Genomic DNA, 56,206 nt, shown 5'->3' on the forward strand with positions numbered 1-56,206 from the left:
GGCCGTAACCGCCCTGGTCGTACGCGCTGGTCTGCTGGCCGTAGCCGCCAGCCGGCTCCGCCGCGCGACCGCCGCCGTACGGGGCCGTCTGATCGGGCTGGCCGTAGCCCGGATCCTGCTCCGGCTGGTAGACGCCGGTGGCGTACGGGTCGGCCGGAGCCGGGTACTGGGTGCTGTCACCGGTGTAGCGGCCGGTCGGCTCGTCGAAACGCTCGCCGTAGCCCGCTCCACCGGCGGGAGCGGGCGGGTAGCCCGCTCCACCGGCCGGGGCGGTGTAGTCACGGCTGCCGTAGCCGCCGCCGGAGGAAGGCGCGCTGCCGTAGCCGCCACCCGGGGCGGCAGCGCCGCCGTAGCCCGCGCCCGAGCCGGGTGCGGCACCGTAGGGGTCCCCCGCCGGGCCGGCGCCGTAGCCGCCCTCCGGCGTTGCCGCCGTGCCGTAGCCGCCGCCCGAGGACGGCGCGTTGCCGTAGCCACCGGCGCCGTAGCCGCCCGGAGCGGGCTCGTCGCCGTAGCCGGTGCCACCCCAGCCCTGCTGGCCCGCCGCGCCGTAGGGCTGCGCTGGCGCTCCGTACGGGTCCGGCGGGACGTCGTCGACCACCGGGCGGTGCATCATCGTCGGCGCCTCGCTCAGCGCCGCGCCGCCGACCATGGTCGGGTCGGGGCCGCCACCGGCGCGGTTGACCACCCGGGTCTGGTCGTCAGTCCCGTGGAAGGCGCCCCGGGCCGCCGGCACGGCGCCAGCCGCGCCAGCGGTCGCCGGCTCGTCATCGTCGTCGCCGTTCTCGCGGCGCTTCATCCAGAGCAGCACGATCGTGCCGACGCCGGCCGCGACGAGCAGGCCGCCGAGCAGGATGATCAGGTACGACCCGAAGCCGCCGCCGTCGTCCTCGTTGGCGGCGTTCGCCGGGGCGCCCGGGCTGGCCGCCTCGGACGGCTGCTCCTCGCCATCCTCCTCGGTCGCCTCCTCGGTGGGGAGGGCCTCGGCGGTTGCGGACGGCGTGGCGCTGGGCGTCACCTCGACCTTGATCTCCAGGCTGATCCGCTGGCCGGTGATGGACTGCCCGGCACTCGCGGTGAAGTTCTTGAACGCCTTGATGTTGTCGGAGGACGCACCGAGGTCGATACGCCCGGGAGCGATCGGAGCGGAGGTGCTTCCGGTGAAGCGGAAGTTGCCGCTGCCGTCGCTCAGGGCGTCGTAGCGGTGACCGGCGCTGTCCTGCAGGACGACGAAGGCATTCGGCACCGCGGTGTTGTCGGCCTTCTTGACCACCTTGCCGGACACCGACTTCACGGTCTGCGTCTGCTGCGGCGTCGGCGGCGGTGCAGCCTTGGCCGTGAGGTTGACCGTGGTCGAACCCTGTCCGTTCCCGAGCCCAGCACTGGCCTTGACGGTGATGCGGGCAGACCCGTTCGAAGCGTCGTCCGCCAACCTGAACTTGGCCGTGTAGGTCTTGGCCTCGGTCACGTTGCCCTGCGAGCAACCCTCAATGCACTGAAGCTTGGGATTGTCGGAGCTGACAGTGACATCGGTGGGAACGACCGGGTCGTCGAAGCTGAGCGTGTAACTCACTGTCGTCTCGCCGCCCGCTTGAACGGTGCCTGGGGAGGCTGAGACGTTTGTGACCTTGGGCGCGGCCATCGCTGGTGTGGCGGGGACGGCGAGCAGAGCGCCGGCAACCAGCGCTACGACCACACCGGCCCGCTGCTTCCAGGCACGTCGGTGTGTTGACACGTCCACCGCCTTCCGGGCTGACTTCCCTTGACCGGCGGGGCGCCGGGCCGGGGATCATCACGGTACGAATACGCCGTCGGCCACTATGCCTTGTCTGACTGGATCGGCGCGACCCAGGGCCAGCGTCGAGTGCTTCACCTGTGCGTCGTATCGTCCCGTCGTGTCCTCTCCGCACAGTAAGTCCGCCGCCGTGGCGGCGGCTTTGTCGGCGCTTGACGCGGGTCGTACGCCCGAACGGCCGGTACTCCGGGAGGCGGTCCGGTCCTTGTTGGCCGTCCTCGCGGAGCGCGCCCCCGGCCGATCGGTGGAGGTGCGCGTCCCACCATACGGTGCGATCCAGTGCGTTCCCGGTCCTCGACACACCAGGGGAAACCCGCCGAACGTGGTCGAGATGTCCCCGCAGACCTGGTTGGGGCTGGCCACCGGCCGGATCGCGTGGGCCGAAGCGGTCACCGATGGTCGCGTTCAGGTGAGTGGCATCCGGGCGGACCTCTCGGCGTACCTGCCCCTCTAGCTGCGCGGATGTCCGAGTGATCGTGACTCTCGGCAGGGAAATCGTGACTATCTGTATCGACGGCGACTCGCGTACACTGTCAGGCGACGACAGTGGTCCCGGCCGAGGAGTGTGGATCCGCACCGTGATCCCCGCCAGGCCGGTCCAGACCAGCATGAGGGAGCGGTAGTGCCCCGAGGCGACGGCCGGCTGAGCCACGACCTTGACCCCCAACGACCCGGCCCCCAGGACGCCTGCGGCGTCTTCGGTGTCTGGGCCCCCGGTGAAGAGGTCGCCAACCTGACCTACTTCGGCCTCTACGCCCTGCAGCACCGTGGCCAGGAGGCCGCAGGCATCGCGGTGAGCGATGGCTCGGGCGTGGTGGTCTACAAGGATCTCGGCCTGGTGGCCCAGGTCTTCGACGAGCCCACCCTGGCCAGCCTGCGCGGCCACCTGGCGATCGGCCACGCCCGTTACTCCACGACCGGCGCCTCCAACTGGGAGAACGCCCAACCGACCATCCGGTCGACAAGTTCCGGCACGACCATCGCGCTGGCCCACAACGGCAACCTGGTCAACACCGCCGAGCTGGAGAAGGAGGTCGCCGAGCGCGGCCTGGTCGCGGACGGCTCGACCAACGACACCTCGCTGGTGACCATGCTGCTGGCCAGCCATCCGGACCTGTCCGTCGAGGCGGCCGCGCTCGAGGTGCTGCCGCAGCTGCGCGGGGCGTTCAGCTTCGTCTTCATGGACGAGTCGACGCTGTACGCGGCCCGCGACCCGCACGGCGTGCGCCCGCTGGTGCTCGGCCGGCTGGAGCGTGGCTGGGTGGTGGCGAGCGAGACCGCCGCTCTGGACATCGTCGGCGCCAGCGTGGTGCGCGAGGTCGAGCCCGGTGAGCTGATCGCGATCGACGAGGAGGGGCTGCGCTCCACCCGGTTCGCGTCGCCGGAGCCGAAGGGCTGCCTCTTCGAGTACGTCTACATCGCCCGCCCGGACGCCACCATCGCCGGGCGCAACGTGCACGCGGCGCGGGTGCAGATCGGTCGTCAGCTGGCCAAGGAGCACCCGGTGGAGGCCGATCTGGTCATCCCGGTGCCCGAGTCCGGCACGCCGGCCGCGATCGGTTACGCGGAGGCGTCCGGCATCACCTACGGCGCGGGCCTGATGAAGAACCCGTACGTGGGCCGCACCTTCATCCAGCCGTCGCAGACCCTGCGCCAGCTGGGCATCCGGCTCAAGCTCAACCCCCTGCGGCAGAACGTCCGCGGCAAGCGGCTGGTGGTCGTGGACGACTCGATCGTGCGCGGCAACACGCAGCGGGCCATCGTGCGGATGCTGCGCGAGGCGGGGGCGCTGGAGGTGCACGTCCGGATCTCCTCCCCGCCGGTCAGCTGGCCGTGCTTCTACGGCATCGACTTCGCCACTCGGGCGGAGCTGCTGGCCAACGGGTTGGACAACGACGGCATCCGGCGTTCCATCGGCGCCGACACGCTGGGTTACGTCTCGCTTCCTGGCCTGATCGCCGCGACCGAGCAGCCGAAGACCCGGCTGTGTCGGGCGTGTTTCGATGGGGAGTACCCGATCGAGCTGCCGGCCGGCAACCTGATCGGCAAGCACGTCCTCGAAGGGGTGGGCCGCCGGGTCGCCAACGCGACGCCGGAAGCCCCGGACAGCTTCGGCCCGCTCGTCGCCACTCCGGGTGGCGTGACCGCAAACCGCCCGTAGCACCAACCGGCGCGGCCCGGCCACCGCCGGCGCGGCACCGAGAACCACAAAGGGGAGAACCGTGACGCACGTGTCCGAGCGCAGCGGCGCAGGAAGCAGCCCGACCGGCGCTGGCGGCGACCACCAGCCGTGGACGGGCGGTGCTGGCCGTCAGGCCCGTAAACGCTCGGTCTCGTACGCCGACGCCGGGGTCTCCATCGACGCGGGTGACCGCGCGGTGGAGCTGCTCAAGTCGAAGGTGCGCCAGACCCGTCGCCCCGAGGTGCTGGGTGACCTCGGCGGCTTCGCCGGCCTGTTCCGGCTGGACACGAAGAAGTACAAGAGCCCGATCCTGGCGTCCTCGACCGACGGTGTGGGCACCAAGCTGGTGATCGCCCAGCAGATGGACATCCACGACACGGTCGGCATCGACCTGGTCGCGATGGTCGTCGACGACCTGGTGGCCTGTGGCGCCGAGCCGCTGTTCCTGCTCGACTACATCGCCACCGGCGAGGTCGTTCCGGACAAGGTGGCCGAGATCGGCGCGGGCATCGCCGACGGCTGCCGGTACGCGGGCTGCGCGCTGCTGGGCGGGGAGACCGCTGAGCACCCCGGTGTGCTGCGCCCGGACGAGTACGACATCTCCGCCACCGGCGTGGGCGTGGTCGAGGAAGCCGACATCCTCAGCCCCGAGCGGGTCGAGGTGGGCGACGTGGTGATCGCGATGCGCTCCTCCGGCCTGCACTCCAACGGCTACTCCCTGGTCCGGCACGTGCTGCTGGGCGCGGCCCGGATGCGTCTGGACATCGTGATCGACGACTTCGGTCGGCAGCGGACCCTGGGCGAGGAGCTGCTCACCCCGACCAAGATCTACGCCAAGGACTGCCTCAAGCTGATCGCCGAGGCCGACGTGCGGGCGCTGTCCCACATCACCGGCGGCGGCATCCCCGGCAACCTGGTCCGGGTGCTGCCGGAGCACGTCGACGCGGTGGTCAACCGGTCCACCTGGAAGCCGCAGCCGATCTTCGACCTGATCCAGTCGAAGGGCCGGATCGACGACCACGACATGGAGTCGACCTTCAACATGGGTGTCGGCATGTTCGCGATCGTCTCGGCCGAGGACGCCGACCGTGCGCTGGCCACCCTGACCGGCCGTGGGGTCGAGGCGTGGCAGGCTGGCGAGATCATCGAAGGCACCGGCAACGTGCAGATGGTCGGTCAGCACACTCGCGGATGATCACGCTCCGGTGATCGTACGGGCACCTGATCAGGGCTTCACCCGAGTGGCCAGTGCCGCCTAGCCTGAAGGGCTCAGGCTGGGCGGAGGAGGGTGATGGCTGCGGGGGAACTGTCGTTCAGCGGGATGCGCGGTCTGGCCGCGGTCCCGTCGTACGTCGTCATGCAGCCGACGACCCTCTGCAACCTCGACTGTGCGTACTGCTACCTGCCGTTTCGGGCCGCTGACCGGCGGATGTCGGTGCCGGTGGCCGAGGCGGTGGCAGCGGCGGTCAACCCCTGGGCGGCGGCCGGTCGCTTTTCCGTCGTGTGGCACGGCGGCGAGCCGCTGGCCGCCGGTCGGGAGCACCTGGCCGACCTGATCGCGCCCTTCGGGCCCGAGGTCGAGCACCACGTGCAGACGAACGCCACGCTTATCGACGACGAGTGGTGCGCGTTCTTTGCCCGGCACGAGGTGCGGGTGAGTGTGAGCGTGGACGGGCCCGCCGAACGCAATGGCGACCGGGTCAACCGTGGCGGTCAGCCGGCGTACGACCGGATCCTGCGCGGTGTGGCGGCGCTGCGCCGACACGGGCTGCCCTTCTCCGCGCTGGCCGTGGTGTCCCGGCCGGCGCCGGGGCTCGCCGCCGAGTTGTACGACTACTTCCTCGGGCTGGGCTGCGACGTGCTGGGCATCAACATCGAGGAGACCGAGGGCGTCAACACCCGCGACAACAGCCATGACGCGGCGGCGGTGACGGCGTTCTGGGCCGAGTTGGTGTCGGCCTGGCGCAAGGAGCCCCGGATCCACCTTCGCGAGGTCGAGTGGTCGCTGCGGTACGCGGCGGCGGTGCTCGACGGCGCGGCGGACGGCGTGTTGCCCCGTCGGCTGGACCCGATCCCGACCATCGGGCACGACGGCTCGGTGACCGTGCTCTCCCCGGAGCTGGCCGGGTTCACCGATCCGCACTACGGCGACTTCAGCAGCGGGAACGTGCTGGCCACTCCGTTGGCCCGGATCCTGACGGACGCGGCGTCGACGCCCTGGGTGGGCGAGTTCCTGGGGGGCGTGGAGGCGTGCCGGGCGTCCTGCCCGTACTTCGGCTTCTGCGGCGGCGGTCATGCCGCCAACCGTTACTTCGAGCTGGGGCGTTTTGACGGTACGGAGACCGAGCACTGCCGCAACAGCAAGATCCGCCTATTGGAGGGAGTGTTGGAGCATGCCCGAGACCACCAGTCACCGGCGGCCTGAGCGCGAAGCGGACGACGCCCCGGACGGAGTGACCAAGCGGGTGCGGGAGGCCGCCCCCGGGCTCGTCGCGCTGCTTCAGGAAGCCGAGGACGCGCGGCGGCTGCGGGCGGAGGTGTCGGGCGGAGACGGCGTCAGCGCGGTCTGCGCCTGGAACCACTTCGAGAACATCCCGACCTTCTACAACTGGAACAACCGCCCGCGCTGAGGCCGACCGTGATCAGGGGCCTGTCGGCCGGTCGGAGTGACCTCCGGCCAGGGCAGGCCCCTGATGATCGGCACCGGTCTCGCTCCCGATGGGCACATGCGTGAGCACGCGGGGGTCACCGCGTGCTCAGCTGCGTCGAGAGGTCAGCGGGTCGGTCGGACCCAGGGATCCGGGTCGTCGTCCGCGTGATTCTCATCATCGTCGTCGACGAACTCTTTCGAGTCGTCGTCGAAGTGGTGCTCAGACTTACCAGCACCCGCCAGTTCGCGCTGCAAGGCGGTGAGGTCGGTGTTCGGGGAGTGGTACTTCAACTCCCGGGCCACCTTCGTCTGCTTGGCCTTAGCACGGCCGCGCCCCATGGCTCGACCCCCTCGCACAGAATGCGGGGCAGCCCGAAGGCGGGCCCCGATGACGTCAGGCATCTCTCGTGGCTCTTACGGTACATGGGGATGCCATCGTTCGGCACCTCGGGTTACCGTCGGCCGGCTCTGCGCGTCGCGGCGATCCGACCGTCACCCAGTGTACCTGGTAAGGAGCGGAACGAAGAGCACCCGTGACACCGGACAAAACACGCCAAACTTGACCCGGCCTCAGCTTACCGAGTCGGACCGGCGCGGGAGGCCCGGAGGCGGATCTCGGTCGATCCGCCTCCGCCTCCGGGAGGGGTCAGCGCAGGTGGATCGTGCGCAGCCGACCGACCTCGGCCATCCGCCGCTCGGCCAACCGGTCCGCGGCGACCGCCGGCGGCACGCCCTCGGCGTCCGCCAGGTGCAGGATCTCGCGGGTGGTGTCGTAGATCCGGGTGGCCCGCAGCTTTGCCCGCTCGAAGTTGAAGCCCTCGATCTCGTCGGCCACCTGGATCACGCCGCCGGCGTTGACCACGTAGTCCGGGGTGTAGAGGATGCCCCGGTCGGCCAGCAGCTTCTCGATGCCCGGGTGCGCGAGCTGGTTGTTCGCCGCCCCGGTCACCACCTTCGCGCGCAGCGCCGGCACCGTGTCGTCGTTCAGCGCGCCGCCCAGCGCGCACGGGGCGTACACGTCGATGTCCGCAGCGACCAGCGCGGTGGCGTCGTCCACCAGGGTGACCTGCGGGTGGTTCGCGCGCACCCAGGCCAGGGCCTTCGGGTTGACGTCGGTGGCGACCACCTCCGCGCCGTCCTCCAGCAGGTGCCCGGTCAGGTACTTGCCGACCTTGCCGAGGCCCGCCACGCCGACGCGCCGGCCACGCAGGCTCGGCGTGCCCCAGACGTGCTCGGCGGCGGCCCGCATCCCCTGGAAGACACCCCACGCGGTCAGGATCGAGGAGTCGCCGGCGCCGCCGTGCTCGACGCTGCGGCCGGTCACGTACCGGGTCTCGCGGGCGATGATGTCCATGTCGGCGACGTAGGTGCCGACGTCGCAGGCGGTGTAGTAGCGGCCGGCCAGCGACTCCACGAAGCGGCCGTACGCGCGCAGCAGCGCCTCGCTCTTGATCTGCTCCGGGTCGCCCCAGATGACGGCCTTGCCGCCGCCCAGGTCCAGCCCGGCGAGAGCATTCTTGTACGCCATCCCGCGGGACAGGTCGAGCACGTCGGCGAGCGCGTCGTCCTCGCTGTCGTAGGGGTAGAAGCGGGTGCCGCCGAGCGCGGGCCCCAGCGCGGTGGAGTAGATCCCGATGATCGCCTTCAGGCCGCTCTGTTTGTCCTGGCAGAAGACGACCTGTTCGTGACCGGTCGATACCGGGTCGTCGGTGCTCGCGAATACGCCCATGACTGGCTCCTACGGTGGTGTGCGTTCCTTGTGGGACGCGGACCTGGTGGACCCCGGCGGGGATGCTGCCGGTGCGGTCGAGCCTAGTATCGGCCGCCGAGCGGCCGCCCGACGTGCCGGCGTCATCTCACGTTGCGGCGCGCGTGGTCCGGCCGCTGGGCCCGTACGGGTGCGGTTCGTGGGAGGATCGCGCGGTGCCGTCGCTCTTCGCTTCTTACCTGCGCGTGTACGAGCCGCTGACCGCCTTCGACCGGGACCGGCAGAGCTACTGGCGCCGCTACGTCTCGGAAGGGCGGGCGGTCGCCCCGGTCGAGGGCCCCGGCCGCCAGCGGACGGCGGTGATCGAGGCGCTGGGCGCGGGCTGGACCCGGCTGCCCGACCTGCCCGAGGAGGCGTACGTCCTGGAGACGGACGACGGCCTGCTGGTCTGCCCCTGGAACCTGCGCATCCGGGTCGCCGAGGCGGCGCTCAACGCCCGGGACGGGGTGCCCTCGGTGCTCGCCGACGCGTTCGTGCCGCCGGTGCTCGCCGGGCAGGCCAGGGCGGTCGTCGACGACTGGCGCAGCGGCGCCCGGGTGCTGGAGCACGGTGTGCCCCGGGTGCACGAGCAGATCGCCACCTGGGGCGTGCCGCTGCGGTGGTTCGTGCTCTTCGACCCGGCGGAACGGGACCTGGTCACCGAACCGGGCCGGCGGGCGCTGCGCTACCGGACGGAGATCTCCAAGGCTCGTCGCCGATCGTCGCGGGCGCTGTCGGTGCTGCGTAAGTCGGTGGGCGAGGCGCCGATCACCGAGGCGGTGGAGGAGGCGGCCCGCTGGCTGGAGGAGTTCCACCCGCGCTCGGTGGTGGAGCTGGACTACGGCGGCCTGGTCGCCCTGCTCTCCGACGAGACCCTCGCCGCGGACGACTCGCCGGAGCTGGTCGCCGGTGGCCTTGCCGGGCTGTCGCGCGGCGAGGCCGAGGAGGCGTCCGCCGCGTACGACAAGTTGGTGGCCCGGTGGCGTGCCGTGCAGCTGCTGGAGCGGTGCAACTAGGGCATTTCACCCCAGAAGCGCTCCCAAGGCGAGGTGCGCTCGTAGTTGACGCATCACGAACCGTGATCATGAGTCCGAATAAGGTAGTTTCTGCTGTGTAAAAGTCGTAAAAATCGGGCATGGTTCATCCGTCCGTCTAGGGACCTTCATCCGTTCGGCCCATGTCGGACATCGGGGACTAGCCGGACCATGGGAGACGCGTCGGCCGGCGGGACCCCGGCCGATGTCTATACATGTGGAGGAGTGACCGATGGCATCGCGAACGCACGAACCAGAGCCGCTACTCACACCGGCCGAGGTGGCGTCGATGTTCCGTGTCGACCCGAAGACGGTGACCCGGTGGGCGAAGGCGGGCAAGCTCAGTGCCATCCGCACCCTGGGTGGCCACCGTCGATACCGCGAGTCGGAGGTCAGGGCGCTGCTGCAGGGTCAGATCCCGCAGCAGCGGCAGGGCGACTGAGCCGGTACGAGTTTTTCCGACAAAGGGCGGTGGATCTCGATCCGCCGCCCTTTGTCGTGCCCGCCCTCAGCGCTGCCCCTCGGTCAGCGTGACCCGGATGCCGACCGTGCCGCCCTCGCCGCGGCGCAGCCGGCTGCCGAGCAGGCTGAGGCGGCCGATCAGCCGGTACTTGTGCTTGAGCAGGTCGCGCACCCGGCCCGTGTCGCGGCCACCATAGAGGGTCGCGTGGGCGGGCACCTCCGCCCCGTGCGGCCGGCCCCGGACGTCACACGGGGCCACGGTCACCTCGCCGTTGTGGCGGATCCGCTTCACCTTCCCCGAGTCGGCCCGGGTCCAGACGGCCAACGCGTCTCCGTCGCGGACCGCCCAGACCGGGGTCGGCACCGCCCGACCGTCCTTGCGGAAGGTCGTGAGCAGAAGATATTTCTCGGCCGACAGCCGGTCCAGCGTGGTCACGCCGCCAGGATACGGCCGCCGCGGGCCAATCAGTGGCCGGATAGCGTGAACCCCGTGACGGGGGAACCTCTAATCGGTGACGTGGTCGGCGAACTGCTGCGGGACGCGCTCGCCGTGGCCACCGGGGTCGGGCCCCGGCCCATGGTCGGCGGGCGGCTGCCCCGGCCGGTCATCGAGATCATCGAACGGGACGACGGGCTGATCAACGGCGCTCCGGCCGCGCACTACCTCGACGGGCCAGCCGACTGGCAGCCGTACGACCACCGGGCCGTCGACCGGGCCCGGGGCGAGACGCTGGACGTCGGCACCGGGGCCGGCCGGATCGCGCTGCTGCTCCAGGAGCGTGGCGTGCCGGTCGCCGGGCTGGACACGTCGGCGGGCGCGCTCGCGGTCAGCGGGCGTCGCGGCGTACGGCGGCTGGTGCACGGCACGGTGGACACGCACGTCGCCGACGGGCAGCGGTACGACACGTTCCTGCTGCTCGGCAACAACCTCGGGCTGTTCGAGGGGCGGGAGCGGGCGCCAGTGTTCCTGGCCGCGCTCGCCGCGCTGGCCCGACCGGGGGCGCAGATCATCGCGCACGGCACCAACCCGTACGGCACCCGCGACCCGCTGCACACCGGCTATCACGAGCGCAACCGCCGCCGGGGCCGGCTCGGTGGCCAGCTGCGACTACGGCTGCGCTACCGGGAACTGGGCACCGAGTGGTTCGACTATCTGGTCTGCTCGCCGGACGAGTTCGCCGAGCTGGTGCACGGCAGCGACTGGCAGCTGACCGATGTGGACGACCGCGACGCCCCCTACTACCTGGCCACCCTGCGCCTCGCCGGCTGACCGGAAAGGGGGACCCTCGTCGGAGGGCCCCCCTTTTTCGGCAGATCAGACCTGGACGGTCGGGGGCAGCTGCTCGGGCGGGAGGCCGCCATCGCCGTCGACCACCTCGTCGGGGGTGCCGTCCTCGTCGATGTCGACCATGGTGATGTCCACCTTGCCGTCACCGTCGGTGTCGAACTGGAACAGGTCGGCCTTGCCGTCGCCGTCGGTGTCCACCACCCACACGTCGGTCTTGCCGTCGTTGTTGGTGTCGGCGCGCAGCAGGTCGACCCGCTCGTCGCCCCGGGTCTCCACGGTCTCGGAGTTGGTGCTCTCCCCGGTGGTGACGCTCTCCGGTGCCTGGCTCATCTCGATGCGGTCCTTCCCTTTGGGTTGACAGGCCGTACGTACCCGATCGCGCGCTCCCCCAAGCCTGGGCGGGTTCGTCGTGCTGTTTAGGGTCGCACCATGAGCGAGCGGAGCGGGCCGAGCACCCGGGCCGGCGTGGCGGGGACCCCGCGCGCCACCGGGGCGGACAGGGAGGCGTGATGAACGATCGTTTCGTGGTCGTCGGTGCGGGCACGATGGGGCTCGGCATCGCGTACGTGGCGGCCGGAGCCGGGCACGCCGTCGAGCTGGTCGAGGTGGACCCGGCCCGGGGCGCGACCGCGCTGACCCGGCTCGCCGACCTGTGGGAGCGGGCGGTGCAGCGCGGCAAGCTGACCGCCGACGAGGCCGCCGCGAACCGGGAGCGAGTGACGCTGCGCCCGAGCCTCGCCGAGGTCGCCCCCGCTCCCGGGGTGCTCGTGGAGGCGGTGCCGGAGCGGCTCGACCTCAAGCGGACGGTGCTGCGGGACGCCGCCGCCCTGAGCCCGGCCCTGCTCGCGAGCAACACGTCGAGCATCGCCATCGGCGAGTTGGCCGCGGGCCTGGACGCGCCCGAGCGCTTCCTCGGCCTGCACTTCTTCAACCCGGTCTGGGCGATGGCGCTGCTGGAGATCGTGGTCGGCCCGGCTACCGCCGAGGAGACCACCGCGGCGGCCGTCGCGCTCGCCGGCCGGCTCGGCAAGGACCCCGTCGTCGTACGCGACCTGCCCGGCTTCGCCACCTCCCGGCTCGGGGTCACCCTGGGGCTGGAGGCGATCCGGATGGTCGCCGACGGGGTGGCCAGCCCGGCCGACATCGACAAGGCGATGGTGCTGGGCTACCGACACCCGATCGGGCCGTTGGAACTCACCGACCTGGTCGGCCTGGACGTGCGGCTGGACATCGCCCGCACCCTCCAGGCCGCGTACGGGGACCGCTTCGCGCCGCCGGAGCTGCTGGTGGAGATGGTGGCCGCCGGCCGGCTGGGCAAGAAGTCCGGGCACGGCTTCTACCACTGGGACGGCGGGGTCAAGCGGTGAGCGCGGTGGTGAACGGAGGGTGGGCACGGTGAGCGGTCTGCGGATCGAGGAGCGGCCGGATCGGCTCGTGGTGACGCTGGCCCGGCCGGAGAAGCGCAACGCCATCGACGCCGACCTGATCGCCGAGCTGCACCAGGTCTGCGCCGAGCTGGAGGCGCACCCCCGACTGCTGCTGTTGACTGGTGGCGCGGAGGGCGTCTTCGCCGGCGGCGCCGACATCGGTCAGCTCCGCGAACGAGGCCGCACGGACGCGCTGGCCGCGATCAACTCGGCGGCCTTCGCCCGGATCAGGGCGCTGCCGATGCCGAGCGTGGCCGCCGTCGACGGCCCGGCGTTGGGCGGTGGCGCGGAGCTGGCGTACGCCTGCGATCTGCGGGTGTGCACGGCGCGGGCGGTCTTCGGCCAGCCGGAGGTGCGGTTGGGCATTCTGGCCGGCGCGGGCGCGACCCACCGGCTGCCCGCCCTCATCGGCGAGGGCCGGGCCAAGGAACTGCTGTTCACCGGCCGGCGGGTGGACGCCGCCGAGGCGCTGCGCATCGGTCTGGTGAACCGGGTGGTGGACGAGCCCGGCGACCTGCTGACGGTGGCGCACGGGCTGCTCGACGAGATGGCGCAGGGCTCCCCGCTGGCGTTGCGCCTCACCAAGCTGGCGGTGGACGCGCCCGCCGCCGCACATCCGCAGCTCGACCTGGTCAGCCAGGCGGTGCTCTTCGAGGACGAGGAGAAGCACCGCCGCATGACCGAGTTCCTGGAGCGCCGCCGAGCCCGCTGAGGCGGAAACGAAGGACGGCCGCACCGGCTCCGAAGCCGGTGCGGCCGTCGCGGTCCGCGGTGGTGCTCAGTGCCGGATCTGCACCCCGGTGTCGGCGAGGGCCCGGATCACCTGGGCCGACTCACCGAAGCCGATGATGAGGACGGCGTCCGCGCCGAATTCCTTGATCTCCTTCGCGCCACCGGTGAAGTCCACCGGCGCCGCCGAGGCGTCGGCCGGCGGGTCGTACGTGAGCAGCTTGAGTCGGTCGCCGGCGATGCCGGCCTTCTCCAGCTCGTCACGGACGGTGGCCTGGAGGCCCTCACCGTAGGAATCCTTGCGGGCGACGATGACGATCTTCTGCGACCCGTCGCGGAGGATCACGTCGGCCAGCGCCCGACCCTGCAGGCTGTCCGGCGGGGCGGTGCGGAAGTAGAGGCCCTTGTCCTCGACGTCGGTCAGGCTGGAGTCGGTGTTGGACGGCGAGAAGAGAATCTTGCCGGCCCGGACGACGTCCGGCAGCACCTCTCGGGAGATGCCCGAGGCACCGGCGCCGATGATGATGCTGACCCCGTCGGCCACATGCTTGGCGACGGTCGCCTTGGCCACCGTCGTGCTGGTGCCGTCGTCGCCGTCCTTCCACGTCACCGGCTTGCCCAGCGCGCCGCCCGCGGCGTTGATCTCCCGGATCGCCAGCGCCGCGCCGGCCGCCATCGGCGGGTAGGCGATCGCCAGGTCGCCGGTCTTCGGCAGCAGGCCCCCCACGATCAGCGGCTGCTGGTCGTCGGCGTCACCGGGGCGCGCCTTCTTCGCCTTCGGCGGGGTCTTGGTGCTCGCCGCCGACTCGGCGCCCGCGCCGACGAACTCGGTCTTGCCGTCGTTGATCTGCTGGCCGTCGAAGGTCAGCGTGGCGTAGCTCGCGGTGGCCGGCTCACCCTTGTCGGTGAAGCCCGCGCGGGTCAGCGAGACGCTGCGGTACTCGATGTCCTGCCCGGCCCGGGCCAGCGTGAGACAACTGGCCGGGTCCTCGCAGCGCTGACCGTTGTTGGTCACGCCGACGATCTGCTTGGCGATGGCGGCCGGGTCGGTGCTGCCGGCCAGTTGGGCGGCGAGCACACCGATCACGACAGCGTCGTACGTCTCGGCGGCGTAGAGGTAGTCCGTCAGCGCCGGATTGACGGACCGTAGCCGACTCTTGAAGTCGTCGGGCAGCGGGGTGAGCGGCGTGGTCCCCTTCATCCCGTCGACGAGATCGGCGCGATCCTTCAACTCCGCTGGGTAGGAGTTGAGCATGTTGCCGTCCGTGCCGTAGAGGCGCACCTGTTGGGCGCTTCCCTCCTCGGCCTTGTCATCCCCGCAAGCGCTTGTGGCGAGCAGGATCGTCGCGCAGGCGGCCAGTGTGGCTACCCGCGAGCGGCGTGATACGAGCATGGTCGTCCTTCCTCCGGCGAAGGTCCGCTGCGCACATTAGCGTGCCCGGGCCGGCGGCGGGACCGTGGAGGTGGCGAAATGCGCAGGTCGCTCGCGTCGAACACGCAGAGTGACGGAAATGGCGGGCCTTGACCCTCCGTCCTACTGTGCGCTGGGTGACGGACCTACCACAGCAGACGTTCGACGACGCGACCGCCGTGCTCCGCTCGGCGCTGGCCGGCGATGGGGAAGCGGTGACAGGTGCGTTCGACGCCGTCGTCGACCGGGCCGGCCTGCCCGGCGCGTACGGGGTCGCCTGGTGCCTGGCGGCGACGATGGTCGGTGACGCTGCGCCGAGCACCGGATGCGCGCTGGACTTCCCGGGCATCGAGCAGGCGGACTACGACACCCGCTGGGTGGCCCGGTTCGTGAGCGCGTACGCCAACCGGGACGTGCCGACCGGGGAGGCCCTGTTCGGTGCGGCCGCGGCCGACGGGCTGCTCTCCGACTGTCTGCTCACGCTCGCCGGCTCGACGGTCGCCACCCTGCGCAGCCGCGCCGGCTGACCACGCCTCCCGGGGCGCGGCTCCCGTCGGGTGCCGCGCCCGCACGGGCCGCTCAGAAGGCGTGGTACGCGACCAGTGGCTCGTACTCGTAGCGGACGTTCTCGAAGCGGACCCGGAAGTTGACCCCGTCCCGGACGTCGGTCGCCACGGTGACCCAGCCGGAGTTGGCCGGCAGGTAGGTCCAGTAGTTGCAGTTGCCGGTCTTGTCGATGAAGATCACGCAGGCGTCGGTGCCGTACGCGCTGGCGTTGCGCACGTTGATGTCGCGGCACCGGGTTGTGGTGCGGTACGGGCCGGCCTGGCCGCCGTAGCCGCCGGTCTGGAAGAACGAGCGAACCGCCCCGCCGTAACAGGTGGCGAGCGGGGCGAAGAGGTTCGGCCCCGAGGTGACGTCGGCGGGGGCGGCCGGTGCGGCGGCCTGAGCGGCCTGGGCGGGTGCGCCGGTAGCGAGCAGGGCGGCGGCCGTGGCGACGGCGAGCAGGCGGGCGGTCGGGGATGACATGCGTGCCTCCGGAAACAGTTAATTGACCGTCCGTATTGGATGGTCGAGCTGATCGTGACGATGATACTGATCGATCAATGCGATCGTGGTCCCAGATCGTCCGCCGTGTGTGATAGCTCTGGGGGCATGTCCGAGGCCATGCTCAGCAAGGTGCGCAAGCTGCTCGCCCAGGCCGAGGACCCGGCCTGCACACCCGCCGAGTCGGCGGCCTTCACCGCCAAGGCGACCGAGTTGATCGCCCGCTACGGCGTCGACAGGGCGTTGCTCGCCGTCCGGGACCCGACCACCGACCCGGTCGGCGACCGGGTGCTCGACATCGTCGCCCCGTACGCCCGGGACAAGGTGGGCCTGCTCGCCGCGGTCGCGGAGCCGCTGCGCTGCCGCTGCGTCCGTCGCCGGCATGGCAACGGGTTCGCGGTGCACCTGTTCGGCTTCGCCAGCGACCTGGAACGGGTGGACCTGCTCTTCACCTCACTGCTCGTGCAGGCCGCACACGGCCTGGCCGCCACGGCGGTGCCCGCGGACGACCATCCGGCCGCCTTCCGGCGGTCCTGGCTCGCCGGCTTCGCGGAGGTGATCGGGGGCCGGCTCTGGGCGGCCGAGACGGCAGCGGCCGGCGAGTCGGGTGGCCCGTCGGTGGCGCTGGTGCTGGCCGACCGCTCCGACCGGGTGCAACGGCGGCTCACCGAGGAGTACCCGCGACTGCGGACCGCACCGGCACGCCGGCTCGGCGGCACGGGCTTCGGCTCCGGGGCGGAGGCCGGAAACCGCGCACACCTGGGCGGCCGGGACCTGGACAGCAGCCGGGCTGGTCGACAACTCGACCGCTGACTGCTCAGGCGGCTTGTTGGCCGCGTGACACGGTGGCGAGGTAGCGGGTGAGCAACTCGTGCCAGCCCGCCGTCAACGCCTTGCGGTACCCCTCGGCCGCTTCGCCGTGCCGGTCGAAGTGTCGGTGCTCCAGCTCGACCCGGGTCCGTTCCGGACCGTCGGGGAGGAACAGCACCTCGACCTCGCTCGCCTTCGCCGGGTCCGGCACCGGCACCCGGTCCGGACCGAGCTGCCAGGCGAAGACCAGCCGCCGGGGCGGATCCCAGGTGAGCACCCGTCCCCAGTCGGCGCGGAAGCCGTACGGGCCGATCTCGTAGAGCATGCCGCCGGCCCGTGGCTCCATGCCCAGCTCGGCGAGGGCCTCCGGACCGGACCACGTGTACTCGGTGACCCACCAGTCGGTCAGCTCATCGGTGAAGACCGCGAACGCCCGCTCTGCGGAACCCGGGACGAGGAGGCTGCACCGTAAGGAGAACCGCTCCAGGTCCTGCCGGATGTCGGCCGGATCAGTCATCCCCTGTCCCATAGGCCCGGACCATACCGGCTGATGCCTCGGTGTGCAGCTTCGCGCGGTGCCCGGTTCCAGACAGTGGGTTGCCGAGCCGTCACGCACGGGATGCCCCGCCGGAAAGCGGGTAACCGCGCCGAACGGCTCGGACGACCGGGGCGGCGTACGGGAGCGGGAGAGCATGAGCGAGAACGCGCAGCAGCGGAATCCGGACCGGGACGTCGACGCCGGGGACCCGGACGTCCTGCTCGACATCCCGAATGTGTCGGTCGACTCGATCCGGCTGGTCGTGGACGGGCTGGACGCCGACATCTCGCTGCGCGCCCGGTTGGCCAACCTGCTCCAGCTCGACGCCGGCGTACGGGTGCACCTGAACGGCGTCGAGCTGGACATCGACGGGGTGCACGCCGAGGCGCAGCTACGGGTACGCCTGGAGCAGCTGGTGACACTCCTGGGCCGGGCACTCGACACGATCGACAACAACCCGCAGGTCATCGAATCCCTGGCCCGGGCGGGCAGCGGCGCGCTCGACGACGTCAACCGCAGCACCCAGCAGTTGGCCGCCGGCGCCGCCGAGGTCACCGCCCTGGCACAGCACTCCGGCGTACGCGACGAGCTGGCCCGACAGGCGGGTGTGCCCGGCGCGCTCGGCGACCAGACGCGAGCACGACCCGCCCGCCCGGCGGAGCCTCACCCAACGGAGTCCCGGCCGGCGGAGTCGCGAGCGGCGGAGTCCCGGCCGGCGGAAGCTCAGCGAGCGGAGTCGCGCCCGGCGGAAGGTCAGCGGCCGGAGTCTCGGTTGCAGGGCCGGTGGCCGGTGGACCGGGCCTCCACGCAGGCGCACCCGACCTCCGCGGGGCAGGGGTTTGAGGGGCAGCGGCCGCCCGAGGGCCAGGACCGGCAGCAACCGGGGGGTGGTCCGGGGGGAGACCGACCCGCTCCGGCTGCATCGTCGACCGGGAAGCCCGCCGGTCAGCCGGGTGGCTCGCCAACCCCCGGTCCTGGTGAGTCGCGGGCCTCCGGCGGCGGGAATCAGGGCGGCCAGGGTGGCGGTGGTGGCAAACCCGCCGGGCAAGCCTCTGGCGGCCAGGGTGGTGGTGGTCAGGGTGGTGGTGGTCAGGGTGGCGGGGGTCAGGGTGGTGGTGGTCAGGGTGGTGGTGGTCAGGGTGGCGGCGGTCAGGGCGGCGGGCAGGCCGGTGGTGGTGGCCAGGGTGGCGGTGGTGTTTCGAGTCAGGCGCATGCCGCAGCTCAGAGCGCGGCGCAACTCGCCGAGCAGGCGGGAGAGACCCTGCGGCAGGCCGGGCGCAGTGTGTGGGAGGCGATCCAGGGCGGGATGGCCGAGCACCGTCAACAGGGCCGCCGCGATCAGTGACAACCGCCCAGCGCGGCCGACACGGCTGATCGACTCGGGTTCGGCGATATCGCGGTATCCCGGTCGCTGCGATACCCCGATATCGCCGAACCCGAGTCGATCAAGGGGCAGGCCGGGCGATCACGGGGGCAGGCGGGGCGATCACGGGCCAGGCCGGGCGATCACAGGCCGGGCGGGGGCGATCACGGGCCAGGCCGGGCGATCACGGGGCCAGGCGGGGCGATCACGGGGAAAGGCCGGGCGGGCTGCGGCGGAAAAGCAGAACGCCGACCGCGTTTCCGCTGGTCGGCGCTCCTGTAGCCCGGCGAAAGGCTATGTGGCCAGGGGCGGGGTCGAACCGCCGACCTTCCGATTTTCAGTCGGACGCTCGTACCAACTGAGCTACCTGGCCGTGTTGCTCGGCTCATGCTACCCGCCAACCGGATGAACCGCTGGCAGGGTCACCTGCTCCGATACGCAGAACGCCGCGCGAGGCGCGGCGTCAGCGCTGCGGTCCTGACGGGACTTGAACCCGCGACCTCCGCCTTGACAGGGCGGCGAGCACTCCAACTGCTCCACAGGACCTAGCTTGTGTTGCTCCGGCTTGCGCCGGTCGTGCCCCCAACGGGATTCGAACCCGTGCTACCGCCTTGAAAGGGCGGCGTCCTGGGCCGCTAGACGATGAGGGCGGCCCCGCCATCATTGCACATTCGCAACTTCAAGCGGACTTGCTCCCATCCGGCCCCGCCGGAGGCTTGGAAAGCATACGTGATGCCTGGCTGGTCGACAAAACCGGTATCGGTGGAGCCGTCGCGCACCGCATAACCGCAGGTCAGAGCCAATCTAGCGGAGGCGGGTGATGCCGAAGCGGTGCTTCAGGTCGGCGATCAGGTGCGGGCAGGCGGCGAGCGTCGCGGCCCGGTTTCCGCCCCCGTCGTGCAGCAGCACGATGGAACCGGGACGTGCCGCGTTGTGGACCCGCTTGGCGATCGTGGCGGCGGTCGGTTTGTCCCAGTCCTGCGGGTCGACGGCCCAGTGCAGCGGGCGCATGCCGAGCTCTTTCGCCACGGCCAGAACCTCCGGTGTCCACCGACCACCGGGTTGCCGGTAGAAGGACACCGGTGTGCCCGGGGAGGCTGCCTGGATGGCCTTGTTGGTGCGGACCAGGTCGGCCCTGATCTCTGCCACCGGTCGGCGGGCGAGGTCGAGGTCGTGCCGCCAACTGTGGTTGCAGAGCTGATGCCCCTCCCGGACGATCCGCCGGATCAGCTCCGGGTGCCGCTGGGCTTCGAGGCCGACGACGCAGAAGGTGGCCGTCACGTGGGCCGACCGCAGTTGGTCGAGCACCTTCGGGGTCCAGGCCGGGCTGGGCCCGTCGTCGAAGGTCAACGCCACGGGGCGTACGCCGGTGGTGCGCCGCAGCCCGGCCGGGAGCTTCGCCGGCAGCGGTCGCAGGGGCGGCTTCGGTGGCTTGGTGTGGGTGGGGCTCGGCGACGGGGTGGGCGTCGGTGTGGGCGGGGCGGTCGGGGTGGTCGACTCGACGGGCTGTGACCCGCCAGCGGCGTGGACGGTGCTGTCTGGCTGAGCGCAACCGGACAAGACCAGCACCACGGCGAGGACGGACGCCAGGGCGGCGCGGGCTTGCATCTGTTCGCTCCCGGGGGTCGGGGCAGGCGGACGCCCCGACGGTAGTGGAAGCGAGTGGGGGACCGACAGTCCGGTCACGCCTCCCGCGACTGGTCCAGCGAGTCACGGACCGCCATCGCGAGCGAGACCGCCTCGGCCAGGTCGACCGGCCGGACCACCCCGGCGGGCAGCGTGTCGGCCCGCCAGCCGGGGCCGGCGGCGAGGATCAGCAGCGGGCGGCGGGGTGCCGCGAGCAGCGCGCTGAGCTGGGCCGGGTCGGCCGTGGCCCGGGTGTGTGACCAGAGCACCACGGCGGCCGGGCCGGTGCGGTTGACCGCCTCGACGAGGGCGGCCACCGGCACCCGGGCACCCAGCATCCGGTAGCTCACCCCGGCCTCGGCGAGCGCGGCGGCCAACGCTTCCAGGGGGAGGGTGTGCTGTTCCTCGTCGGCGCAGGAGAGCAGGATCCGGGCGGGGCCGCTGGGCGCGTTGGCCTGGCTGGCTGCCGCGAATGCCTCCGACACGCACCGGGAGACCAGGTGTTCGACCTCGATCAGGCCGGAGGTGGCGGCGTGCCGGTCACCGATGCCGGCGAGCACGGGGCGCAGCAGGGTCTCCCAGGTGGCGACGACGCCGCTGGCGGCGATCGTGTGCGCGATGGTCTCGTTGATCGCCGCGGCGTCCAGGCGCATGGCGGCGCGGGCCAGGCCCCGGGCGGCCGGGCCGGCGCGGCCCACCGGGATGGCGCCGCCACCGTCGCGGCCGGGCGGGCGGATCCGGCTGCGGGTGACGGTGTCCACGGACGTCCGGTCGGGTGCCTGCCGCGCCCACCGGGCCGCCTCGGCCGGGCTCACGCCCTCGGCGGTCAACCGCCGCATGGTTTCGAGGCGGGCCAGGTCGGCGGGGGTGTACCGACGGTGGTGGCCGGGCACGTGCTCGCTGGGCCCGAGCCCGTAGCGCTGGTGCCAGGTGCGCAGCGTGGTGACCGCGACCCCCAGCCGGCGCGCGACGGCGCCCGCGCTCAGCGCCTCATCGGCCACCCGACCGCTCCGCCGCGTCATCCGCCGACGATCCGGCCGGGGTCGTGGTCGAGCCGGGGGCGCCCGACGGAGCACCCGAGGGGCGCAGCAGTCGGTTCACCACCCCGCCCAGCCAGGGTGCGTACGACCGGGGGTCGCGGTCGAGTTCGGCCTCCAGGGCGGCCGGGTCGGCCCAGCGCAGCTCGGCCACCTCGTCCGGGTCGGGTCGCAGCGGGGCGGCGGGCAGGAACTCGCCGCGCAGCACGTGGTCGTACTCGAACTCGACGCGACCGGAGGTCGGGTCCTCGGCGTAGTAGACGTAGACGCCCACCTCGGTCAGCTCGACCGGGCCGGTGCCCAGCTCCTCCTTGAGCCGGCGGTTGGCCGCCTCGGTCAGCGATTCGCCGGGTCGCGGATGGCCGCAGCAGGAGTTCGCCCAGCGCAGCGGGAAGCGGGTCTTGACCGCGGCCCGTCGTTGCAGCAGCACCTGGCCGTCCGGGTCGATCAGCAGCACCGAGAAGGCCCGGTGCAGTTGTCCCGGCGGCTGGTGGGCGGCGGCGACTGTGGTGTCGCCGCAGGGCTGCCCGCGGTCGTCGACCAGTTCGACGAGGTGGTCCTCGCGGCTCGTCATCGGCCTTCTCCGGTGATCCGGCCGGCGGCCAGCTTGCCGGAGATCAACACCATCGGTACGCCCACACCGGGCTGGGTGCCGGAGCCGACGAAGACCACGTTCGACAGGTCGCGGTGCAGGTTCGACGGGCGGAACGGCCCGGTCTGGAAGAGGGTGTGCGCGGCGGCGAACGGGGTGCCGGCGGCCATCCCCTGCTCCGCCCACTCGGCGGGGGTGATCGCCTGCAACACCTCGACCCCGGCGCCGAAGCCGACGTACCCGCGTTCCTCCAGCGTGCTGATCAGCTGGTCGCCGTAGCGCCTGGTCAGGTCGCCGCGCCACTCGAACGGCGCCCGGTCGAGGTTGGGCACCGGCGCGAGCACGTAGTAGGTGTGTCGGTCCGGTGGGGCCACCGACGGGTCGGTCCGGCTCGGGTTGGTCACCAGCAGCGACGGATCGGTCATCAGCTCGCCCCTGCGGATGACCTCATCGAAGGTGCCCTTCCACGCGCGTCCGAAATGGATGTTGTGGTGGGCGATCTTCGCATATCCCTGTCGCGAGCCGACGTGCAGGACGACGCAGGAGGGTGAGTAGGTGAGGCGTCGCGCGGGCGCGGCGGGGAGCAGGTCCCGGTAGGCGACCGGCAGGTCCGGGTTGAGCACCACGACGTCCGCCGGCACGAGCTCGCCGTCGGCGGTGAGCACGCCGGTGGCCCGGCCGTTCGCGGTCTGAACCTGGGTCACCGTCGTGTCGTACCGGATCTGCACGCCGTGCTTCTCGGCCGCGCCGGCCATCGCCCGGGAGACCGCGTGGATGCCCCCGCGGGGGAAGTAGACACCGGCCACCGAGTCGAGGTACGCGATGACCGCGTAGATGGCCAGCGCGTCGTGCGGGGCGAGCCCGGCGTACATCGCCTGGAAGGAGAAGATCCGCTGGGTACGCGGGTCCCGGAAGAACTGGTTGATCTTTGTCTGGAGGCGGCGGAAGGCCCCGCCGGTGAGCAGCTTGAGCAGGTTGCCGGTGATGAGGTCGGTGGGCGCGTCCAGGTTGCGCTCGATGAAGTCGGCCCGCTCCAGCCGCCACAGCTCCCGGGCGTAGTCGACGAAGCGCAGGTAGCCGTCGGCCTCCCGGGGCCCGCAGACCCGGGAGATCTCGGCCGCCATCCGGGTGGTGTCGGTGAGCACGTCGAGGGTGGAGCCGTCCGGGTAGTACGCCCGGTAGGCCGGGTCGAGCGGGGTCAGGTCGAGCCAGTCGTGCAGCTCCTCGCCGACCGCCCCGAGCGCCTCGGCGATGAGGTCGGGCATGGTGAGCACGGTGGGGCCGGTGTCGAACTCGTACCCACTCACGGAGAGTCGGCCCGCGCGCCCGCCGGGGACCGGCTCGCGCTCCAGCACCGTCACCTGTCGGCCGCTGCCGGCCAGGTGCAGCGCGCAGGCCAGCCCACCCAGCCCGGCGCCGACGACCACCACCCGGTCCGTCCGTCCCGTCACCGTCCGCACGTGACCACCTCCTCGTGAGAATCGCTCATCAGGCCCGCCGGCTGGTGGCGGCGGCGGCCAACCCGGTCAGCGCGGTACGCGCCGTCCGGTCCACGGGCGCGCTGTCGAGCGCGGCCAGGGCGTCGCCCACCCGCTCGGCGATCATCCGCTCCACCCGGGCCACCGCGCCGGTCTCGGCGACCAGGTCGGCGAGCCGGTCGACCGGCTCGCCGTCGGCCTGCTCCAGTGCTCGGAGCTGGCGGGGAGTGGCCAGTTGGCGAGCCAGCATGAGCAGCGTGGTCGGCTTGCCGGTGCGCAGGTCGTCGCCGGCCGGCTTGCCGGTCGCCGCCGGGTCGCCGTAGACGCCGAGCAGGTCGTCGCGGAGTTGGAAGGCCTCGCCGACGGCCAGGCCGTAGCGGGTGTACGCGGTGACCAGCGCGGCGTCGGCGGTCACCCCGGCCAGGCAGGCGCCGAAGAGCAGCGGTCGCTGCACCGTGTAGCTGGCGGTCTTGTAGCGGGCCACGCGCAGTGCCCGGTCGACCGACCAGCTGCTCGGGTCGTTCTCGCCGAGCACGTCCAGGTACTGCCCGGCAACCGTCTCGACGCGCATCTGGTCGTAGCAGCGGCGGACCTCGAACAGCCGGGCCGGGGTGATGGTGGCGCGAGCGAGCAGCTTGTCGGCCCAGACCATGCAGAGGTCGCCGATGAGCACGGCGGCCGCCTCGCCGAACCGGTCGGGGTCGCCCCGGTGGCCGGCGGCGACGTGCTGCGCGGCGAGCGCGACGTGTGCGGTGGGCCGGCCGCGGCGGGTGGTGGAGGCGTCCATCACGTCGTCGTGCACCAGCGCGAAGGTGTGCAGCAGTTCGAGGCAGGCCAGCGCGGGCAGGACCGGTGGGAGGGGCTCGGTGCCGCCGACCGCCCCGCGCCAGCCCCAGTAGGCGAACGTGGACCGGATCCGCTTGCCGCCGGCCAGCACGGCCTCGCGGGCGGCGGACGCGAAGCCGCCCATGGCCGCGTCGATCTCGGTGAGTGCGTCGACCTCGGCGGTGAGGAAGGTGGAGAGGGTCTCGTCGACCGCCGTGATCAGGTCCTGGGTGTACGCGGCCAGGACGGCGCGGACCGGATCGTCCCTGTCGCCCGGCCCTGTCGGCGCCACACGGGTCGCGTTGCCCGCTACTGCGTCGTTGGCCATGTTGGCGAGCGTACCCTAGGGTACGAGTTGCGTCGATTGGTGCGTCGATAATTGAGGAGGGCCGGTGGACACGAATCTCACCGCTGCCTATGACCGGTGTCGTGAGCTGCACAAACGGCACGGGCGTACCTACTATCTCGCCACCCGGTTGCTCCCCGCGTGGAAACGACGACATGTGCACGCCCTCTACGGATTCACGCGGTACGCCGACGAGATCGTCGACCGCACCGAGGACCTGCCACCGGCCGAGCGGGCCGCCCGGCTCGACGACTGGGCCAGCCGGTTCGTGGCCGGTCTGCACGGTGCGCCGGTCGACGACCCGCTGCTGCCGGCCGTGCTGCACACGATCGCCATCTTCAATCTCGACCGGGACGACTTTGCGTCGTTTCTGACGAGCATGGCGATGGACCTGACCGTCACCTCGTACGCGACGTACGACCACCTGCTCGACTACATGGAGGGCTCGGCGGCGGTGATCGGCACCATGATGCTGCCGATCCTGGGCAGCACCGATCCGGCGGCCGCCCGTGAGCCGGCTCGGCAGCTCGGCTTCGCCTTCCAGCTCACCAACTTCATCCGCGACGTCGCCGAGGACCTCGACCGGGGTCGCACCTACCTGCCCGACGAGGACCTGGCGAAGTTTGGCGTCACCCGCGAGGACCTGGCCGAGGCCAGCGCCCGCGGGCGCGGAACGCCCCGGACGCGCGAGCTGATCGAGTACGAGGTGACCCGGGCGCAGGCGCACTACGCCGCCGCCGCGCCCGGCATCACCATGCTCGCGCCGGCGTCGCAGGCGTGCATGCGCACCGCGTACGCCCTCTATGGCGGCATCCTCGACGAGGTTGCCGCGCAGGACTACGACGTCTTCACCCGCCGGGCCCTGGTGCCGCAGCGGCGGCGGATGGCGGTGGCCGCCCGCGCTCTGCTCACCCCGACGGGTACCCCGGTCACGATCCCCGGGCCGACGGTCCAGCCGGCGGCCCGATGACGGCGGGCACCGCGATCGTGCTCTTCACCCGCGACCTGCGGGTGCACGACCACCCGGCGCTGGCCACCACCTGCGCGGCGTTCGACCGGGTGGTGCCGCTGTACGTGCTCGACCCGGCTCTGGCCGGCTTGTCGGCCAACCGCACCCGGTTCCTGCACCAGGCGCTCGCCGACCTGCGCGACGCGCTGCGCGAGCGCGGCGGTGACCTGGTGGTGCGGCGCGGCGACCCGGTGGCCGAGACGATCCGGTTGGCCGGCCAGGTCGGCGCCACCGCCGTGGCGCTCTCCGCCGACGTCAGCCGCTACGCCCGTCGGCGGGAGCGGCGACTGCGCGCCGAGTGCGAGCGGCACCGGCTGCGCCTGCGGCTCTTTCCGGGGCTGACGGTCGTCGAGCCGGGTGCGTTGCGCCCCGGCGGCGGCGGCGACCACTACCGGGTGTTCAGCCCGTACCACCGGGCGTGGGCGTCCGCGCGGTGGCGCGAGGAGTTGGCCGCACCCCGCCGGATCACGCTGCCCGACGGGGTGCGCGTGGGTCGGGTGCCGGCCCCGCCGGCCGGGGAGTCACCGGACGCGGCCGTCGGCGGCGAGCGGCTCGCCCGACAGCGGCTCACCGACTGGCTGCCCGAGCTGGGCCGGTACGACGACCAGCACGACGACATGGCCGGCGACGACACCTCCCGACTCAGCCCGTACCTGCGCTTCGGCTGCGTGTCCCCGCTGTCGGTGGCCAACCGTGCCGGCGACCGGTCCGGGCCCTTCGTCCGGCAGGTCTGCTGGCGCGACTTCTATTACCAGGTCACCGCCGCGTTTCCGGAGATCTCGACGGCCGCCTACCGGCGGGGTGCCACCGAAGAGTGGCGCTACGACGATGACGCCCTGTCGGCCTGGGCCGAGGGGCGGACCGGAATGCCGATCGTGGACGCCGGGATGCGGCAGATGCGGGCGCAGGGTTGGCAGCACAACCGGGCGCGGCTGATCACCGCCGGCTACCTGACCAAGCACCTGGGGCAGGACTGGCGGGCCGGTGTCGGGGTCTTCTTCCGCTGGCTGCTCGACGGGGACGTGGCCAACAACTCGGGCAACTGGCAGTGGGTCGCCGGCACCGGCAACGACACCAAGCCGTACCGGGGGTTCAACCCGGTCCGGCAGGCCGAGCGGTACGACCCGGCCGGCGACTACGTGCGCCGCTGGGTGCCGGAGCTGTCGGAGGTGCCGGGCAAGGCCGTCCACCAGCCGTGGAAGTTGCCCGACGACCTCCGCCGCACGGTGGACTACCCGCCGCCGCTCTCCGTACCCGGCACCGATCCGGTCTGGCTGCGCTGAGGCGACGACGCGTCAGAGCACCGAGTGCAGGGCCTCGGCCAGCTCGTCGACCCGGTCGTGTTCCGCGAGCCGCGCCGTGACGTACGCGAGGGCGTAGCCGCGCTCCGGGTCGGCCCAGGCGCTGCTGCCACCGAGCCCGCCCATGCCCCAGCTGCCGTCCGGCTCCCACTGCATACCCAGCGTCCACCGGGCCCGGCGGTCCAGCACCAGGTCCGGCCCGTCGTACTGGACCCGGGTGGCCTCGTCGACGAGGCCGGGGCTGAAGAGCCGTACGCCGTCCAGGACGCCACCGGCCCGCAGGCCGGCGTAGAGCCGGGCCAGGCCGGCGGCGGTGGCGTGCAGGTTGACCGCCGGCATCTCGGCGCCCCGCCACAGCGGGCTGTTCAGCACGGCGAGGTCCAGTCCACCGGCCGGGTTGCCCATCGCCCGCGCCCGCGGTGAGCCGGGCTCGCCGAGCTGCCGGCTCGGCCACTGTGGGTCGCCGTAGCGCAGGTCCGCGCAGCGCCGCTGGTCCGCCTCGGCCAGCCCGAAGCCGAGGTCGAGCTGCCACGGGCCGGCTATCTCGTCGGCCAGGAAGCGGCCGACGCCGCGGCCGTCGACCCGGCGGACCAGCTCGCCCACCAGGTGGCCGTACGTCCAGGCGTGCTCTGCGGCCAGCGACCCGGGCGGCCACTCGGGGTCGGCGGCGGCCAGGTCGCCCGCGAGCAGCGCCCAGTCGGTGATGGCGGCCGCCGGCCGGGGCACCGGAAAGGCCGGCAGTCCGGCGGTGTGCGACAACACCTGCCGCACGGTGGCCGGGGTGCGGAACTCCGGCCAGTACCTCTCGACGGGCGAGTCGAGGTCGACCCGTCCTCGGTCGACGAGCAGCAGCAGGCAGAGCGCGGCCACCGGCTTGCCGACCGAGTAGACGTTGACCAGCGTGTCCGGCCGCCACGGTCGGTCGGACGGCCCGTCGGCGGTCCGGGAGCCGCCGACCAGGTCGAGCACCGGCTGACCGTCGTACCAGACGGTCAGGCTGGCGCCGGACTCCCGGCCGGAGGCGAGCAGGTCGTGGAAGCAGTCCCGGACGGGGTCGAAGCGTGCAGGCATCGGATCACCGTAGGCGGTCCGACGGTGCTGGCCGTCGAGGAGCCGGAGGCGTCCGAGGTGGCCGCCGCCGCGCTGCGCGCCGACAGCGTCGAGATCCACACCGGCGTACGGGCCGAACGGGTCGAGCACGATGGCGACCGTTTCACGCTGCACGGCGGCGGTGGGGCGGAGTTCACCGCCGAGCGACTGCTCGTGGTGACCGGCCGCCGGGCGCACCTGGAGGAGTTGGGGCTGGACAGCGTCGGTGTGGACGCCACCCAGCGTTACCTGCCGGTGGACGACCGGCTGCACGTGACCGACGGCGTCTGGGCGGTGGGCGACCTGACCGGCGAGGGGGCGTTCACCCACATCGCCATGTACCAGGCGGGGATCGTCGTGGCCGATCTGCTGGCCCACGCCCGGGGGGCGACGGCGGGGGCCGACGCCAGCGGGACCGCCAGCGTCGTCGGCGGTGCGATGGGCGCTTCCAGTTCGCTGGCCGCCAGCGGGTCGAGTGGGTCGGCCGGCACCGTGCCGCGCGCCGACTACCGCGCGCTGCCCCGGGTGACCTTCACCGATCCCGAGGTCGGGGCGGTCGGGCTGACCGAGCAGCAGGCCCGCGAGCGCGGCATCAACGTGCAGGTCGGGTTCACCAAGCTGGGCAGCTCGACCCGCGGCTGGATCCACCAGGTCGGTGACGAGGGTTTCATCAAGCTCGTCGCGGACGCCGACCAGGGCGTGCTGATCGGCGCGACGTCGGTCGGTCCGGCCGGTGGTGAGGTGCTGTCCGCGCTGGTGGTGGCGGTGCACGCGGCCGTGCCGTTGAGTCAGCTGCGGCACATGATCTACGCGTACCCGACCTTCCACCGCGCCATCGAGGACGCGCTGCGCAACCTGTCCTGACGGCGCTGAACGGTGACGAGCCACAACAGCGTGACAGCAAAATTCGGCCATTCTGCTGTTCATTTCTTTCATCCTGGTGACGTACGATTGCGACCGTGACCAAGCGGTTGACTGAAGTTGCCAAGAAGGCGGGCGTCAGCGAGGCCACCGTCAGCCGGGTGCTCAACGGTCGGGACGGGGTCTCCGAGTCGACTCGGACGGCGGTGCTGACCGCGCTGGACGTGCTCGGCTACGAGCGGCCGACCAAGCTGCGCGGCGAGCGGGCCCGGCTGGTCGGGCTGGTGCTGCCCGAGCTGCAGAACCCGATCTTCCCGGCGCTCGCCGAGGTGGTCACCGGGACCCTCGCCCAGCGGGGCTACACCCCGGCGCTCTGCGCCCGCACCATCGGCGGCGTGTCCGAGATGGACTACGTGGAGATGCTCCTCGACCACCAGGTCTCTGGCGTGATCTTCGCGGGTGGCTCGTACGCGCTCGCCGACGCCCGGCACGACCACTACCGGCGGCTGACCGACCGGGGCCTTCCCGTGGTCCTGGTCAACGCCGGTGTGGACGAGTTGGGCTTTCCCCGGGTCTCCACCGACGACGCGGTGGCGGTGGAGCAGGCGTACGGGCACCTGCGTTCGCTCGGCCACGAGCGGATCGGGATGGTGCTCGGCCCCGAGGGGCACGTGCCGTCCCGCCGCAAGCTGGACGCCATGGTCCAGGCCGCGGGTTGGGGCGACGCCGAGCGGGAGTGCGTCGAGCGGTCCAGCTTCTCGATGGAGGGGGCGCGGGTCGCCGCGACGAAACTGGTCGAGCGCGGCGTGACCGGCATCATCTGCGCCAGCGACGTGCTGGCCCTGGGCACCATCCGGGCCGCCCGGCGCCTGGGTCGCGCGGTGCCGGCGGACATCTCGGTGGTGGGCTTCGACGACTCCGCGTTCATGACCTGCACCGATCCGCCGCTGACCACCGTGCGGCAGCCGATCGAGACGATGGGGCAGGCCGCGGTGGACCTGCTGGTCACCCAGATCGAGGGTGCCGGCGTCCTGCAGGACGAGCTGCTGTTCGAGCCGGAGCTGGTGGTTCGCGGCTCCACGGCGCCCGCGCCCGGCCGCTGAGCGTGCCCCTGTCGTACTGACCGACCGCCCACCGGCCGTCGACCGCTTCGCGCGGTCGGCGGCCGGTTTTTCGTGGTTGCCCGCAGCGCGCGAGCACTGCCGGAGCACCGGTGTGCGAGACCGACCGGAAAGCCGTCAAACCCGGCGCAAAACACGTCACTGTCGGTGTCTGCCGTAACTATGTCGTGTCTTTTCAAAAGCCCGTCGACACCTTGCTGAAATGAGTCGCCCTCGTTACAGTGACTCCACTCACACCTGGCTCCGGCGCAGCTACAGGGCGTCAGGTCGCATCACCGCAGATCAGCGCACCTCATGGAGACACCCGTTCCCGAAGGGATGGACAGATGTCCGTACCGCAATACCGAAGGGCTGCGGCGCTGGCGCTCGTGGCCGGCCTGGGGTTCAGCCTCACGGCATGCTCCACGAAGAGCGACGACAAGGGCACGACCGCCGGCGGCAAGGTCACCATCACGGTCGACTGCCAGCCGGTCGGCGCACAGAAAGAGCTGTTGAAGAACTGGAACGACGATGTCGTCGAGTTCCAGAAGCAGAACCCGGACATCGTCGTCAAGAGCGTGAGCGTCGGCGAGCAGTGCAACAACCCGCCGGACTTCACCGCCCGCCTCGCCGGCGGCACCGTGACCGACGTGTTCTACGGGTACATGACCGATCTCCAGCAGGTGCTCGACTCCGGTCAGGCGATGGACATCACCGGGGTCGTCAACAAGGACACGATCCCCACCTGGGACAGCGTCGACCCGGCGCTCAAGGAGGCCTTCACCGACGGCGGCAAGCTGTACGCCGTCCCGGTGAAGAACTACTCGATGGGCCTGGTCTACAACAAGGTCCTGTTCCAGAAGGCCGGGCTCGACGTCAACAACCCGCCCAAGACCTGGGCCGACGTCCGGGCCGCCGCCAAGAAGATCTCCGCCCTCGGCAACGGCATCGCCGGCTACTCCGAGTACAGCGCCGGCAACACCGGCGGCTGGCACTTCACCTCGCTGCTCTACTCGCAGGGTGGCCAGATGCTGACCCCGGACGGCAAGAAGGCCGACTTCAACAACGCGATGGGCAAGCAGGTCCTGCAGAACATCAAGGACATGCGGTACGGCGACAACAGCATGGGCTCCCGCCAGCTGCTCCAGTGGGGTGACCTGCTGACCAACGCCGGCGCGGGCAAGGTCGGCATGTTCATCGGCGCGCCGGACGCCACCCAGGCGATCGTCAGCCAGTTCCAGGGCAAGTTCCAGGACTGGGCGATGGCCCCGCTGCCCGGCCAGGAGGGTCCGGCGAAGGGCACGCTCGGCGGCGGCGAGGGCTACTTCTTCAAGAAGGACCTCACCCCCGAGCAGGTCAAGGCCGGTCTGAAGTGGATCGCCTACCAGAAGCTCACGCCCGGCAAGGGCCAGTTCGACTACGTCCGGGCCAAGCCGCAGAACTACCCGGTGGGTCTGCCCCAGCCGCTGCTGTTCGCCAACGGCAGCGAGGCGCAGAAGCAGGAACTCGAGCTGCGCAAGGCGAACGCGAATGTCGACACCGCGAACTTCGCCATCTTCGAGGCGACCCCGGTGCCGATCAAGGGTGAGCCGCGCAACGCGCAGGCGATCTACGCGGTCCTCGACGCCGCGATGTCCGGGGTGCTGACGAACCCGAACGCGAACATCGACGCGCTGCTGAAGACGGCCGAAGAGAAGGTCAACCAGCTCCTGGCCGCCGAGAGCTGACCGGCAGGTGTGGGGGTCGGTCCACCGGCCCCCACACCCCGCGCCGCACCGTCCGCGTCACTGACTTCCGCAGGAGTTGCCTTGGCGATCACCGCCGTCCCCCAGGCCCCCAGGAAACCGGGTCGCCCGATGTCGCCGTACGCGACAGGGCCGCAGCGCACGAGCCTCGGCCGCAAGGTACGGGACAACCTCGCCGGGCACGCGTTCCTGATCGGCGCCGTGCTCTGCTTCGTGGTCTTCTCCTGGTACCCGATGATCCGCGGCATCGTCATGAGCTTCCAGCGGACCAGGCGCGGCGAGACGACCTGGGTGGGCTGGGACAACTACTCCCGCCTCATCGCCGACCCCAGCTTCTGGCCCGCCTGGAAGAACACGCTCTACTTCACTGTGCTCGCGCTCGTGCTCGGGTACGCGGTGCCGTTCTTCGTGGCGATCCTGCTCAACGAGTTCCGCCACGCCAAGGGGTACCTGCGGGTCCTGGTCTACCTGCCGGTCATGCTGCCGCCGGCCTCGGCGCTGTTCCTCTTCAAGTTCTACGCGTACGACCCCAGCGAGGCGGGGTTGTTCAACGCGATCCTCACGGCGCTGCACCTGCCCACGTCGCAGTGGATGCAGTCGCCGGCGATGACGATGCCGGCCATGGTGATCGCGTCCACCTGGATGAACATGGGTGGCGCCGTCCTGATCTACCTGGCGTCGTTGCAGAACATTCCCGGTGAGCTGTACGAGGCGGCAGAGCTCGACGGCGCCGGGATCTGGCGGCGGATCCGCCACGTGACGATCCCGCAGACCCGGCTGATCCTCGCGCTCCTGGCGATGCTGCAGATCGTCGCCACGATGCAGCTCTTCATCGAGCCACTGATCCTCGCCAACGGCGCGGGCGCGGAGGATTCCGCGACCTCGGTGGCGTACCTCATCTACCAGCACGGGTTCTTCCAGAACGATCTCAACGGCGCCGCCGCGCTGGGCGTGATCATGCTCGTGGTGCTGGCCGGCTTCTCCGCCGTGTACGTGCGACTGACTGCGAAACAGGACTAGGACGGCGCCCAATGGCACAGGATTCCGGTACCCGGACCCTCATCTCCCACTCCCAGCTGAGCCGGGGGCGCGGCAAGGTCATCTACTGGACGCTGCTCGTGGTCGTCGTGGCGGGCTTCACGCTCGTCTTCCTCGGGCCCCTCTACTGGATGGTCACCGGCGCGCTCAAGTCCGGCCAGGAGATCGCGCAGACCCCGCCGTCGCTGTTCCCGAAGGACCCGCAGCCGCAGAACTACATCGACGCGTGGAACAACCTCGCCCTCGCCAAGCTGCTGTTCAACACCTTTTACTACGCCATCGGGGCGGTGCTGTTCCAACTCGTCTTCGACAGCGCCGCCGCGTACTCCCTGTCGAAGCTCCGGCCGATCTTCGGCAACGCGATCCTCGCCCTGATGCTGGGCACCCTGATGATCCCGGCGATGGTCCTCATCGTTCCGCAGTACGTGACGGTGCTCGACCTGCCGATCCTGCACATCAACCTGCTCGATTCACCGTTCGCGATCTGGCTGCCGATGGTTGCGAACGCGTTCAACATCTTCCTGCTGAAGCGGTTCTTCGACTCGATCCCGGAGGAGCTGATGGCCGCCGCCCTGATGGACGGGGCGACGTCGCTGCGCACGCTCTGGTCGATCATCCTGCCGCTGTCGCGTCCCATCCTCGGCGTCGTCTCGATCTTCGCGGTGACCGCGGTCTGGAAGGACTTCCTCTGGCCGAAACTGGTCATGCCGTCGCCCGAGACCCGGACGGTCAGCGTCGGCATCTACACCTTCGCGGGTGGTACGCCGATGAACGTGGTGATCGCCGCGTCGGTCATCGCCGCCATCCCGACTGTCATCATCTTCCTGATCTTCCAACGGAACATCATGTCCGGCCTGACCACGGGCGGCATCAAGGGATAGCCCACGACCGCATTCACCCGCGCGGCGAACAACGACCGTTCGTCCCGACACATATCTCCCTCCGGCGAACCCGCCGACGTACTGACGCAGAAAGCAGGTGCTCGTGTCCACAGCTGACAGAAGTCCGTGGTGGCGTGGAGCCGTGATCTACCAGGTGTATCCCCGGAGCTTCGCCGACGGCAACGGCGACGGCATCGGTGACATCGCCGGCATCCGGTCCCGGCTGAACCACCTGTCCGCGCTCGGCGTCGACGCGATCTGGTTCAGCCCCTGGTACCCGTCCCCGATGGCCGACGCCGGGTACGACGTGTCCGACTACCGCGACATCGATCCGGTCTTCGGCACGCTCGCCGAGGTGGAGGCGTTGATCGCGGAGGCGCACGACCTCGGCATCCGGACGATCGTCGACGTGGTGCCCAACCACTGCTCCGACGCGCACCCGTGGTTCCAGGCCGCGCTGGCCGGCGGCCCGGGAGCGCCCGAGCGGGACCTGTTCTGGTTCCGTCCCGGCCGCGGCCCGAACGGTGACCAGCGGCCCACCGACTGGATCGGCGAGTTCGGCGGCGAGACCTGGACCCGCACCACCAACCCGGACGGCACGCCCGGCGACTGGTACCTGCACCTGTTCGCCCCCCAGCAGCCCGACTTCAACTGGGACCACCCCCGGGTGCGGGCCGAATTCGAGGACATCCTGCGGTTCTGGTTCGACCGGGGCGTCGACGGCATCCGGATCGACTCCGCCGGTCTGCTGGTGAAGGACGGGACGCTGCCGGAGGTCCGACCGGACCACCAGCACCCGTTCCACGACCTCGACGGCGTGCACGACATCTACCGGGGCTGGCGGCGGGTCGCCGACTCCTACGCCGATCGCGCGCTGATCGGTGAGGTGTGGCTGCCGGACCGGCAGCGGTTCGCCAACTACCTGCGCCCCGACGAGCTGCACGCGGCGTTCAACTTCGACTTCCTCGGCTGCGCCTGGGACGCGTCCGCGCTGCGCGAGAGCATCGACGGGACGCTGAGCGCGCACGCGCCGGTCGGCGCACCGGCCACCTGGGTGCTGTCCAACCACGACGTGACGCGGCACGTCACCCGCTACGGCCGGGCGGACACCACGTTCAGCTTCGCGGCCAAGCGCGAGGGGATCCCCACCGACCTGGAGCTGGGCACCCGCCGGGCGCGGGCCGCCGCGCTGCTGTCGCTGTCGCTGCCCGGCGCCGCCTACGTCTACCAGGGTGAGGAGCTGGGGCTCTGGGAGGTCGAGGACATCCCGTACGCGCTGCGGCAGGACCCGATGTGGGAACGCTCCGGTCGGATCGACCCCGGTCGCGACGGCTGCCGCGTGCCGCTGCCGTGGGCCGGTGACGAGCCGCCGTTCGGGTTCAGCCCGGACGGGGCGGCGGCGCCCTGGCTGCCCCAGCCGGCCGACTGGAAGGACCGGACGGCGCTGGCGCAGACCGGCGACGCGGCCTCGATGCTGGAGCTGTATCGGGCGGCGATCCACATCCGGCGGGCCGAGGCGGCGCTCGGCGACGGTGAGCTGACGTGGCTGCCCGCCCCGGACGGGGTGCTGGCGTTCAGCCGTGGCGGTGGCTTCCGCTGCCTGGTCAACCTCACCGACTCGGCGGTGCCGCTGCCCGCCGACGGGGAGCTGCTGCTGGCCAGTGGCCCCCTCGACGACGGTCTGCTGCCGTCGGACACCGCCGTCTGGCTGCGTACCCCCGAAGCGGTGGACGGACCGCGCGCGGACGCCGCCGCCCTGACCTGATCCGACCGACGTGGTGCCGGCGGTCCCGTCCCGGCCGCCGGCACCACCCACCCGCACACCACGACCGAGGAAGGAGGAACGAGGGGGGAGAAACCGCCACGCCGCACCGAAACGGGGGACCTGGCCTGCCTGACGAGAGGGAGAGCACAGCTCATGGCCAACCACACCACCGCCACCCCGCACCACCTCCGACACCCGGCGCGCGTCGGGCTGGCCGCGATCGCCGCCACCCTGCTCGCCGCCACCACGGTGACCGCCCTCGCGGTCACCGGCACCGCCACCCCGGCTTCGGCGGCCGGGTTGTCCCCCTTCGACATCTCGGGCCGTGGCGCGACCGTCCCGTTCATCGAGCAGGAGGCGGAGAAGGCTGCCTCCAACGGCACGAGGATCGGCCCGGACCGGCGCTACGGCACGCTGCCGTCGGAGGCGTCCGGCCGCGAGGCGGTCACCCTCGACTCCGTCGGCGAGTACGTCGAGTTCACGCTCACCGCCCCGGCCAACGCGGTCACCTTCCGGCACAGCCTGCCGGACAGCCCGGCCGGCACCGGCCGGGACGCCGCCCTCGACCTGCGGGCCAACGGCACCCTGCTGAAGTCGGTGCCGGTGACATCGCGGTACGGCTGGTACTACGGCGGCTACCCGTTCAACAACAACCCGGGCGACACGAACCCGCACCACTTCTACGACGAGACCCGGGCGATGTTCGGCACCACCTACCCGGCCGGTACGAAGATCCGGTTGCAGGTCTCCTCGACCGCCCAGTCGCCCTCCTTCACGATCGACCTGGCGGACTTCGAGCTGGTCGCCCCGGCGATCAGCAAGCCCTCCGGTGTGCTCGACGTGGTCACCGACTTCGGCGCCGACCCGAGCGGGGCGACCGACTCGACCGCGAAGTTCCAGGCCGCTGTCGACGCCGGAAAGGCCCAGGGCCGAGCCGTCTGGATCCCGACCGGCACGTTCACCCTCTGGGATCACGTGGTGGTCGACGGGGTGACCCTGCGTGGGGCCGGCCCGTGGTATTCGGTGCTCGGCGGGCGGCACCCCACCGACCGCAAGCGGGCCGCCGGCATCTACGGCAAGTACGTCCCCGGCGGCGGCTACACCGGGGAGATCCGGGCGCACGAGGCCGGCGGACCGAGCCGCAACGTCACCCTGCGGGACTTCGCCATCATCGGCGACATCCGCGAGCGGGTGGACGAGGACCAGGTCAACGCCCTGGGCGGGGCGATGACCAACTCGGTGGTGGACAACCTGTGGCTGGAGAACACCAAGGTCGGGGCGTGGATGGACGGCCCGATGGACAACTTCACCATCCGCAACAGCCGGATCCTGGACCAGACCGCCGACGGCGTGAACTTCCACACCGGCGTCACCAACTCGACGGTGACCAACACGTTCGTCCGCAACACCGGCGACGATGCCCTGGCGATGTGGGCGCAGAGCGTGCCGAACGTCAACAACTCGTTCACGCACAACACCATCGGCGTGACGCTGCTGGCCAACCACCTGGTCAGCTACGGCGGTCGGGACATCAAGATCACCGACAACGTGACGGCCGACTCGCTGACCAACGGCGGTGGCATCCACGTCGCCAACCGCTACCCCGGTGTGCAGGGCGACACCGCGGTCCGGGGCACCTGGACGATCGCCCGGAACACGCTGATCCGCAACGGCAACTCGGACTACAACTGGAACTTCGGCGTCGGGGCGATCTGGTTCTCCGCCCTCAACGAGGCGTTCCAGCAGGCCACCATCAACATCACCGACACCGACATCCTGGACAGCTCGTACGCCGCGCTGCACTGGATCGAGGGCCAGACCAGCGGGATCAACCTCAACAACGTACGGATCGACGGCGCCGGCACGTACGCGCTCCAGGTGCAGGCGCCCAGCCAGGTGTCGTTCACCAACGTGCGGGCCACCAACATCGCGCAGAGCAACCCGATGCACAACTGCGTGGGCGGCGGCTTCCAGATCACCCAGGGTTCCGGCAACTCGGGCTGGTACACGTCGACCCCGTACTGCGGCCCGTGGCCGGAGCCGCAGTGGGGTGGGGGCCCCAGCACCCCGCCGACCACCGGCCCCACCACCCCGCCACCCACCACCGCTCCGCCCACCACCGCACCGCCGACCACGCCGCCCCCGACCACGCCGCCGCCCACCGGCGGGAACCTGGCGCTGAACCGGTCGACGACCGCGACCAGCACCAACCAGAGCTACACGGCGGGCAACGCCGTGGACGGCAACGCGGCCACCTACTGGGAGAGCGCCAACAACGCCTTCCCGCAGTCGCTGACGGTGGACCTGGGCTCGGCCCGCGCGGTCGACCGGGTGGTGCTCAAGCTGCCCGCCGGCTGGGAGCAGCGCACCGAGACGCTGTCGGTGCTCGGCTCCACCGACGGCTCGTCGTACAGCACCCTGGCGTCGTCCGCCGGTCGGGTCTTCGACCCCGGCACGGGCAACACCGTGTCGATCGGGCTGCCCTCCGGTGACCGCCGCTACATCCGGGTCACCGTCACCGGCAACACGGGCTGGCCGGCCGCCCAGCTCAGCGAGGTCGAGGTGTACGGCGGCACCGCCACCACGCCGCCGCCCACCACCGCCCCACCGACGACGGCCCCACCGACCACCGCCCCGCCGACGACGCCCCCGCCCAGTGGCAACCTCGCGGCCGGACGGTCGATCACCGAAACCAGCCACTCCGACGTGTACGCCGCGCCCAACGCGGTGGACGGCAACGCCAACACCTACTGGGAGAGCGCCAACAACGCCTTCCCGCAGTCGCTGACGGTGGACCTGGGCGCCACCCGTTCGGTGTCCCGGGTCGTGCTGAAGCTGCCGCCGTCGTCGGCGTGGCAGACCCGTACGCAGACGCTGTCGGTGCTCGGCTCCACCACCGGCTCGTCGTTCACCACCCTGAAGGCGTCCGCCGGCTACACGTTCAACCCGGCCAGCGGCAACACGGTCACCGTGACCTTCACGGCGACCAGCCAGCGGTACCTGCGGCTGACCGTCACCGGCAACACCGGCTGGCCCGCCGGCCAGCTCAGCGAGTTCGAGGTCTACTCCAGCTAGGCCGACGGCCCCCGCCCGAGCAGGGCGGGGGCCACCGGTCGGGAGCCCGGCGCAGCGCGGCGCCGGCCCGCCCGCACCCGTCCCGCACCGTCCCCCACCTGTCGCGGCACGACGGGCGTACCCCTGCACCCGTCACCGGGCAACGCACCCACACCACCCCCGAAAGAGGTGTAGCCACCCATGTCCAGAAACGGCCCCACCCGAGGCACCCCGCGTGCCGGCTCGCCCGGTCCCGTCCCCCGAGCCGACCGAGCCGGCCGACTGCCGGCCGGCCGGCGGCTGTTCGCCGGCGCGCTCGCCGGACTGCTCCTCGCCGCCGTCCCCGCCCTCACCCCGGCGACCGCGGCACCGGCGGCGAAGCCGGCTCCGGCCCCGGCCGGGTCCGCCCGCGCGGCCCTGCTCGCCGGGCTCTCCGCCAGCATGAGCGCCAGCAGCTACAACCAGAACTACGTCGCGGGCAACGCCAACGACGGCAACGCGTCGACCTACTGGGAGAGCGCCAACAACGCGTTCCCGCAGTGGATCCAGGCCGACCTCGGCGCCACCGTCAACGTGGACCGGGTGGTGCTCAAGCTGCCGCCCTCGTCGGACTGGCAGACCCGCACCCAGACGCTGTCGATCCTCGGCTCCACCAACGGCTCGACCTTCACCACCCTGAAGGCGTCCGGCGGCTACACGTTCGACCCGGGCACCGGCAACACCGCGACCGTCAGCTTCACGGCTGCCAGCACCCGCTACGTACGGGTGCAGGTCACCGGCAACACCGGCTGGCCGGCCGCCCAGTTCTCCGAGGTCGAGGTGTACGGCGCCAGCGGCAGCACCGACACCCAGGCCCCCAGCGCCCCCGGCAATCTGGCCTACACCCAGCCCGCCAGCGGTCAAATCCGGCTCACCTGGTCCGCGTCCACGGACAACGTCGGCGTGACCGGGTACGACGTCTACGCGGGTGGCGCGCTGCGCGGCAGCGTCAGCGGCTCGACGCTCACGTACACCGACAGCCAGCCGGACACCGCCACGGTCTCGTACTACGTGCGGGCCAGGGACGCGGCCGGCAACCAGTCGGCGAACAGCAACACGGTGACCCGCACCGGCACCGGCAACCCTCCCACCGGCACCAACCTGGCGGTCGGCAAGCCGATCACCGCCTCCGGGTACGTGCACACGTTCGTGGCGACCAACGCCAACGACAACAACGTGACCACCTACTGGGAGGGCAACGGCAACCCGAGCACGCTGACCGTGCAGCTCGGCGCGAACGCCAGCCTCAGCCAGGTCGTGCTGAAGCTCAACCCGGACTCCGCCTGGGGTACGCGTACCCAGAACATCACAGTGCTCGGCCGCGACCAGGGCTCGTCGACCTTCACCACCCTGGTCGGCGCGGCGAACTACACCTTCAACCCGGGCAGCGGCAACACGGTGACCATCCCGGTCTCCGGGGCTGCCGCCGACGTACGGCTCTCGATCGCCTCGAACACCGGCGCCCCGGCCGGGCAGGTGGCCGAGTTCCAGGTCATCGGCACCCCCGCGCCGAACCCGGACCTCACCGTGACCGGCATGTCGGTCAGCCCGTCCGCCCCCGTGGAGACCAGCACCATCACGCTCTCGGCCACCGTGCGCAACGCCGGCTCGGCGGCCTCCGGCGCCACCGACGTCAACTTCTACCTGGGCTCCACCCGGGTCGGCACCGCGTCGGTCGGCGGCCTCGCGGCCGGCGCCTCGACCACGGTCAGCGCCAGCATCGGCACCCGCGACGCGGGCAGCTACCCGCTCAGCGCGAAGGTCGACGAGTCCAACACCGTCGTCGAGCAGGACGACACCAACAACAGCTACTCCAACCCGAGCCCGCTGGTGGTGAGCCCGGTCGCCACGAGTGACCTGGTCGCCTCGGCGGTGGCCTGGTCGCCGGGCAACCCGTCGGCCGGCAGCACGGTCACCTTCTCCGTGTCGATCCGCAACGCCGGCAGCGTGGCCTCCGCGTCCGGGTCGCACGGCATCACGCTCACCGTGCTCAACGAATCGGGCACGGTGGTGCGTACCCTCACCGGCTCGTACTCCGGTGTGATCAACGCCGGGGCCACCGTCGGCCCGGTCGACCTGGGCACCTGGACGGCCGCGAACGGCAAGTACACCGTCCGGGTCGTGCTCGCCGCCGACAGCAACGAACTGCCGGTCAAGCAGGGCAACAACACCAGCGACCGTCCGCTCTTCGTCGGGCGCGGCGCCAACATGCCGTACGACATGTACGAGGCCGAGGACGGCGTGGTCGGCGGCGGCGCGGCAGTGGTGGGCCCGAACCGGACCGTCGGCGACGTGGCCGGTGAGGCGTCCGGCCGGCGTGCGGTGACGCTCAACTCGACCGGCAGCTACGTCGAGTTCACCACCCGGGCCAGCACCAACACGCTGGTCACCCGCTTCTCCATCCCCGACGCGTCGGGCGGCGGGGGCATCAACTCCACGCTGAACGTCTACGTCAACGGCACGTTCCACAAGGCCATCGACCTGACGTCCCGCTACGCCTGGCTGTACGGCAACGAGACCAGCCCGGGCAACTCGCCGAGCGCGGGCGGACCGCGGCACATCTACGACGAAGCCAACGTCATGCTCAACTCGACCGTGCCGGCCGGCAGCAAGATCCGCCTCCAGAAGGACGCGGCCAACACCACCACGTACGCGATCGACTTCATCAACACCGAGCAGGTCTCGCCGATCGCGAACCCGGACTCGGCCCGCTACGCGACGCCGGCCGGCTTCACCCACCAGGACGTGCAGAACGCCCTGGACCGGGTGCGGATGGACACCACCGGCAACCTGATCGGGGTGTACCTGCCCGCCGGCAACTACTCCACCTCGTCGAAGTTCCAGGTGTACGGCAAGGCGGTCAAGGTGACCGGCGCCGGGCCCTGGTACACCCGGTTCAACGCCCCCTCCGGCCAGGAGAACACCGACATCGGCTTCCGGGCCGAGAACTCGGCGGCCGGATCGTCGTTCGCGAACTTCGCCTACTTCGGCAACTACACCTCGCGCATCGACGGGCCGGGCAAGGTGTTCGACTTCGCCAACGTGTCGAACATCGTGATCGACAACATCTGGGCCGAGCACCAGGTCTGCCTCTACTGGGGCGCCAACACCGACTACATGACGATCAAGAACTCGCGGATCCGCAACCTGTTCGCCGACGGCATCAACATGACCAACGGCAGCACCAACAACCTGGTCAGCAACAACGACGCCCGGGCCACCGGCGATGACAGCTTCGCGCTGTTCTCGGCGATCGACGCGGGCGGCGCGGACATGCGGGACAACATCTACGAGAACCTGACCTCGACCCTGACCTGGCGGGCCGCCGGTGTGGCCGTCTACGGCGGCTACGGCAACACGTTCCGCAACATCTACATCGCGGACACGCTCGTCTACTCCGGCATCACCATCAGCTCGCTCGACTTCGGCTACCCGATGAACGGCTTCGGCGCGAGCCCGCCGACCCGTTTCGAGAACATCTCGATCGTGCGGGCCGGTGGGCATTTCTGGGGCGCGCAGACCTTCCCGGCGATCTGGGTCTTCTCCGCCTCGAAGGTGTTCCAGGGCATCCGGGTCAGCGACGTGGACATCGTCGATCCGACCTACAGCGGCATCATGTTCCAGACCAACTACGTCGGTGGGCAGCCGCAGTTCCCGGTCACCGACACGGTCTTCACCAACATCTCGATCAGCGGCGCCCGCAAGAGCGGTGACGCCTACGACGCGAAGTCCGGCTTCGGCATCTGGGTCAACGAGATGCCCGAGTCCGGGCAGGGGCCGGCCGTCGGGTCGGTGACCTTCAACAACCTGCGGTTGAGCAACAACGCGGTGGACATCCGCAACACCACCTCGACCTTCACCATCAACCGCAACTGAGTCAGGCCGTACCGGATGCCGCCGGGAGGTTCACCCTCCCGGCGGCATCGCGCCATGCCGGCCCTCGCCGGCGGCGAACCGGGCCGCCCCGGCCGCCGCGTCGGTGGCCAGCGAATCCATCCCGTACGCCAGCTCGGTCGCCAGCGCCTCCGCCTCGGGCCGTCCGGCGCCGGCCAGCACGGCCGCCCGGTCGTTGCGCAGGCAGGTCTGCGGATGCCGGGCGATCGCCGCGGCCAGCTCCTCGGCCGCCGCCCGCGCCCGGCCCGGCGGCACCACCCGGTTGACCAACCCCATGGTGTACGCCTCGTCGGCGGGCACCGCCCGCCCGGTGAGGATCAGGTCCAGGGCACGGCTCTCACCGATCAGCCGGGGCAGCCGGACCGTCCCGCCGTCGATCAGCGGCACTCCCCAGCGTCGGCAGAACACCCCGAGCGTGGCGTCGGACTCGGCGACCCGCAGGTCGCACCAGAGTGCCAGCTCCAGGCCGCCGGCCACCGCGTACCCGGAGATCGCCGCGATCACCGGCTTGCTCAGCGCCATGCGGGTCGGACCCATCGGGCCGTCTCCCTCCGGCTCGACCCGGTTGCCGCTGGGCGTGCCGATCGCCTTGAGGTCGGCGCCCGCGCAGAACGTGCCGCCGGCACCCCAGAGCACGGCCACCTCCGCGTCCGGGTCGGCGTCGAACGAGCGAAAGGCGTCCGCGAGTGCCCGCGCGGTCGGCCCGTCCACCGCGTTGCGGGCCGCCGGGCGGTCCAGGATCACCGTCGTCACCGGCCCGGCGCGCTCCACCCGTACACCCATCGGCCCATGGTGCCCGGCGGAGCGCCGGAGCGCACCCACCGGATCATCCGCACACGTTGCTACAGGTCCGTCACCGCCGACCGGTTTGCGACGGCGTTCGCCGGGAAGTCGGTCCTCGTGCGAGAGATCCTGACGAAGATCGAGCAGGCGTCCCGGCTGGACCGGGTGGGTGACCGGCTGCAACGGGTGGTGCTGGGCACGCTGCGTCCACGGCGGTTACGCGACCTCCTGCACGGGGTGCCGCTGGGCCATCCCCTGCACCCGGCGATGGTGCAGGTGCCGGTGGGCTCCTGGATCAGCGCGGCGGTGCTGGACCTCATGCCCGGGCAGCGCCGGGCTGCCACCGCGCTGGTCGGGCTGGGCACCGTCAGCGCCGTGCCGGCGGCGATCGCCGGCCTGAACGACTGGGTGGCCCTCGCCCCCGACCAGCGGCGCGTCGGCCTGGTGCACGCCGCCGCGAACGGCATCGGCCTGACCTTCTACGCCGGCTCGCTGGCCGCACGGCTCTCCGGCCGGCACGGTATGGGCCGCGCTCTCGGCTTCCTCGGGCTGTCCGCCGCGAGCCTCGGGGCCTACATCGGCGGGCACCTGGCGTACAAGCAGGGGGCGCAGGTCAACCAGAGCATCTCCGAGCTGCGGCGGATGAGCGACGGTTGGCACTCGCTTGTCGACATGTCGGCCCTGCCGCAGCGCACGCTGGTGACCCGCGAGGTGGACGACGTCTCGGTGATCCTCTACCGCCACGGCGACGAGGTCACCGTCATGCTGGAGCGCTGCCCCCACCAGAGCGGGCCGCTCGGCGAGGGCGAGGTCCAGGAGATCGACGGCCACGCGTGCGTGGTCTGTCCGTGGCACGGCAGCGCGTTCCGGCTCAACGGCGGCGAGGTCGTACTGGGGCCCTCCGGCAACGACCAGCAGATCCTGCCCACGCGGATCCGCGACGGCGTGCTCCAGACCCGCGTCCCCTGACCGACCGCACCCCCGCGCGCCTGCCGGTGCCGGTCCGGGGTGTGCCGGCTCAGCCGCGCCGATGCCGACCGCCCTGGGGTCCGTCGTCGTCCCACCCTGCCGCACCGGTAGCTCCGGCACTGTCGCTCCCGGCTCCCGATGCGCCGACGGACGCCGTACCGTCGCTGGACCAGTCGGGTGCTGTGCCAGCGATTGGTGCGGACGGCTCGATGGCCGCCGCCGCGCGGCTGGCGGCCCAGGCGGCGCCGCTGCCGCTCGGGCCCAGGCTGCTCCCGCTCGGGCCCAGGCTGCTCCCGTTCGAGCTGCCGCGGCGGCCGCGCGCCCCGCGCCGGGGTGCGCGGCTGGATGCGGCCAGCCGGGGAGCCGCGCCGGCGGTGGCCGGGCGGCGGCGCAGGCCGAGCACCGCGCCGATCTGGGCGCCGACGATGCTCGCGACGGCCAGCACGGCGGAGACCGCCAGCGGTCGGTTCACCCGGTCGGTGGTTCCGGCCCGCGCCGCGCCGACGGTCATCGGGGGTACCTGACCCGTCGACTCCGTACCGCCGGGGGGCGCCTGCTCCGCCCGCTCCGGCGCGGTCCGCTCGGGCGCCGGTCGCGGGGCCGGCGGCCTGGGCGCGGCGGGCCGGCCGACGAGTTTTCCGGTGGCGTGCGGGCGGGCGCCCTGGTCGGCGGCCTCCGCTGGCAGCCGGAGCAGTTGGCCGGGGCGAATCCGATCCGGGTCGTCCAGCCGGTTCAGCTTGGCGAGCTGTCGATAGTCGCCGAACTCGTCGAGGTACCGCTCGGCCACCTCGCCGAGGTAGTCGCCCCGCGCCACGCGATACACCGGGGCCGCCTGGTCACCGGCGCTCGGCCCGCCGGGCGCGACCAGCCCGAGCGGTCCGCTCCCGGTCGTCGCGAGCGGCCCGCTCCCGGCCATGCCGAGCGGCCCACCTTCGGGCAGTCGGGCGGCGCTGGTCGAAGCGCTCGACTGGGCGTACGCCGGAGCGGTGTAGACCGCCGCGGCGCTGGCGGCGGCCGGGCTGGCCGCGAGGATCAGCGCGACCGAACCGACCAGCGCGGCGGCGGCCTTCTGCTGGCGGCTCATCCCCGGCAACTTCGGCGCCGGCCGGCGCAGGGTCTGCGCGCCCAATTCGACGATGACGGAGAAGGCGAACGTGGCCCAGCCGAACCAGCCGGCCAGCGCCAGGGCCCGCAGGAAGAGCTGCCCGTCGTCGCGGCTGGTCAGGACGGTGCCCACCTCGGCGAGGGTGGGCAGATGGTCGGGCAGGGGATTGCCCGCGAAGGCGAGCAGCGCGACCGGCGCACCCGCAACCAGAGCGCAGAGCACGACGAGCGCGCCGACGCCGGTGAGGACGCGTCCGGTCCGCCGTACGACGGACCGACCCGATGCGGACATGGCGGCCTTCCTTCCTACGGTCCTGCGGTGATGGCCCGCGCGGTCGCCTCGCCGGTGACCGTGACCCGGTCGGCGAAGCCGAACAGCCCGAGCATCGAGCGGCGGTAGATGATCGTGACGCGTACCCGGACGACGGTCTCCCCGGCGATCTGCGGGAAGCTCACGGTGTGGCCGGTGGTGCCGGCGGCGGAGAGGTAGTTGGCGACCGCGACGCGGGCCTGCGGCTGGTCGATCCGCGTCGGCCCACCCTCGATCGCGGTGGCCCGGTCGATGGCCTGCCCGCCCGCGCGGGCCGCCTCCGCGGCGAGGTTGTCCGCGCGTTGCAGCGTGCGCAGCTGACCGGCGCCGTCGAACGAGAGACCCACGATAGCCAGTACGCCGATCATCGCCACCGCCAGGAAGATGCTCACGCGGCCGTGGTCGCCGGAGAGCGGACGGACGGTCATCGCCGGCTCCGGTAGCGGTCAAGTGGTGAGGTGAAGCTCGCCTCGACGCGGTTTTCGCTGGGCATGCCGGGCACTGCCGAGAGGCGCAGATCCCGGAAGGACACCCGGCAGGCGACCGTGACGGTGACTGTCGCATCCTGGCCGAGCGCGCTGCGGTAGGCCCTGTCGAAGCTGGTGGTGGCGCCTCCGACCGAGCCGCTGAACGTCACGGTCGGAGTGCCGCTGCAATTCAGCCCTCGCCAGTCCAGCTGCTGCTGAGCCGCCTTGCGCGCTTCCTCGCGGGCGTCGGCCGCACTGCGGGAGATCGAGGCGGCGCGGGCCGCGTCGTGGGCGGCGGCGTCGATGGCCTCCGCCGCCACCGCGCTGCGTCCGGCCACGCCGGCCAGCACCATCAGCGCGATGAACGCGGGTGCGAGCACCGCCACCTCGATGGAGACCGAGCCCCGCTCGGCGGGCCGGTTCACGGCGGGGTCACCCGCTCCACCGTCCCGTGCGCGGTCTGCTCTACCGCGAAGTCCACGCCGGGCACCACCGACAGGGACCGGCCGGTCACCGTGCAGGTCACCTCGACCGCGGTGGTCACGCAGGTCGGGCCGGTCCTGTCCCAGCCCAGCAACCAGCCGCCGGTGGCGGACAGGAACCGGGTGGCGCTGGCCTTCCCGGCGCCGCCGCGCGCGTTGTAGAGCCGTTGGGCGTTGACCCCGCTCTGGGCGGCGTTCAACGCCGTGGAGCGGGCCAGGAAGACCGCCGAGACCTGGAGCGAGGCGAACAGGAGCACCAGGATCAGCGGCATCACCACGGCCAGCTCCACCGGGTTGGCACCCCGCTCCCGGTCGCCGGCCACGAGGCGACACCGGGCGGCGAGAACCGCCCGGCGCCACCTTCCGAACGCGGCTCGGCGCATGCCGGCTACTTCGGGTTCGTGTGGTTCGGGATGGCCTTCATCCAGTCGTTGGCCTTGCCGAGGGCCAGGCCGGTGACGATGGTCGCCACGAAGACCAGACCGAAGATGATCACGGCGGTCGGTACCGGGCTGTCGCCGCGCTCGCCGTCCCGCCGCAGCTCGGCGAAGCGCGTCGTCACCACGACGTGCAGGTAGGTGAGGATGGACATGGCGTACTCCTTCTCGGGGTCGGATCAGACACGGGCGATGAACGGATAGACGACGAAGCCGAGCAGCACGAAGACGAGAAGTGCGCCCGGGATGTCGAGTCGGCTGGTCACGCCCTCGGCGCGGGCCAGGTTGTCGGTACGGATCTGGTCGCGCAGCGAGTCGGCCCGGCTGCGCAGGGTCTCGTGCACCTGTGCACCCTCGCTGCCGGAGGAGCGCATGATCGCGCCGACGTCGCCCAGCTCCGGGATGCCGATCTTGTCGGCGAGGTCACGCAGCTCGTCCCAGGGCGCGTGCATCTGCATCTGGGCGATTCGCAGCGACTCCTGAAGCCGGTCGAACACCCAGCCGTCACAGACCGCGGCGGCCCGCTCCAGCGACTGCACCGGCCCGTGCGCGGCGGAGAGCTGCAGAGCCACCAGATCCAGGTACGTGCAGACGGCCTGGCGGAACTCGTCGCGGGCGGCGTCCGCCTTGGCCAGCACCGAGCGGTGCGCCAGCAGGCCGGCGATCAGCGCCATGCCGAGGCCACCCAGCACCGGTACGACAAGCGGCAGCGAGACACCGAGCACGAACAGCGCCACCCCGAGCAGGGTCGGCGTGGCCAGTCCGATGAGCGCGGACAGCAGCACCGACAGCGCGTACTGCTCGGGGGTCTGACCGATCAGGGCGAGCTGCCGGTGCGGTGGTCGCAACCAGCGGGACAGCCCGGTCAGCCAGTCCAGCCGGCGGGAGGCGGGAGCGGCCACCCGCCCGGTGCCCGGCGGCTGGTGCAGGCGGCGCAGCGCCGGCCCGAGCGCGGGGGTCGCCGGAACCAGCTCCCGGATCACCAGGAACAAGCCCAACCCGATCGTCGCCCCGCCACAGACCGCGACGGCCAGGTGCCAGTTGAGGATCACCGCGACCGCCTTCCGGGGCTGCGCCGCGCTTCGCCGCTCGCGCTCACGCGATCACCTCCTGCGGGTCGGGGGCCGGCAGGAACCGGGCCGGCCGCTGCGGCTGGCTCATCGACCGCACCCAGGCCAGCAGGCCGATGAAGGCGGCGCCGAGAGCAGCCATCACCACCTGACCCGTCGGTGTGCCGTACGGCTTGATGTATTCGGTGTTGACCAGCCCGTACGCCAGCGTCGCCAGCGTCATCCCGGTCAGGAAGCGGACCGCGAACCGGGGCTGGGTGCGCTTGGCCTCGATCTCCCGGCGGGTCGCCACCTCCGCGGCCGCCGCTCCGGCGATCGAGCCCAGCACGTCACCCAGCCGCTCACCCCGATCGGTGAGGTGCAGGATCAGCGCCGCCACGACCTGGTCGCACACCGGGTCGCCGATCTCGTCGGCGAACGCCAGCAGCGCGGAACGGGCCAGCCAGCCGGCCTGCAACCGGGCGGCGAGCAGCCGTACCTCGTCCTCGATGCCGGGTGGCACGCTGCCGATCGTGCTGATGATCGCCTGTTGGAGGCCCTGCCCCGTACCGGAGACGTCCTTGAGCCGGCGGGTCCACTCGCCGACGGCCTCGATCCGGGCGATCGCCCGCTGCTCGGCCTTGCCCACGGCGAACAGCCACGGCGTGCCGGGCACCGCCACCGCCACCAGCAGGCCCACCACCGGCAGCCCGGTCAGCAGGAACGCCAACGCCCCGGCGACCACCGCGGTGAGCAGCAGCGCCTGGTAGGCCCGCCGCTCGGCCGGAGTGGCGCCGGAGCCGCGCCAGAGGCGGCTCAGGCCAGGGCCAGCTCCCGGGCCGGGCCCGGCGGGCCGGCGGCTGCCCACCAGGGCGACGACCGCCAGCAGCAGCCCGGCCACACAGGCGGCCCCGGAGACCACAGCGATCAACTCCAGGCTGTTCCCCATCAGGTCACCGCCGGGCCAGTCGGGTCTGTCGGGGACGCCGCCAGGCACCCGTACCGGCCTCGATCCAGCGGGTCAGCAGCCGGGCGTCGTACCCCACCCGCAGCAACTGGTCGCGGACCCGTTCCGGGAGGTGCCGGGGGACGGCACGGCCGTCCGGACCGGGACCGAAGACGGTGGTGGTGGTGATCCGGCCGGCCTCACCGGCCCCGATCACCTCCTCCACGTGCGAGACGAACCGGTGCTTACGGCCGCCGATCGCGCTCTCGTCCTCGACGGTGACGTAGACGATCAGATCGAGGGCGTTGCCGGCCATCCGGCGGGCCTGGTCGACGGTCATCTCCCGGCCGTGCGCCAGCGCCAGCTCGACGATCCGTTCACCCACCCCGGCAGCCGTACGGGCGTGAATGGTGCACATCGAGCCCCGGCTGGTGGTCATCGCCTGGAGCATCGGCACGATCTCCCGGGACCGGACCTCGCCCACGATGATCCGCAGCACGCCCATCCGCAGCGAGAGCGGGATCAGGTCGGCGATCGTCACCTCACCCGCCGGACGGCCGTCGAAGCCGCGCTCGCCGTGCCCCTCCCGCGCCTCGAAGCTCATCACCGCCCGGTGCCGCTCCCGGCGACGGGCCGGCAACAACTCCCGACTCTCCTCCAGCAGCACGTACGGCTCGTCGGGTGGGATCTCGTTCATGAGCGCCCGGATGATCGTGGTCTTCCCGGCGCCGGCCAGCCCGGCGACCATGATGTTCAACCCGGCGCGCATCGCCGCACGCAGGAAGTCGCGCAGCAGCGGGTCGATCATCTCGTCCAGGTCACCCCGGGCGCCGGCCACGTCGTCGAGGCTCACGTCCAGGGTGTTGTGCTTGCGGATCACCGCGTACGGCCGGTGGCTGACCAGGAACACCGCGGCCAGTCGGCTGCCGTCGGGCAGTTGCAGGTCCAGGGTGGGCTTCACGGTGGACAGTGACCGTTCGGTCGCGCCGGCCCGCCGCGCCGCCGCCTGAAGGATCTCCACCAGCTCGGCGTCGCTGTCGGCGATCGGCTCGGCCCAGTCCACCCCACCGCCGTGCCGGGTGATGCGCACCACGTCGCAGCCGAGGATGTGCACCTCCTCGATGGTGTCGTCGACCAGCAGGGTCTGTAGCCGGCCCAGCCCGACCAGCTCGGCGGTCACCTGGTCGAGCAGCAGGCGTTCCTCGCTGGCGGCCATCGGTGTGCCGGCGCGACGGACCGCGTCCGCGTACTCGGCGACCACCGTGACGGCCAGCCGGGCCCGCTCGGTGTCCTCCTCGTCGACGGTGAACTCCCGGCCGCGCTGCCACAGGGTGAGCCGTTCGGTGAGTTCCCGGCGCAGCTCCCGGACCACCTGGAAATCCATCCGGGGTCGGGGTGCCACCTCCGGCGGCGGCGTGGCCGTGGGCATCGGCTGCGGTATCGCCGCCGACTGGTGGTGCCGACCGTTCGGCGGGGCCAGCGGCGGCGCGGTGGACGTCGCGGCCGGCGGCTGCTGACGTGGGTCGGTGGAGACGGGCTCAAACCGCATCCGGCACCCCCTGCTGCACCGGCCAGGCCAGCCGTGCCCGCCGGCGTTCCAGCAGCGCCCCGACCGGCACCTCCAGCGCGGCGGCCGCGCGCAGCAGCGGCCGTCCGGACCGTACGGTCCCACCGAGGGCGAGCACCCCTGCGGTACGCGGGTCGTGCGGCAGCCGGGCGATCACCGGCAGTTTCAGTCCACGACTGATCTCCGCGCGCCCGTGCCCGTCGCCGACCAGCAGCAGCCGCAGGGTGCCCGGCGGCACCCGGTGTTCGGCGAAGTCCCGCTCGATCGCGGTGACCACCGCCCGGGTGCCGGACAGGTCGGGCAGGTGGGCCCGGGTCACCAGCAGCACCACCGAGGCGGCCCGCAGCAGTGGCCACGGTGGGCCGGTGACGTGCAGCCGGCCGCAGTCGACGAGCACGTCGTAGCCGGGAGTGCCCCGGTCCAGGGCGTTGAAGTAGTCGGCGAAGCGCTGCCAGAGCGGGGTGACGCTGCCGGCCTGCGCCGGGTCGACCAACCCGGGCAGCAGCAGCCGTTCCCGGCGCGGCGCGTCCAGGTCGACAAGCTGTGACCAGAACCCGGTCTCCAGGTTGCCGTCGCGCAGCTCCCCGACGGCCAGCTCGCCGATGCCGCGCGGCCCGTCCAGCTGACCGCCCAGGTAGCCGGCGAGGATCGACCCGCCGGCCGGGTCGCACTCGGCCAGGACCAGCCGGCGGTGCCAGGTCAGGGCACAGGCCAACGCCGAGGTGGTCACGCCGGGCGAACCCTTCGCGGACACCAACGCGATGATCGCCATGCTCAGGCCGCCTCGGTCAGCACGACCGCGATCCGCTCCTGGGCGGCCAACGCCACCACGGCGGGTACGTCCCGGATGAGCAGCGCCAGGTACAGCACCTTCTCGTCGTCCGTCGGGCTGACCATGTCGATGACGGTGGCCGCGAACCGGGTGCCCGCCCCGGCCGCCGCCCCGGTGGCGTTCTCGTCCGGGGTGCTGACCAGCAGCACCTTGTCTCCGGGGTGCAGCGCTCGGGCCGGCACCTGGGCGGTCTTCAGGCCGAGCGCGATCTGCTGCTGACCCGGGCCGAGCAGCGGGTCGTCGGTGACCTGCCCGAGGGTGAGCAGGGTGCCCGGCACCAGCGCCACGGCGGCCCGCTTGCCGACCACCTCGTCCAGCCGGCCCGCGGGCACCGGGTGCAACCCCTGACCGCCGGCGACCTGCACGGTGATCAGATCGGCGGCGCTGACCTCCCGACCCACCTCCACCGGCCGGGCCACCGCGAGGTAGCTTCCGGTGGCCCGGACCGAGGTGACCGCGAACGCCGCCCCCAGCCCACCGAGGGCGATCAGGAGTACGGCGAGACCCAGCAGCCCTGGGCGGACGCGGCGCTGCCGGACCACCTTGGGCGGGCTGACCGGCGCGTCCACCGGCCCGGTCGCGTTACGCGTAGCCACACTCACCGTTCGATCTCCATTCCCGACTGTGGGGCTCGCAGAACCGGCTCACTCACCTGGTCACCACCTGGAGTTCCTTGATCTGGACCGGCACGGTGCCGCTGGTCCGGGTCTGCGGGATCGGGTCACCCTCGTCGCCGTCGTCGGTCCACCAGCGCACCGTCCAGTACGTGGTGGCGCCCACCCGGTAGGTGCCGGCCTTCGGGTAGCCGCGGTCGTAGCCGCAGTCCGGGGAGGTGCGGCCGGCGCGCTTGCCCTTCGGGTCGTAGGGAGTGCCGGCCTTGGTGCAGGTGACGGTGTCGCCGTTGCCCATGTTCCAGACGATCCGGTCGACCTTCGCCTCGATGGAGACGGTCAGCCCACGGTCGGACGCGGAGGCGCGCAGCGGCCCGAAGTAGCTGGCGCTCGGGGTGGCCCACATCCACACGGGCAGGCCGACCAGGCCCGGGCCGACGTCCTTGCGGGGCGCCACCTTGAGCCGAGCCGGCAGCAGCTTGATCGACGCCAGGGCCCGCCGGGCCAGCTCCTCCGGGTCCGGCGGAGCGCCGAAGCCGGGCGGCGGCCCGTCCCGCAGCACCGTGTCCTGTGCGCCGAGATCGCCCCCGTTGCAGGTCTGCACGTACCACTGCTGACCCTCGGGTGCCGGCTTCTGCGGCGAGGCGAGCTTGTAGTAGCACCCGTCACCGTTGTTGAACCAGCCCAGCAGGTCGTCGTAGCAGGGGATCGTCCGCCCGCCCCACTGACAGACACCGCCGCCCCCGCCGCCGCCGGAGTCGCCGCCGCCGTTGTCGCCCCCGCCGCCGGGGCCGCCCGGCGTACCGGGCTCGTCGTCCCAGACGTTGCAGTCCGGTTGGCCGGGCGGACATCCGGCCCCCGGGTCGGCGCGTCGGGCGGCGGCGGCCGGCAGGGTCGCGCCGACCACCAGTAGCAACGCCAGACCGGCCCCCGCGAGCATCCGCCGGGCCGCGCCGGTGCGGGCTCTCCGCCCTCGGGTCAGCACGGCTGGTCCGGGTGCGCCGAGCCGGAGCTGATCAGCCAGCGACCGTCGGGATAGCGGGTGGCGGTGGCGGTGGCCAGATGTTTGCCGCCACCGCTGCCCGGGACCACGCGCTGGTCCTTGGTGTAGACCAGCCGGTAGCCGGTCGCGTCCAGGCAGTCCTGGATCTCCACGGTGGCCGGGTCAGAGTCCAGGCTGACGGCGGTCACGCTGGGATCGGACGCCAGCGTCCCGGTACGCATCGCGCCGTGCTCCTTTGCGTCGCGAATGGACAATTGCACCCGGGTCAGCAGCGGATCAGCGAGAAACCGGGACAGTTCCGGCGCGTGTGGATCATTGCGCCGACTCGCCGTCCGCGATGCTGCGAGATAACCGGAGTACGCCTCGAGCGCCGCCTTTTCGGCAGCTTCCCGTTCCGCGCCCGAATCGGCCCGCGCTCCGTCGCCCCGCGCCGTCGCCGGCCGATCGACCGCCTCCTGCCCGCTGCCGCAGGCGGTGACCGGCACCGCCGCCACGACCGCCAGCAGGCAGATTGCCGCTCGCCTGAGCTGCCGTCCGCGCACCGCTGAGCCCTCCTCGTGGTCGCCCGACGTGGCCATGAAGCACCGCCGCCGGGCATGCGGAAGCGCGCCCGGATCAGTGTCTTCCGGAGCTCTCATTGCGCTTCTGCATTCACCGTTACGGATCTTCTACAAATGCAAGGTCCCGTGTCGTCCGGTTGTAGAGGTGAGGCTTGCGTCACACCCAAGGGGCGAGCATAGGCTGACGCTCGCCGATGCAACAGAGGCAATTCAAGTGAACACTCTGCGTGATGATGGGTGGTGGTGGCGGGTGTTCGTGCTGCACTCCGGACGATGGCCGGTCGAGGGGTCGCCGACGGTCCGGCCTCGCCGGCCGGGGCCGATCCGCCGCAACCCCTGCGTCGGTCCCGAGAGTGGGACATCGCGCCCCCATCCCGGCATCCGGACTGCGTCCCGGGGCGACGGACCGGCCACCCCGTCCGCGGTGCCGGCCGGCCCGCCCTCGGACGGGGAGATCATCGTGCCGCCGGTGGCGGACGTCGGTTTCCGCGCCATCCGCTACACCCGAGCGAACGTTCAGTCACGATCCGTGTTCACCTTTCCGGGGGGTGGCCGGCGTCCGGCGTGGTCCACGTGGCGCTGACCGGCCCTCCTGCGGCGGCACCCGGTCGGCGGAACCCGACCGATCGGGCGGCGGCGGGGCCTGCCCCTGGCCGTTTTCGGCCCGCGACCGGGCTGGCGATCCTGACGGTCAGTCCGCTGCTGCGGTTGGCCGTCGTGCGCTACGCCGTACCCACGGGAGCCCCCAGCCGGACCGGCTGCGACGCCTGCGGCGCGGCGGTCGGCCTGACCCGGCCCTGGCCGGCGCTCGGCCCGGCCGGCCAGTGCGGCCGGTGCCGGGCCCGGGTCGGGCCGCCGCCCGGCACGGTCGAGGTGGCCGCGCTCGCCGCCGTGGCGCTGCTGGCGCTGGTCGGCCCGTCGGGCGGGGCGATGCCGGCGCTGGCGTGGTGGCTCGCCTGGACCGTGCCGGCGGTCCTCGTCGACCTGGCCGTGCACCGACTGCCCGACCGGCTCACCCTGCCCGCGGCGGCCGGGACCTGGCTGCTGCTCGGCGCGGCCGCGCTCGCCGACGCCGACGCGGGCCCCTGGCTGCGGGCGGTCGCCGCGGGCGCGGGGCTGGCGCTGTTCTTCGCCACCAGCACGCTGCTGCTCGGCCGCCGCGGCTTCGGGTTGGGCGACGCGAAGCTGGCGCTCAGCGTGGGGGCACTGCTCGGCTGGTACGGCCTGCCCGTCCTGCTCCTCGGGCTGCTGCTCGCGTTCGGGCTGTCCGCGCTGGTGAGTCTGGGACTGCTGGTCGCCCGACGGGCACGGTGGAGCACGCACCTGCCGTTCGGCCCGTTCCTGCTGCTCGGCACGGTGGGTGCCCTCCTCCTGACCTCCTGACCGCCCACCCCACCGACCGTCCGCCGGCCGGGTCAGGGGCGGGGTCGGCTGGCCAGGTCGGGTACCGGGCGGCGGGCATCGGCGCGGCGGCGCAGCGCCTCGGCGGTCAGGCGGGCCAGAAGCGGGGTCGCCACCATGGCGACCAGGGCGCCGAGCAGCAGGCCGGCGGCCACGTCGTGCGGGTAGTGCACGCCCACGAAGACCCGGGAGAACGCGGCCAGCACGGCCAGCGGCAGCGCGACCAGTCCGAGCCGTCGGGAGAGCAGCAGTGTGGTGATCGCCAGCGCGCCGGCCAGGGTGGCGTGGTTGCTGGGGAACGACCAGTCACCCGGTGGTGGGCAGGTGCCGGCGACGATCGCCCGGCCCACCGTCCGGCACGGTCGGTCCTCGTCCACCACGGTCTTGAGCCATTCGCTGCTCGCGTACGCGAGGAGGGTCGGCAGCGGCGCGACCAGGGCGAGTGCCCGGTCGTGCGGGCCGCCGACCAGGCGGCGCAGCGCGGCCGCCACCAGCAGCGCGCCGAGCAGCAGGATCACCCCCTCGGTGGCGTGCCCGACGAACCACTGCACCGGGTGCGGGGTGCCGGCGGCCGCGTCGACGATGTCGCGGTACCACTCGGCGCTGATCTCTGGAACGTCCGTGCTGCCGTTGTCGGCCATGAATCACCTCACCAGACGTTCATACCTCGTTCACCTGGAAGACACCCTGGGAACGCGGCAGGGGGCAGCACAGGAGTCGAAGGTCGAGCCGGCCGCACGGAGGCCCGCCGGCAGGCGCTCAGGTCGGCGGAGGTCCGCCGGCAGACGCTCAGGTCGGCGCGGGCCCGCCGGCCATGCGCTCGCGGACGGCCTCCAGCGCCTCGAAGGCGTACGCCCAGTTGTGGCACTTGAAGCTGCGCAGGCCGTCGATGGCGGTGTGGCAGTCGGCGCAGCGCACCCCGGGGATGGCCTCCGGCACCTCGGTGTTGACGTACCTGTGTTCGCCGAGGATGACCGTGGCGATCATGTTCTTGTCGTGCAGGCCGGTGAGTGCCGACGAGACGATGTCGTACCAGGTGATCCGCCGGCCGCACTTCGGGCAGTCCGGTTCGTCGCCGCTGACCCACAGCGGGGCGCCGATGCTGCGTGCCGGCATTCCCAGCAGCTTCTCCAGACGGCGGACGTCCGACTCCGGTGTGGTCCACCGGTGCCGGCCGGGCAGCGACGCGGGCGAGTCGTACACGGCGCGGAACAGGTCGTGGTCGACCCGCACGGTTTCCCGCTGACCGGTCATCGCGTCCCCCTCGGTGATTCGGTGCCCCCACCGTGGTCGGCGTTGACCAGGGGCGCAGCCGGATCAACGACACGAGGGGTCAGCGGGTCGTCGCCCCGGCTGCTAGACATCGAGATCTGACCGCGCGGCGAAGGGACCCCTCGTGACCGACCAGCCGGCACCCGACACGACCGACGTCACCGCCCGACCCAACGTCGCCCGGATGTACGACTACTTCCTGGGTGGCAGCAACAACTTCGCCGCCGACCGCGCCGCCGCCGAGCGGGTGTTG

The 56,206-nt window shown here is 72.0% G+C and carries 54 protein-coding genes, 3 tRNA genes and 1 pseudogene (1 of these 58 cut by a window edge); 26 read left to right on the top strand and 32 right to left on the bottom strand.

Going from position 1 to position 56,206, the window contains the following annotated elements:
* Positions 1–1,639 (bottom strand): carboxypeptidase-like regulatory domain-containing protein (locus ABZT87_RS06635; protein ID WP_355134592.1); only part of this gene is annotated, 1,639 nt, incomplete at its 3' end.
* A gap of 283 nt (positions 1,640–1,922) precedes the next feature.
* On the opposite strand from ABZT87_RS06635, the gene ABZT87_RS06640 reads away from it, so the two are divergent.
* The 5 genes from ABZT87_RS06640 (at position 1,923) to amcA (ending at position 6,604) form a co-directional block, all read left to right on the top strand.
* Positions 1,923–2,246: a sterol carrier family protein gene (locus ABZT87_RS06640; RefSeq protein ID WP_355134594.1), complete on the top strand. Its 324-nt coding sequence runs from the start codon at positions 1,923–1,925 to the stop codon at positions 2,244–2,246.
* Between the two features lie 168 nt (positions 2,247–2,414).
* Entirely contained in the window at positions 2,415–3,953 is a 1,539-nt protein-coding gene (purF, locus tag ABZT87_RS06645; protein ID WP_354853477.1) for an amidophosphoribosyltransferase, read from the top strand.
* A 61-nt stretch (positions 3,954–4,014) separates the two neighbouring features.
* Positions 4,015–5,169: a phosphoribosylformylglycinamidine cyclo-ligase gene (gene purM, locus ABZT87_RS06650; RefSeq protein ID WP_354853480.1), complete on the top strand. Its 1,155-nt coding sequence runs from the start codon at positions 4,015–4,017 to the stop codon at positions 5,167–5,169.
* A gap of 126 nt (positions 5,170–5,295) precedes the next feature.
* Positions 5,296–6,399, top strand: a complete 1,104-nt coding sequence (gene amcB / locus ABZT87_RS06655) for a cyclophane-forming radical SAM peptide maturase AmcB (protein WP_354853903.1) — start codon at positions 5,296–5,298, stop codon at positions 6,397–6,399.
* Positions 6,368–6,604, top strand: coding sequence for a multiple cyclophane-containing RiPP AmcA (amcA, locus tag ABZT87_RS06660; protein WP_354853483.1), 237 nt, complete (start codon positions 6,368–6,370; stop codon positions 6,602–6,604). Before amcB ends, amcA begins: the two co-directional genes overlap by 32 nt.
* A 143-nt stretch (positions 6,605–6,747) precedes the next feature.
* Here the strand turns inward: amcA and ABZT87_RS06665 are convergent, their stop codons facing one another.
* Both ABZT87_RS06665 and ABZT87_RS06670 read right to left on the bottom strand, forming a co-directional pair.
* A complete protein-coding gene (locus ABZT87_RS06665; RefSeq protein ID WP_007454329.1) occupies positions 6,748–6,963 on the bottom strand; it encodes a DUF3073 domain-containing protein in 216 nt (71 codons plus the stop codon).
* Between the two features lie 307 nt (positions 6,964–7,270).
* A complete protein-coding gene (locus ABZT87_RS06670) occupies positions 7,271–8,353 on the bottom strand; it encodes a Glu/Leu/Phe/Val dehydrogenase (protein ID WP_355134085.1) in 1,083 nt (360 codons plus the stop codon).
* Positions 8,354–8,547: 194 nt separating this feature from the next.
* On the opposite strand from ABZT87_RS06670, the gene ABZT87_RS06675 reads away from it, so the two are divergent.
* Positions 8,548–9,387, top strand: coding sequence for a hypothetical protein (locus ABZT87_RS06675; RefSeq protein WP_234583169.1), 840 nt, complete (start codon positions 8,548–8,550; stop codon positions 9,385–9,387).
* 250 nt (positions 9,388–9,637) lie between these two features.
* Positions 9,638–9,847, top strand: a complete 210-nt coding sequence (locus ABZT87_RS06680; protein WP_007073996.1) for a BldC family transcriptional regulator — start codon at positions 9,638–9,640, stop codon at positions 9,845–9,847.
* A 66-nt stretch (positions 9,848–9,913) separates the two neighbouring features.
* Here ABZT87_RS06680 and ABZT87_RS06685 read toward each other — a convergent pair whose 3' ends face one another.
* Positions 9,914–10,303, bottom strand: coding sequence for a PPOX class F420-dependent oxidoreductase (locus ABZT87_RS06685; RefSeq protein WP_234583170.1), 390 nt, complete (start codon positions 10,301–10,303; stop codon positions 9,914–9,916).
* A gap of 54 nt (positions 10,304–10,357) precedes the next feature.
* On the opposite strand from ABZT87_RS06685, the gene ABZT87_RS06690 reads away from it, so the two are divergent.
* On the top strand, positions 10,358–11,137 hold the full coding sequence (locus ABZT87_RS06690) for a methyltransferase domain-containing protein (RefSeq protein ID WP_355134087.1): 780 nt from the start codon (positions 10,358–10,360) through the stop codon (positions 11,135–11,137).
* Positions 11,138–11,182: 45 nt separating this feature from the next.
* On the opposite strand, the gene ABZT87_RS06695 is transcribed toward ABZT87_RS06690, so the two are convergent.
* Positions 11,183–11,485 (bottom strand): hypothetical protein, encoded by a 303-nt coding sequence (locus ABZT87_RS06695; protein ID WP_354853497.1) that lies wholly within the window; start codon positions 11,483–11,485, stop codon positions 11,183–11,185.
* A 179-nt stretch (positions 11,486–11,664) separates the two neighbouring features.
* Here ABZT87_RS06695 and ABZT87_RS06700 point away from each other — a divergent pair, with 179 nt between their 5' ends.
* Positions 11,665–12,522: a 3-hydroxyacyl-CoA dehydrogenase family protein gene (locus tag ABZT87_RS06700; RefSeq protein WP_354853500.1), complete on the top strand. Its 858-nt coding sequence runs from the start codon at positions 11,665–11,667 to the stop codon at positions 12,520–12,522.
* 28 nt (positions 12,523–12,550) lie between these two features.
* On the top strand, positions 12,551–13,294 hold the full coding sequence (locus tag ABZT87_RS06705) for an enoyl-CoA hydratase/isomerase family protein (RefSeq protein WP_355134089.1): 744 nt from the start codon (positions 12,551–12,553) through the stop codon (positions 13,292–13,294).
* A 66-nt stretch (positions 13,295–13,360) separates the two neighbouring features.
* Here ABZT87_RS06705 and ABZT87_RS06710 read toward each other — a convergent pair whose 3' ends face one another.
* Positions 13,361–14,704, bottom strand: coding sequence for an ABC transporter substrate-binding protein (locus ABZT87_RS06710; protein WP_355134091.1), 1,344 nt, complete (start codon positions 14,702–14,704; stop codon positions 13,361–13,363).
* A 155-nt stretch (positions 14,705–14,859) separates the two neighbouring features.
* Between ABZT87_RS06710 and ABZT87_RS06715 the strand changes: the two genes are divergently transcribed.
* The gene (locus ABZT87_RS06715; RefSeq protein ID WP_354853507.1) at positions 14,860–15,249 is read left to right on the top strand and encodes a hypothetical protein; all 390 of its coding nucleotides are present in this window, start codon (positions 14,860–14,862) and stop codon (positions 15,247–15,249) included.
* Between the two features lie 52 nt (positions 15,250–15,301).
* On the opposite strand, the gene ABZT87_RS06720 is transcribed toward ABZT87_RS06715, so the two are convergent.
* A complete protein-coding gene (locus tag ABZT87_RS06720; protein ID WP_355134093.1) occupies positions 15,302–15,751 on the bottom strand; it encodes a hypothetical protein in 450 nt (149 codons plus the stop codon).
* Positions 15,752–15,877: 126 nt separating this feature from the next.
* On the opposite strand from ABZT87_RS06720, the gene ABZT87_RS06725 reads away from it, so the two are divergent.
* Positions 15,878–16,582 carry a DUF2786 domain-containing protein gene (locus tag ABZT87_RS06725; RefSeq protein WP_355134095.1) on the top strand — a complete coding sequence of 235 codons (705 nt, stop codon included), beginning with the start codon at positions 15,878–15,880 and terminating at the stop codon, positions 16,580–16,582.
* 4 nt (positions 16,583–16,586) lie between these two features.
* On the opposite strand, the gene ABZT87_RS06730 is transcribed toward ABZT87_RS06725, so the two are convergent.
* Positions 16,587–17,108, bottom strand: coding sequence for an SRPBCC family protein (locus ABZT87_RS06730; RefSeq protein ID WP_354853515.1), 522 nt, complete (start codon positions 17,106–17,108; stop codon positions 16,587–16,589).
* A 163-nt stretch (positions 17,109–17,271) separates the two neighbouring features.
* Here ABZT87_RS06730 and ABZT87_RS06735 point away from each other — a divergent pair, with 163 nt between their 5' ends.
* Positions 17,272–18,462: a hypothetical protein gene (locus tag ABZT87_RS06735; RefSeq protein ID WP_355134097.1), complete on the top strand. Its 1,191-nt coding sequence runs from the start codon at positions 17,272–17,274 to the stop codon at positions 18,460–18,462.
* 317 nt (positions 18,463–18,779) lie between these two features.
* Here ABZT87_RS06735 and ABZT87_RS06740 read toward each other — a convergent pair.
* The 8 genes from ABZT87_RS06740 to ABZT87_RS06775 all read right to left on the bottom strand — a co-directional run bounded on the left by ABZT87_RS06740 (position 18,780) and on the right by ABZT87_RS06775 (position 24,366).
* Positions 18,780–18,853 (bottom strand) — tRNA-Phe (locus ABZT87_RS06740).
* Positions 18,854–18,952: 99 nt separating this feature from the next.
* Positions 18,953–19,026 (bottom strand) — tRNA-Asp (locus ABZT87_RS06745).
* Between the two features lie 31 nt (positions 19,027–19,057).
* Positions 19,058–19,130 (bottom strand) — tRNA-Glu (locus ABZT87_RS06750).
* Positions 19,131–19,284: 154 nt separating this feature from the next.
* On the bottom strand, positions 19,285–20,088 hold the full coding sequence (locus ABZT87_RS06755; protein ID WP_354853521.1) for a polysaccharide deacetylase family protein: 804 nt from the start codon (positions 20,086–20,088) through the stop codon (positions 19,285–19,287).
* A 74-nt stretch (positions 20,089–20,162) separates the two neighbouring features.
* A complete protein-coding gene (locus tag ABZT87_RS06760; protein WP_354853906.1) occupies positions 20,163–21,107 on the bottom strand; it encodes a MerR family transcriptional regulator in 945 nt (314 codons plus the stop codon).
* Positions 21,097–21,717, bottom strand: coding sequence for an isopentenyl-diphosphate Delta-isomerase (gene idi, locus ABZT87_RS06765; protein ID WP_355064660.1), 621 nt, complete (start codon positions 21,715–21,717; stop codon positions 21,097–21,099). The genes ABZT87_RS06760 and idi overlap by 11 nt, the downstream gene beginning before the upstream one ends.
* Positions 21,714–23,195 carry a phytoene desaturase family protein gene (gene crtI / locus ABZT87_RS06770; protein ID WP_355064662.1) on the bottom strand — a complete coding sequence of 494 codons (1,482 nt, stop codon included), beginning with the start codon at positions 23,193–23,195 and terminating at the stop codon, positions 21,714–21,716. The genes idi and crtI overlap by 4 nt, the downstream gene beginning before the upstream one ends.
* A 28-nt stretch (positions 23,196–23,223) precedes the next feature.
* Positions 23,224–24,366 carry a polyprenyl synthetase family protein gene (locus ABZT87_RS06775; RefSeq protein WP_355134099.1) on the bottom strand — a complete coding sequence of 381 codons (1,143 nt, stop codon included), beginning with the start codon at positions 24,364–24,366 and terminating at the stop codon, positions 23,224–23,226.
* A gap of 64 nt (positions 24,367–24,430) precedes the next feature.
* Between ABZT87_RS06775 and ABZT87_RS06780 the strand changes: the two genes are divergently transcribed.
* Together ABZT87_RS06780 and ABZT87_RS06785 are read left to right on the top strand one after the other, a co-directional pair.
* Positions 24,431–25,354 carry a phytoene/squalene synthase family protein gene (locus ABZT87_RS06780; RefSeq protein ID WP_355134101.1) on the top strand — a complete coding sequence of 308 codons (924 nt, stop codon included), beginning with the start codon at positions 24,431–24,433 and terminating at the stop codon, positions 25,352–25,354.
* Entirely contained in the window at positions 25,351–26,676 is a 1,326-nt protein-coding gene (locus tag ABZT87_RS06785) for a deoxyribodipyrimidine photo-lyase (protein ID WP_355134103.1), read from the top strand. Before ABZT87_RS06780 ends, ABZT87_RS06785 begins: the two co-directional genes overlap by 4 nt.
* Positions 26,677–26,688: 12 nt before the next feature.
* Here the strand turns inward: ABZT87_RS06785 and ABZT87_RS06790 are convergent, their stop codons facing one another.
* Positions 26,689–27,765 (bottom strand): serine hydrolase domain-containing protein, encoded by a 1,077-nt coding sequence (locus ABZT87_RS06790; RefSeq protein ID WP_355134105.1) that lies wholly within the window; start codon positions 27,763–27,765, stop codon positions 26,689–26,691.
* 24 nt (positions 27,766–27,789) lie between these two features.
* On the opposite strand from ABZT87_RS06790, the pseudogene ABZT87_RS06795 reads away from it, so the two are divergent.
* From ABZT87_RS06795 to ABZT87_RS06830, 8 genes and pseudogenes are all read left to right on the top strand, one after another.
* Positions 27,790–28,647 (top strand): annotated as a pseudogene (locus ABZT87_RS06795) (FAD-dependent oxidoreductase); the annotation flags it as partial.
* A gap of 95 nt (positions 28,648–28,742) precedes the next feature.
* A complete protein-coding gene (locus ABZT87_RS06800; RefSeq protein ID WP_355134107.1) occupies positions 28,743–29,747 on the top strand; it encodes a LacI family DNA-binding transcriptional regulator in 1,005 nt (334 codons plus the stop codon).
* Between the two features lie 344 nt (positions 29,748–30,091).
* Entirely contained in the window at positions 30,092–31,471 is a 1,380-nt protein-coding gene (locus tag ABZT87_RS06805) for an extracellular solute-binding protein (RefSeq protein ID WP_355134109.1), read from the top strand.
* A 129-nt stretch (positions 31,472–31,600) separates the two neighbouring features.
* Positions 31,601–32,509 (top strand): sugar ABC transporter permease, encoded by a 909-nt coding sequence (locus tag ABZT87_RS06810; RefSeq protein ID WP_354853555.1) that lies wholly within the window; start codon positions 31,601–31,603, stop codon positions 32,507–32,509.
* 11 nt (positions 32,510–32,520) lie between these two features.
* Positions 32,521–33,408: a carbohydrate ABC transporter permease gene (locus ABZT87_RS06815; RefSeq protein WP_355064670.1), complete on the top strand. Its 888-nt coding sequence runs from the start codon at positions 32,521–32,523 to the stop codon at positions 33,406–33,408.
* Positions 33,409–33,550: 142 nt separating this feature from the next.
* A complete protein-coding gene (locus tag ABZT87_RS06820; protein ID WP_355134111.1) occupies positions 33,551–35,173 on the top strand; it encodes a glycoside hydrolase family 13 protein in 1,623 nt (540 codons plus the stop codon).
* 153 nt (positions 35,174–35,326) lie between these two features.
* The gene (locus ABZT87_RS06825) at positions 35,327–38,248 is read left to right on the top strand and encodes a discoidin domain-containing protein (RefSeq protein WP_355134113.1); all 2,922 of its coding nucleotides are present in this window, start codon (positions 35,327–35,329) and stop codon (positions 38,246–38,248) included.
* A 180-nt stretch (positions 38,249–38,428) separates the two neighbouring features.
* Complete coding sequence (locus ABZT87_RS06830) at positions 38,429–42,142, top strand: discoidin domain-containing protein (protein WP_355134115.1); 3,714 nt, start codon at positions 38,429–38,431, stop codon at positions 42,140–42,142.
* A gap of 30 nt (positions 42,143–42,172) precedes the next feature.
* On the opposite strand, the gene ABZT87_RS06835 is transcribed toward ABZT87_RS06830, so the two are convergent.
* The gene (locus ABZT87_RS06835) at positions 42,173–42,943 is read right to left on the bottom strand and encodes a crotonase/enoyl-CoA hydratase family protein (protein WP_355134117.1); all 771 of its coding nucleotides are present in this window, start codon (positions 42,941–42,943) and stop codon (positions 42,173–42,175) included.
* A 117-nt stretch (positions 42,944–43,060) separates the two neighbouring features.
* On the opposite strand from ABZT87_RS06835, the gene ABZT87_RS06840 reads away from it, so the two are divergent.
* Complete coding sequence (locus ABZT87_RS06840; protein WP_354853571.1) at positions 43,061–43,912, top strand: Rieske 2Fe-2S domain-containing protein; 852 nt, start codon at positions 43,061–43,063, stop codon at positions 43,910–43,912.
* 49 nt (positions 43,913–43,961) lie between these two features.
* On the opposite strand, the gene ABZT87_RS06845 is transcribed toward ABZT87_RS06840, so the two are convergent.
* Genes ABZT87_RS06845 through ABZT87_RS06900 form a run of 12 tightly spaced genes read right to left on the bottom strand, consistent with a single transcriptional unit; the run spans position 43,962 to position 53,262 of the window.
* The gene (locus ABZT87_RS06845; RefSeq protein ID WP_355134119.1) at positions 43,962–45,308 is read right to left on the bottom strand and encodes a LysM domain-containing protein; all 1,347 of its coding nucleotides are present in this window, start codon (positions 45,306–45,308) and stop codon (positions 43,962–43,964) included.
* A gap of 14 nt (positions 45,309–45,322) precedes the next feature.
* Positions 45,323–45,754, bottom strand: a complete 432-nt coding sequence (locus ABZT87_RS06850; protein WP_355134121.1) for a pilus assembly protein TadG-related protein — start codon at positions 45,752–45,754, stop codon at positions 45,323–45,325.
* A complete protein-coding gene (locus ABZT87_RS06855; RefSeq protein ID WP_355134123.1) occupies positions 45,751–46,218 on the bottom strand; it encodes a TadE/TadG family type IV pilus assembly protein in 468 nt (155 codons plus the stop codon). The genes ABZT87_RS06850 and ABZT87_RS06855 overlap by 4 nt, the downstream gene beginning before the upstream one ends.
* A complete protein-coding gene (locus tag ABZT87_RS06860; protein ID WP_355134125.1) occupies positions 46,215–46,658 on the bottom strand; it encodes a TadE/TadG family type IV pilus assembly protein in 444 nt (147 codons plus the stop codon). The genes ABZT87_RS06855 and ABZT87_RS06860 overlap by 4 nt, the downstream gene beginning before the upstream one ends.
* Positions 46,659–46,663: 5 nt before the next feature.
* The gene (locus ABZT87_RS06865; protein ID WP_354853908.1) at positions 46,664–46,867 is read right to left on the bottom strand and encodes a hypothetical protein; all 204 of its coding nucleotides are present in this window, start codon (positions 46,865–46,867) and stop codon (positions 46,664–46,666) included.
* 24 nt (positions 46,868–46,891) lie between these two features.
* The gene (locus ABZT87_RS06870) at positions 46,892–47,761 is read right to left on the bottom strand and encodes a type II secretion system F family protein (protein WP_354853911.1); all 870 of its coding nucleotides are present in this window, start codon (positions 47,759–47,761) and stop codon (positions 46,892–46,894) included.
* Between the two features lie 46 nt (positions 47,762–47,807).
* A complete protein-coding gene (locus ABZT87_RS06875) occupies positions 47,808–48,710 on the bottom strand; it encodes a type II secretion system F family protein (protein ID WP_354853583.1) in 903 nt (300 codons plus the stop codon).
* Positions 48,711–48,714: 4 nt separating this feature from the next.
* Positions 48,715–50,256: a CpaF/VirB11 family protein gene (locus ABZT87_RS06880; protein ID WP_355134127.1), complete on the bottom strand. Its 1,542-nt coding sequence runs from the start codon at positions 50,254–50,256 to the stop codon at positions 48,715–48,717.
* A complete protein-coding gene (locus ABZT87_RS06885) occupies positions 50,246–51,046 on the bottom strand; it encodes a ParA family protein (protein WP_354853589.1) in 801 nt (266 codons plus the stop codon). The genes ABZT87_RS06880 and ABZT87_RS06885 overlap by 11 nt, the downstream gene beginning before the upstream one ends.
* A gap of 2 nt (positions 51,047–51,048) precedes the next feature.
* The gene (locus ABZT87_RS06890; protein WP_355134129.1) at positions 51,049–51,708 is read right to left on the bottom strand and encodes an SAF domain-containing protein; all 660 of its coding nucleotides are present in this window, start codon (positions 51,706–51,708) and stop codon (positions 51,049–51,051) included.
* Between the two features lie 46 nt (positions 51,709–51,754).
* The gene (locus ABZT87_RS06895) at positions 51,755–52,657 is read right to left on the bottom strand and encodes a hypothetical protein (protein ID WP_355134596.1); all 903 of its coding nucleotides are present in this window, start codon (positions 52,655–52,657) and stop codon (positions 51,755–51,757) included.
* 38 nt (positions 52,658–52,695) lie between these two features.
* Positions 52,696–53,262, bottom strand: coding sequence for a hypothetical protein (locus ABZT87_RS06900; protein ID WP_355134598.1), 567 nt, complete (start codon positions 53,260–53,262; stop codon positions 52,696–52,698).
* A 693-nt stretch (positions 53,263–53,955) separates the two neighbouring features.
* Here ABZT87_RS06900 and ABZT87_RS06905 point away from each other — a divergent pair.
* On the top strand, positions 53,956–54,663 hold the full coding sequence (locus ABZT87_RS06905; protein WP_355064791.1) for an A24 family peptidase: 708 nt from the start codon (positions 53,956–53,958) through the stop codon (positions 54,661–54,663).
* A 32-nt stretch (positions 54,664–54,695) separates the two neighbouring features.
* Here ABZT87_RS06905 and ABZT87_RS06910 read toward each other — a convergent pair whose 3' ends face one another.
* Together ABZT87_RS06910 and ABZT87_RS06915 are read right to left on the bottom strand one after the other, a co-directional pair.
* Positions 54,696–55,322, bottom strand: coding sequence for a phosphatase PAP2 family protein (locus ABZT87_RS06910; protein ID WP_355064682.1), 627 nt, complete (start codon positions 55,320–55,322; stop codon positions 54,696–54,698).
* A gap of 148 nt (positions 55,323–55,470) precedes the next feature.
* Positions 55,471–55,935: a hypothetical protein gene (locus tag ABZT87_RS06915; protein ID WP_354853598.1), complete on the bottom strand. Its 465-nt coding sequence runs from the start codon at positions 55,933–55,935 to the stop codon at positions 55,471–55,473.
* Positions 55,936–56,077: 142 nt separating this feature from the next.
* Here ABZT87_RS06915 and ABZT87_RS06920 point away from each other — a divergent pair, with 142 nt between their 5' ends.
* Positions 56,078–56,206: the 5' end (the start) of an SAM-dependent methyltransferase gene (locus ABZT87_RS06920; RefSeq protein ID WP_355134131.1), read on the top strand. The gene runs 669 nt beyond the window's last position; the window shows 129 of its 798 coding nt (coding positions 1–129); its start codon is at positions 56,078–56,080; its stop codon lies beyond the right edge, outside the window.

Source organism: Micromonospora sp. NPDC005237, assembly GCF_040607775.1.
In the GTDB taxonomy this organism is placed as follows: domain Bacteria; phylum Actinomycetota; class Actinomycetes; order Mycobacteriales; family Micromonosporaceae; genus Micromonospora.

Bases quoted from the DNA above. Each gene is read 5' to 3' on its own strand.
- ABZT87_RS06670 (WP_355134085.1), bottom strand. From the start codon at position 8,353: ATGGGCGTATTCGCGAGCACCGACGACCCGGTATCGACCGGTCACGAA.
- ABZT87_RS06755 (WP_354853521.1), bottom strand. From the start codon at position 20,088: ATGCAAGCCCGCGCCGCCCTGGCGTCCGTCCTCGCCGTGGTGCTGGTC.
- ABZT87_RS06710 (WP_355134091.1), bottom strand. From the start codon at position 14,704: ATGCTCGTATCACGCCGCTCGCGGGTAGCCACACTGGCCGCCTGCGCG.
- ABZT87_RS06730 (WP_354853515.1), bottom strand. From the start codon at position 17,108: ATGGGACAGGGGATGACTGATCCGGCCGACATCCGGCAGGACCTGGAG.
- ABZT87_RS06835 (WP_355134117.1), bottom strand. From the start codon at position 42,943: ATGGGTGTACGGGTGGAGCGCGCCGGGCCGGTGACGACGGTGATCCTG.
- ABZT87_RS06885 (WP_354853589.1), bottom strand. From the start codon at position 51,046: ATGGCGATCATCGCGTTGGTGTCCGCGAAGGGTTCGCCCGGCGTGACC.
- ABZT87_RS06700 (WP_354853500.1), top strand. From the start codon at position 11,665: ATGAACGATCGTTTCGTGGTCGTCGGTGCGGGCACGATGGGGCTCGGC.
- ABZT87_RS06695 (WP_354853497.1), bottom strand. From the start codon at position 11,485: ATGAGCCAGGCACCGGAGAGCGTCACCACCGGGGAGAGCACCAACTCC.
- amcB (WP_354853903.1), top strand. From the start codon at position 5,296: ATGCGCGGTCTGGCCGCGGTCCCGTCGTACGTCGTCATGCAGCCGACG.
- ABZT87_RS06725 (WP_355134095.1), top strand. From the start codon at position 15,878: ATGTCCGAGGCCATGCTCAGCAAGGTGCGCAAGCTGCTCGCCCAGGCC.
- ABZT87_RS06825 (WP_355134113.1), top strand. From the start codon at position 35,327: ATGGCCAACCACACCACCGCCACCCCGCACCACCTCCGACACCCGGCG.
- ABZT87_RS06735 (WP_355134097.1), top strand. From the start codon at position 17,272: ATGAGCGAGAACGCGCAGCAGCGGAATCCGGACCGGGACGTCGACGCC.
- ABZT87_RS06845 (WP_355134119.1), bottom strand. From the start codon at position 45,308: ATGTCCGCATCGGGTCGGTCCGTCGTACGGCGGACCGGACGCGTCCTC.
- ABZT87_RS06775 (WP_355134099.1), bottom strand. From the start codon at position 24,366: ATGGCCAACGACGCAGTAGCGGGCAACGCGACCCGTGTGGCGCCGACA.
- ABZT87_RS06785 (WP_355134103.1), top strand. From the start codon at position 25,351: ATGACGGCGGGCACCGCGATCGTGCTCTTCACCCGCGACCTGCGGGTG.
- ABZT87_RS06910 (WP_355064682.1), bottom strand. From the start codon at position 55,322: ATGGCCGACAACGGCAGCACGGACGTTCCAGAGATCAGCGCCGAGTGG.
- ABZT87_RS06805 (WP_355134109.1), top strand. From the start codon at position 30,092: ATGTCCGTACCGCAATACCGAAGGGCTGCGGCGCTGGCGCTCGTGGCC.
- idi (WP_355064660.1), bottom strand. From the start codon at position 21,717: ATGACGAGCCGCGAGGACCACCTCGTCGAACTGGTCGACGACCGCGGG.
- ABZT87_RS06895 (WP_355134596.1), bottom strand. From the start codon at position 52,657: ATGCTCGCGGGGGCCGGTCTGGCGTTGCTACTGGTGGTCGGCGCGACC.
- ABZT87_RS06915 (WP_354853598.1), bottom strand. From the start codon at position 55,935: ATGACCGGTCAGCGGGAAACCGTGCGGGTCGACCACGACCTGTTCCGC.
- ABZT87_RS06875 (WP_354853583.1), bottom strand. From the start codon at position 48,710: ATGGGGAACAGCCTGGAGTTGATCGCTGTGGTCTCCGGGGCCGCCTGT.
- amcA (WP_354853483.1), top strand. From the start codon at position 6,368: ATGCCCGAGACCACCAGTCACCGGCGGCCTGAGCGCGAAGCGGACGAC.
- ABZT87_RS06810 (WP_354853555.1), top strand. From the start codon at position 31,601: ATGTCGCCGTACGCGACAGGGCCGCAGCGCACGAGCCTCGGCCGCAAG.
- ABZT87_RS06665 (WP_007454329.1), bottom strand. From the start codon at position 6,963: ATGGGGCGCGGCCGTGCTAAGGCCAAGCAGACGAAGGTGGCCCGGGAG.
- ABZT87_RS06790 (WP_355134105.1), bottom strand. From the start codon at position 27,765: ATGCCTGCACGCTTCGACCCCGTCCGGGACTGCTTCCACGACCTGCTC.
- ABZT87_RS06850 (WP_355134121.1), bottom strand. From the start codon at position 45,754: ATGACCGTCCGTCCGCTCTCCGGCGACCACGGCCGCGTGAGCATCTTC.
- ABZT87_RS06830 (WP_355134115.1), top strand. From the start codon at position 38,429: ATGTCCAGAAACGGCCCCACCCGAGGCACCCCGCGTGCCGGCTCGCCC.
- ABZT87_RS06880 (WP_355134127.1), bottom strand. From the start codon at position 50,256: ATGCGGTTTGAGCCCGTCTCCACCGACCCACGTCAGCAGCCGCCGGCC.
- ABZT87_RS06680 (WP_007073996.1), top strand. From the start codon at position 9,638: ATGGCATCGCGAACGCACGAACCAGAGCCGCTACTCACACCGGCCGAG.
- ABZT87_RS06720 (WP_355134093.1), bottom strand. From the start codon at position 15,751: ATGTCATCCCCGACCGCCCGCCTGCTCGCCGTCGCCACGGCCGCCGCC.
- ABZT87_RS06860 (WP_355134125.1), bottom strand. From the start codon at position 46,658: ATGCGCCGAGCCGCGTTCGGAAGGTGGCGCCGGGCGGTTCTCGCCGCC.
- ABZT87_RS06865 (WP_354853908.1), bottom strand. From the start codon at position 46,867: ATGTCCATCCTCACCTACCTGCACGTCGTGGTGACGACGCGCTTCGCC.
- ABZT87_RS06815 (WP_355064670.1), top strand. From the start codon at position 32,521: ATGGCACAGGATTCCGGTACCCGGACCCTCATCTCCCACTCCCAGCTG.